General features: G+C 32.8%; 60 protein-coding genes, 11 tRNA genes and 1 rRNA gene (1 of these 72 running past the window's edge). 27 read left to right on the forward strand and 45 right to left on the reverse strand.

Annotated features, from left to right (window positions below):
• Window positions 1-84 (reverse strand): 16S ribosomal RNA (locus XJ44_RS03470); the annotation flags it as partial.
• Between the two features lie 356 nt (window positions 85-440).
• Between XJ44_RS03470 and XJ44_RS03475 the strand changes: the two genes are divergently transcribed.
• From XJ44_RS03475 to XJ44_RS03485, 3 genes are read left to right on the forward strand one after another with little or no spacing between them, the layout of a single operon-like run.
• On the forward strand, window positions 441-2,387 hold the full coding sequence (locus tag XJ44_RS03475) for an anaerobic ribonucleoside-triphosphate reductase (protein ID WP_077198071.1): 1,947 nt from the start codon (window positions 441-443) through the stop codon (window positions 2,385-2,387).
• Entirely contained in the window at window positions 2,353-2,931 is a 579-nt protein-coding gene (locus tag XJ44_RS03480) for a 4Fe-4S cluster-binding domain-containing protein (protein WP_233119506.1), read from the forward strand. Before XJ44_RS03475 ends, XJ44_RS03480 begins: the two co-directional genes overlap by 35 nt.
• Entirely contained in the window at window positions 2,913-5,402 is a 2,490-nt protein-coding gene (locus XJ44_RS03485; RefSeq protein WP_075665672.1) for an adenosylcobalamin-dependent ribonucleoside-diphosphate reductase, read from the forward strand. Before XJ44_RS03480 ends, XJ44_RS03485 begins: the two co-directional genes overlap by 19 nt.
• A gap of 107 nt (window positions 5,403-5,509) precedes the next feature.
• Here XJ44_RS03485 and XJ44_RS03490 read toward each other — a convergent pair whose 3' ends face one another.
• From XJ44_RS03490 to XJ44_RS03565, 16 genes are all read right to left on the reverse strand, one after another.
• A complete protein-coding gene (locus XJ44_RS03490) occupies window positions 5,510-7,378 on the reverse strand; it encodes an isoamylase early set domain-containing protein (RefSeq protein ID WP_077198072.1) in 1,869 nt (622 codons plus the stop codon).
• Window positions 7,379-7,391: 13 nt separating this feature from the next.
• Complete coding sequence (locus XJ44_RS03495; RefSeq protein ID WP_077198073.1) at window positions 7,392-8,567, reverse strand: hypothetical protein; 1,176 nt, start codon at window positions 8,565-8,567, stop codon at window positions 7,392-7,394.
• Window positions 8,568-8,576: 9 nt separating this feature from the next.
• The gene (locus XJ44_RS03500; protein ID WP_084758757.1) at window positions 8,577-9,260 is read right to left on the reverse strand and encodes a hypothetical protein; all 684 of its coding nucleotides are present in this window, start codon (window positions 9,258-9,260) and stop codon (window positions 8,577-8,579) included.
• 69 nt (window positions 9,261-9,329) lie between these two features.
• Window positions 9,330-9,764 (reverse strand): hypothetical protein, encoded by a 435-nt coding sequence (locus tag XJ44_RS03505; RefSeq protein ID WP_077198075.1) that lies wholly within the window; start codon window positions 9,762-9,764, stop codon window positions 9,330-9,332.
• Window positions 9,765-9,776: 12 nt separating this feature from the next.
• On the reverse strand, window positions 9,777-9,971 hold the full coding sequence (locus XJ44_RS03510; RefSeq protein WP_077198076.1) for a hypothetical protein: 195 nt from the start codon (window positions 9,969-9,971) through the stop codon (window positions 9,777-9,779).
• Window positions 9,972-10,226: 255 nt separating this feature from the next.
• Window positions 10,227-10,303 (reverse strand) — tRNA-Arg (locus XJ44_RS03515).
• Window positions 10,304-10,348: 45 nt separating this feature from the next.
• Window positions 10,349-10,438 (reverse strand) — tRNA-Ser (locus XJ44_RS03520).
• Window positions 10,439-10,494: 56 nt separating this feature from the next.
• Window positions 10,495-11,268 carry a thermonuclease family protein gene (locus XJ44_RS03525; RefSeq protein ID WP_075665677.1) on the reverse strand — a complete coding sequence of 258 codons (774 nt, stop codon included), beginning with the start codon at window positions 11,266-11,268 and terminating at the stop codon, window positions 10,495-10,497.
• 46 nt (window positions 11,269-11,314) lie between these two features.
• Complete coding sequence (locus tag XJ44_RS03530; RefSeq protein WP_077198077.1) at window positions 11,315-12,877, reverse strand: single stranded DNA-binding domain-containing protein; 1,563 nt, start codon at window positions 12,875-12,877, stop codon at window positions 11,315-11,317.
• Between the two features lie 61 nt (window positions 12,878-12,938).
• Window positions 12,939-13,364 (reverse strand): hypothetical protein, encoded by a 426-nt coding sequence (locus XJ44_RS03535; RefSeq protein WP_077198078.1) that lies wholly within the window; start codon window positions 13,362-13,364, stop codon window positions 12,939-12,941.
• A gap of 326 nt (window positions 13,365-13,690) precedes the next feature.
• Window positions 13,691-14,242: a glycerol-3-phosphate responsive antiterminator gene (locus tag XJ44_RS03540; protein ID WP_077198079.1), complete on the reverse strand. Its 552-nt coding sequence runs from the start codon at window positions 14,240-14,242 to the stop codon at window positions 13,691-13,693.
• Window positions 14,243-14,244: 2 nt separating this feature from the next.
• Entirely contained in the window at window positions 14,245-15,711 is a 1,467-nt protein-coding gene (glpK, locus tag XJ44_RS03545; RefSeq protein WP_233119507.1) for a glycerol kinase GlpK, read from the reverse strand.
• A 19-nt stretch (window positions 15,712-15,730) separates the two neighbouring features.
• Window positions 15,731-16,090 carry a DUF1667 domain-containing protein gene (locus tag XJ44_RS03550; RefSeq protein WP_075665682.1) on the reverse strand — a complete coding sequence of 120 codons (360 nt, stop codon included), beginning with the start codon at window positions 16,088-16,090 and terminating at the stop codon, window positions 15,731-15,733.
• Window positions 16,083-17,309 carry an NAD(P)/FAD-dependent oxidoreductase gene (locus XJ44_RS03555; RefSeq protein ID WP_075665683.1) on the reverse strand — a complete coding sequence of 409 codons (1,227 nt, stop codon included), beginning with the start codon at window positions 17,307-17,309 and terminating at the stop codon, window positions 16,083-16,085. The genes XJ44_RS03550 and XJ44_RS03555 overlap by 8 nt, the downstream gene beginning before the upstream one ends.
• Window positions 17,306-18,742, reverse strand: coding sequence for an NAD(P)/FAD-dependent oxidoreductase (locus XJ44_RS03560; protein WP_077198081.1), 1,437 nt, complete (start codon window positions 18,740-18,742; stop codon window positions 17,306-17,308). The genes XJ44_RS03555 and XJ44_RS03560 overlap by 4 nt, the downstream gene beginning before the upstream one ends.
• A gap of 101 nt (window positions 18,743-18,843) precedes the next feature.
• Window positions 18,844-20,262, reverse strand: a complete 1,419-nt coding sequence (locus XJ44_RS03565; protein WP_158071822.1) for a GGDEF domain-containing protein — start codon at window positions 20,260-20,262, stop codon at window positions 18,844-18,846.
• Window positions 20,263-20,404: 142 nt separating this feature from the next.
• Between XJ44_RS03565 and XJ44_RS03570 the strand changes: the two genes are divergently transcribed.
• Entirely contained in the window at window positions 20,405-21,199 is a 795-nt protein-coding gene (locus tag XJ44_RS03570; protein ID WP_077198082.1) for a flagellin, read from the forward strand.
• Window positions 21,200-21,246: 47 nt separating this feature from the next.
• On the opposite strand, the gene XJ44_RS03575 is transcribed toward XJ44_RS03570, so the two are convergent.
• Together XJ44_RS03575 and XJ44_RS09360 are read right to left on the reverse strand one after the other, a co-directional pair.
• A tRNA-Leu gene (locus XJ44_RS03575) sits at window positions 21,247-21,335 on the reverse strand.
• 25 nt (window positions 21,336-21,360) lie between these two features.
• The gene (locus XJ44_RS09360; RefSeq protein WP_233119508.1) at window positions 21,361-22,494 is read right to left on the reverse strand and encodes an HAD-IA family hydrolase; all 1,134 of its coding nucleotides are present in this window, start codon (window positions 22,492-22,494) and stop codon (window positions 21,361-21,363) included.
• A gap of 46 nt (window positions 22,495-22,540) precedes the next feature.
• Between XJ44_RS09360 and XJ44_RS03590 the strand changes: the two genes are divergently transcribed.
• The 3 genes from XJ44_RS03590 to tsaD all read left to right on the forward strand — a co-directional run bounded on the left by XJ44_RS03590 (window position 22,541) and on the right by tsaD (window position 25,197).
• Window positions 22,541-22,897 (forward strand): GIY-YIG nuclease family protein, encoded by a 357-nt coding sequence (locus tag XJ44_RS03590; RefSeq protein ID WP_077198083.1) that lies wholly within the window; start codon window positions 22,541-22,543, stop codon window positions 22,895-22,897.
• A 98-nt stretch (window positions 22,898-22,995) separates the two neighbouring features.
• Complete coding sequence (gene clpX, locus XJ44_RS03595; RefSeq protein ID WP_075665687.1) at window positions 22,996-24,219, forward strand: ATP-dependent Clp protease ATP-binding subunit ClpX; 1,224 nt, start codon at window positions 22,996-22,998, stop codon at window positions 24,217-24,219.
• Complete coding sequence (gene tsaD / locus XJ44_RS03600; protein ID WP_077198084.1) at window positions 24,220-25,197, forward strand: tRNA (adenosine(37)-N6)-threonylcarbamoyltransferase complex transferase subunit TsaD; 978 nt, start codon at window positions 24,220-24,222, stop codon at window positions 25,195-25,197.
• Here the strand turns inward: tsaD and XJ44_RS03605 are convergent.
• Genes XJ44_RS03605 through XJ44_RS03640 form a run of 8 tightly spaced genes read right to left on the reverse strand, consistent with a single transcriptional unit; the run spans window position 25,187 to window position 33,051 of the window.
• Window positions 25,187-26,110, reverse strand: a complete 924-nt coding sequence (locus XJ44_RS03605; protein ID WP_077198085.1) for a CBS domain-containing protein — start codon at window positions 26,108-26,110, stop codon at window positions 25,187-25,189. The genes tsaD and XJ44_RS03605 overlap by 11 nt on opposite strands.
• Before the next feature lie 43 nt (window positions 26,111-26,153).
• The gene (gene hflC, locus XJ44_RS03610; protein WP_075665690.1) at window positions 26,154-27,005 is read right to left on the reverse strand and encodes a protease modulator HflC; all 852 of its coding nucleotides are present in this window, start codon (window positions 27,003-27,005) and stop codon (window positions 26,154-26,156) included.
• On the reverse strand, window positions 27,002-27,931 hold the full coding sequence (hflK, locus tag XJ44_RS03615) for an FtsH protease activity modulator HflK (protein WP_077198086.1): 930 nt from the start codon (window positions 27,929-27,931) through the stop codon (window positions 27,002-27,004). The genes hflC and hflK overlap by 4 nt, the downstream gene beginning before the upstream one ends.
• Before the next feature lie 42 nt (window positions 27,932-27,973).
• Window positions 27,974-28,480 carry a rubrerythrin family protein gene (locus XJ44_RS03620; protein WP_075665692.1) on the reverse strand — a complete coding sequence of 169 codons (507 nt, stop codon included), beginning with the start codon at window positions 28,478-28,480 and terminating at the stop codon, window positions 27,974-27,976.
• A 26-nt stretch (window positions 28,481-28,506) separates the two neighbouring features.
• Window positions 28,507-30,492: a glycine--tRNA ligase subunit beta gene (gene glyS, locus XJ44_RS03625; RefSeq protein WP_077198087.1), complete on the reverse strand. Its 1,986-nt coding sequence runs from the start codon at window positions 30,490-30,492 to the stop codon at window positions 28,507-28,509.
• The gene (locus XJ44_RS03630) at window positions 30,492-31,343 is read right to left on the reverse strand and encodes a glycine--tRNA ligase subunit alpha (RefSeq protein ID WP_077198088.1); all 852 of its coding nucleotides are present in this window, start codon (window positions 31,341-31,343) and stop codon (window positions 30,492-30,494) included. Before XJ44_RS03630 ends, glyS begins: the two co-directional genes overlap by 1 nt.
• A gap of 14 nt (window positions 31,344-31,357) precedes the next feature.
• Window positions 31,358-31,987: a hypothetical protein gene (locus tag XJ44_RS03635; protein ID WP_077198089.1), complete on the reverse strand. Its 630-nt coding sequence runs from the start codon at window positions 31,985-31,987 to the stop codon at window positions 31,358-31,360.
• Entirely contained in the window at window positions 31,987-33,051 is a 1,065-nt protein-coding gene (locus XJ44_RS03640) for an FtsW/RodA/SpoVE family cell cycle protein (protein ID WP_077198090.1), read from the reverse strand. The genes XJ44_RS03635 and XJ44_RS03640 overlap by 1 nt, the downstream gene beginning before the upstream one ends.
• Before the next feature lie 98 nt (window positions 33,052-33,149).
• Here XJ44_RS03640 and XJ44_RS03645 point away from each other — a divergent pair.
• From XJ44_RS03645 to rplA, 13 genes are all read left to right on the forward strand, one after another.
• Window positions 33,150-33,226: transfer RNA gene (locus XJ44_RS03645), tRNA-Cys, on the forward strand.
• Window positions 33,227-33,235: 9 nt separating this feature from the next.
• Window positions 33,236-33,311 (forward strand) — tRNA-Met (locus XJ44_RS03650).
• Between the two features lie 89 nt (window positions 33,312-33,400).
• The gene (gene rpsF / locus XJ44_RS03655; RefSeq protein WP_077198091.1) at window positions 33,401-33,760 is read left to right on the forward strand and encodes a 30S ribosomal protein S6; all 360 of its coding nucleotides are present in this window, start codon (window positions 33,401-33,403) and stop codon (window positions 33,758-33,760) included.
• The gene (locus XJ44_RS03660; RefSeq protein ID WP_075665698.1) at window positions 33,757-34,155 is read left to right on the forward strand and encodes a single-stranded DNA-binding protein; all 399 of its coding nucleotides are present in this window, start codon (window positions 33,757-33,759) and stop codon (window positions 34,153-34,155) included. The genes rpsF and XJ44_RS03660 overlap by 4 nt, the downstream gene beginning before the upstream one ends.
• 25 nt (window positions 34,156-34,180) lie before the next feature.
• Window positions 34,181-34,405 (forward strand): 30S ribosomal protein S18, encoded by a 225-nt coding sequence (gene rpsR, locus XJ44_RS03665; RefSeq protein ID WP_077198092.1) that lies wholly within the window; start codon window positions 34,181-34,183, stop codon window positions 34,403-34,405.
• 39 nt (window positions 34,406-34,444) lie between these two features.
• A tRNA-Thr gene (locus tag XJ44_RS03670) sits at window positions 34,445-34,520 on the forward strand.
• Window positions 34,521-34,529: 9 nt separating this feature from the next.
• A tRNA-Tyr gene (locus XJ44_RS03675) sits at window positions 34,530-34,616 on the forward strand.
• Window positions 34,617-34,644: 28 nt separating this feature from the next.
• On the forward strand, window positions 34,645-34,794 hold the full coding sequence (rpmG, locus tag XJ44_RS03680; protein ID WP_075665700.1) for a 50S ribosomal protein L33: 150 nt from the start codon (window positions 34,645-34,647) through the stop codon (window positions 34,792-34,794).
• Window positions 34,795-34,803: 9 nt separating this feature from the next.
• Window positions 34,804-34,879, forward strand: a tRNA-Trp gene (locus XJ44_RS03685).
• A 23-nt stretch (window positions 34,880-34,902) separates the two neighbouring features.
• Window positions 34,903-35,091: a preprotein translocase subunit SecE gene (gene secE, locus XJ44_RS03690; RefSeq protein ID WP_075665701.1), complete on the forward strand. Its 189-nt coding sequence runs from the start codon at window positions 34,903-34,905 to the stop codon at window positions 35,089-35,091.
• Window positions 35,092-35,108: 17 nt separating this feature from the next.
• A complete protein-coding gene (gene nusG, locus XJ44_RS03695; RefSeq protein WP_075665702.1) occupies window positions 35,109-36,179 on the forward strand; it encodes a transcription termination/antitermination protein NusG in 1,071 nt (356 codons plus the stop codon).
• Between the two features lie 46 nt (window positions 36,180-36,225).
• The gene (gene rplK, locus XJ44_RS03700) at window positions 36,226-36,651 is read left to right on the forward strand and encodes a 50S ribosomal protein L11 (protein WP_075665703.1); all 426 of its coding nucleotides are present in this window, start codon (window positions 36,226-36,228) and stop codon (window positions 36,649-36,651) included.
• A 26-nt stretch (window positions 36,652-36,677) separates the two neighbouring features.
• Entirely contained in the window at window positions 36,678-37,373 is a 696-nt protein-coding gene (gene rplA / locus XJ44_RS03705; protein WP_075665704.1) for a 50S ribosomal protein L1, read from the forward strand.
• Between the two features lie 166 nt (window positions 37,374-37,539).
• Here rplA and XJ44_RS03710 read toward each other — a convergent pair.
• The 5 genes from XJ44_RS03710 to XJ44_RS03730 form a co-directional block, all read right to left on the reverse strand.
• Window positions 37,540-37,614, reverse strand: a tRNA-Gly gene (locus tag XJ44_RS03710).
• Between the two features lie 10 nt (window positions 37,615-37,624).
• Window positions 37,625-37,710 (reverse strand) — tRNA-Leu (locus tag XJ44_RS03715).
• A 5-nt stretch (window positions 37,711-37,715) separates the two neighbouring features.
• A tRNA-Lys gene (locus XJ44_RS03720) sits at window positions 37,716-37,791 on the reverse strand.
• Between the two features lie 77 nt (window positions 37,792-37,868).
• Window positions 37,869-38,918, reverse strand: a complete 1,050-nt coding sequence (locus XJ44_RS03725; protein ID WP_077198093.1) for a sensor domain-containing diguanylate cyclase — start codon at window positions 38,916-38,918, stop codon at window positions 37,869-37,871.
• A gap of 11 nt (window positions 38,919-38,929) precedes the next feature.
• The gene (locus XJ44_RS03730; RefSeq protein WP_077198094.1) at window positions 38,930-39,394 is read right to left on the reverse strand and encodes a GNAT family N-acetyltransferase; all 465 of its coding nucleotides are present in this window, start codon (window positions 39,392-39,394) and stop codon (window positions 38,930-38,932) included.
• A gap of 58 nt (window positions 39,395-39,452) precedes the next feature.
• On the opposite strand from XJ44_RS03730, the gene XJ44_RS03735 reads away from it, so the two are divergent.
• On the forward strand, window positions 39,453-39,956 hold the full coding sequence (locus XJ44_RS03735; RefSeq protein WP_075665707.1) for a dihydrofolate reductase: 504 nt from the start codon (window positions 39,453-39,455) through the stop codon (window positions 39,954-39,956).
• Here the strand turns inward: XJ44_RS03735 and XJ44_RS03740 are convergent.
• The 9 genes from XJ44_RS03740 to XJ44_RS03780 all read right to left on the reverse strand — a co-directional run bounded on the left by XJ44_RS03740 (window position 39,933) and on the right by XJ44_RS03780 (window position 49,849).
• The gene (locus XJ44_RS03740; protein ID WP_075665708.1) at window positions 39,933-40,382 is read right to left on the reverse strand and encodes a hypothetical protein; all 450 of its coding nucleotides are present in this window, start codon (window positions 40,380-40,382) and stop codon (window positions 39,933-39,935) included. The two genes, XJ44_RS03735 and XJ44_RS03740, sit on opposite strands and share 24 nt — an antisense overlap.
• Window positions 40,383-40,395: 13 nt before the next feature.
• Window positions 40,396-41,493 carry an NADH:ubiquinone reductase (Na(+)-transporting) subunit F gene (locus XJ44_RS03745; protein ID WP_077198095.1) on the reverse strand — a complete coding sequence of 366 codons (1,098 nt, stop codon included), beginning with the start codon at window positions 41,491-41,493 and terminating at the stop codon, window positions 40,396-40,398.
• Between the two features lie 10 nt (window positions 41,494-41,503).
• Window positions 41,504-42,094, reverse strand: a complete 591-nt coding sequence (locus tag XJ44_RS03750; protein ID WP_198927374.1) for an Rnf-Nqr domain containing protein — start codon at window positions 42,092-42,094, stop codon at window positions 41,504-41,506.
• A complete protein-coding gene (gene nqrD, locus XJ44_RS03755) occupies window positions 42,087-42,683 on the reverse strand; it encodes an NADH:ubiquinone reductase (Na(+)-transporting) subunit D (protein WP_075665711.1) in 597 nt (198 codons plus the stop codon). Before nqrD ends, XJ44_RS03750 begins: the two co-directional genes overlap by 8 nt.
• Window positions 42,676-43,287, reverse strand: coding sequence for an FMN-binding protein (locus tag XJ44_RS03760; protein WP_077198097.1), 612 nt, complete (start codon window positions 43,285-43,287; stop codon window positions 42,676-42,678). The genes nqrD and XJ44_RS03760 overlap by 8 nt, the downstream gene beginning before the upstream one ends.
• The gene (locus tag XJ44_RS03765) at window positions 43,284-44,165 is read right to left on the reverse strand and encodes an RnfABCDGE type electron transport complex subunit D (RefSeq protein ID WP_075665713.1); all 882 of its coding nucleotides are present in this window, start codon (window positions 44,163-44,165) and stop codon (window positions 43,284-43,286) included. Before XJ44_RS03765 ends, XJ44_RS03760 begins: the two co-directional genes overlap by 4 nt.
• Window positions 44,166-44,229: 64 nt before the next feature.
• Complete coding sequence (locus XJ44_RS03770) at window positions 44,230-45,270, reverse strand: mannose-1-phosphate guanylyltransferase (protein ID WP_077198098.1); 1,041 nt, start codon at window positions 45,268-45,270, stop codon at window positions 44,230-44,232.
• A 90-nt stretch (window positions 45,271-45,360) separates the two neighbouring features.
• Window positions 45,361-47,373 (reverse strand): exopolysaccharide transport family protein, encoded by a 2,013-nt coding sequence (locus tag XJ44_RS03775; RefSeq protein ID WP_077198099.1) that lies wholly within the window; start codon window positions 47,371-47,373, stop codon window positions 45,361-45,363.
• 13 nt (window positions 47,374-47,386) lie between these two features.
• Complete coding sequence (locus XJ44_RS03780) at window positions 47,387-49,849, reverse strand: polysaccharide biosynthesis/export family protein (RefSeq protein ID WP_077198100.1); 2,463 nt, start codon at window positions 49,847-49,849, stop codon at window positions 47,387-47,389.
• A 74-nt stretch (window positions 49,850-49,923) separates the two neighbouring features.
• Between XJ44_RS03780 and XJ44_RS03785 the strand changes: the two genes are divergently transcribed.
• The 6 genes from XJ44_RS03785 to XJ44_RS03810 all read left to right on the forward strand — a co-directional run bounded on the left by XJ44_RS03785 (window position 49,924) and on the right by XJ44_RS03810 (window position 55,205).
• The gene (locus XJ44_RS03785; RefSeq protein ID WP_077198101.1) at window positions 49,924-50,796 is read left to right on the forward strand and encodes a DHH family phosphoesterase; all 873 of its coding nucleotides are present in this window, start codon (window positions 49,924-49,926) and stop codon (window positions 50,794-50,796) included.
• A gap of 3 nt (window positions 50,797-50,799) precedes the next feature.
• Window positions 50,800-51,603: a PHP domain-containing protein gene (locus XJ44_RS03790; protein ID WP_077198102.1), complete on the forward strand. Its 804-nt coding sequence runs from the start codon at window positions 50,800-50,802 to the stop codon at window positions 51,601-51,603.
• A 66-nt stretch (window positions 51,604-51,669) separates the two neighbouring features.
• Window positions 51,670-53,145, forward strand: coding sequence for a UDP-N-acetylmuramoyl-L-alanyl-D-glutamate--2,6-diaminopimelate ligase (locus XJ44_RS03795; RefSeq protein ID WP_077198103.1), 1,476 nt, complete (start codon window positions 51,670-51,672; stop codon window positions 53,143-53,145).
• A complete protein-coding gene (locus tag XJ44_RS03800; RefSeq protein WP_075665719.1) occupies window positions 53,142-53,489 on the forward strand; it encodes a hypothetical protein in 348 nt (115 codons plus the stop codon). The genes XJ44_RS03795 and XJ44_RS03800 overlap by 4 nt, the downstream gene beginning before the upstream one ends.
• A gap of 5 nt (window positions 53,490-53,494) precedes the next feature.
• On the forward strand, window positions 53,495-54,361 hold the full coding sequence (mraY, locus tag XJ44_RS03805) for a phospho-N-acetylmuramoyl-pentapeptide-transferase (protein WP_075666699.1): 867 nt from the start codon (window positions 53,495-53,497) through the stop codon (window positions 54,359-54,361).
• A gap of 4 nt (window positions 54,362-54,365) precedes the next feature.
• A complete protein-coding gene (locus tag XJ44_RS03810) occupies window positions 54,366-55,205 on the forward strand; it encodes a glycosyltransferase family 4 protein (protein WP_077198104.1) in 840 nt (279 codons plus the stop codon).
• 92 nt (window positions 55,206-55,297) lie between these two features.
• On the opposite strand, the gene XJ44_RS09195 is transcribed toward XJ44_RS03810, so the two are convergent.
• The 4 genes in view from XJ44_RS09195 to flgA are tightly spaced (at most 10 nt apart) and all read right to left on the reverse strand, a layout consistent with a single transcriptional unit that may run on beyond the window.
• On the reverse strand, window positions 55,298-55,564 hold the full coding sequence (locus tag XJ44_RS09195) for a rod-binding protein (RefSeq protein WP_077198105.1): 267 nt from the start codon (window positions 55,562-55,564) through the stop codon (window positions 55,298-55,300).
• Between the two features lie 9 nt (window positions 55,565-55,573).
• A complete protein-coding gene (locus tag XJ44_RS03820; protein ID WP_075665722.1) occupies window positions 55,574-56,563 on the reverse strand; it encodes a flagellar basal body P-ring protein FlgI in 990 nt (329 codons plus the stop codon).
• Between the two features lie 10 nt (window positions 56,564-56,573).
• Window positions 56,574-57,158 (reverse strand): flagellar basal body L-ring protein FlgH, encoded by a 585-nt coding sequence (locus XJ44_RS03825; protein WP_075665723.1) that lies wholly within the window; start codon window positions 57,156-57,158, stop codon window positions 56,574-56,576.
• Window positions 57,155-57,671 carry the 3' portion of a flagellar basal body P-ring formation chaperone FlgA gene (gene flgA, locus XJ44_RS03830; RefSeq protein ID WP_077198106.1) on the reverse strand. It continues 416 nt past the right edge of the window, so the window shows 517 of its 933 coding nt (coding positions 417-933); the start codon falls outside the window, past its right edge; its stop codon occupies window positions 57,155-57,157. Before flgA ends, XJ44_RS03825 begins: the two co-directional genes overlap by 4 nt.

Consider the following 57,671-nt stretch of genomic DNA (forward strand, 5'->3'; position numbering starts at 1 on the left):
CTCCAGTTAGCAGCTTCGCTCGACTTGCATGTGTAAGGCACGCCGCCAGCGTTCACCCTGAGCCAGGATCAAACCCTCCATCTCTATCTCGGGCTCGTCCTTATTATATTATCCGCAGAGCTGCTATCTATTTTTCAATGACCTCCTCAACCTCGCGTCTTCTAATTTACCATACTTATTCCAAACCGTCAATTTCATGTTTTTAACATTTTCTTTTATTCTTTGTAACATCTTTTACACTTATCCAGGTGTTTTAAGTTTCTTTTTTTATAAAAATTCCCCTATTTTGGAATACTTTTAAAGTTTTACTATCCGTTGTTTTAGAATCTTAATACACAATATATTGTGTATGTAAAGCAACTAATACACAATATATTGTGGTATAATATGATTTCAAATACCGATTATAAATACAATAAATACAAAACAGGGGGGATTTTATGTTCATTAATTTTGGTTTTTCAACAGATTTTGATAGAAAACTACGTGAACTTGAAAATAAATACGGGGAATATATCTTCGAACTTGAAGGTCTTGGCTCCCATCTTGATATTGACAAATTTAATAAAACATTTTTTCAATCTGAACTTGTAGGAGATATTTCTATTGATTCAAATGCAAATGTTAGATCAAAACACATTGGTACATATTTTACCGAAATATACAAACCGTTCACAAAGTTAAATTCTCTCTACGTCATTTGGAAAGAATTAAAAAAACATTTTGGAAGAGACTATGCTGACAAATTTCTAGAATATCAAATCAACGGTGCCATATACCTGCATGATGCGCACCACGCGGCATTTATGCCATATTGCTTTGCCTACACCCTAAAACCCATTGTGGAAAAAGGATTACCATTTATAGATACTATCCAATCCACTCCAGCAAAGCACCTTAGCACGTTTATTCAACATGTTATTCAATTTGTTATGTTTGCTTCAAATCAAAGCTCTGGCGCTGTTGGATTACCAGATTTCTTTGTGTGGATGTGGTATTACATAAAAAAAGACTTAAAAGACGGAGTTATACCAAAAGACAAAACAAAGTGGTATATAGAACAACATTTTCAAATTTTAACTTATTCATTTAATCAACCAATTAGAACAAATCAAAGTCCTTACACGAATTTTACATATCTTGATAGGAATTATATAAAAGCGATATTTGAAGGGGAAAAGTATCCAGATGGAACGTATATAACAGATTATGTAGAGGATATTATTAACCTTCAAAAACATTACTGGGAATGGGTAGCCAAAGAAAGGGAAAGACAAATGTTTACATTTCCCGTACTAACTGCCACACTTTTGTACAAAGACGGAAAATTTGTAGACGAAGATTCAGCAAGATTTATAAACAAAGTTAATATGAAATGGCAGGACACAAATTGGTACATCTCAGATTCAGTTGATGCTGTTGCTTCTTGCTGTCGCTTAACATCCTCTACCAAAGATTTAAAGTTATCTCTTTCTTTAGATGAAGATGAACCAAAACTAACAGGTATGGCAAATTCAATAGGTGGTTCTGATCTAAACATAGGGTCATTTAAAGTTATTACAATTAATTTACCGAGAATTGCGCTTGAAGCAAACGATAATAGAAAAAAATTCTTTGAAATTTTAAAGGAAAGGGTAGATATCGTTCAAAAAACCCTTTATGTTATTAGAAAAATACTAGAAGAAAGAATCGCTCAAGGGGTACTTCCGTTATACTCAATAGGACTTATGAAACTTGAAAGACAATACGGGACTATTGGAATTACAGGAGTATGGGAAGCAGCAGACTTTATGGAACTAACCGCGGTAACGCCCGAAGGACTTGAGTATACAAAAGAAGGAGAAAACTTTGTAGAAGAAATTCTTGACACTATAAGGAAAATGGCAGAAGATGGGTTTAAAAAATACAAATTCACATTTAACATTGAACAAGTCCCCGCTGAAAAGGCTGCTATTGTTTTAGCTGAAAAGGATAGTTATATTTATGGTAAAGACAAACAACCATATAAACTTTATTCAAATCAATGGATCCCACTTACAGCGGAAACCGATATGATGAACAGAGCTGGATATTCCGGTAAATTTGACAAAAAAGTATCAGGAGGAGCAATTCTACACATCAACCTTGGAACACCTTTAAAAAACGAAGAAGAATCCTGGAAATTAGTAAATGCCATTGCAAAAATGAATGTTATGTATTTTGCGTTTAACCAAAAGATAAGTACGTGTGAAAATGGTCATGCATTTATAGGAAATAAATGTCCAATATGTGGAAAAGAAAAAGTCGAAGAATACCTTAGAATAGTAGGATATCTAGTACCATATTCTTCGTTCAACAAAGTAAGGAGAAAATATGAATACAAAGAAAGAAAATTCTATAATGTATGAAGGTGAAAAAATGAAAGTGTATGTAAATAGAGTATTTTTTAACACAATTGATCACCCCAAATATTTCGCATTATCTATATATTTTCAAGGATGTGATAAACATCCAAAATGTCCTTTTTGTCATAACAAAGATACATGGGAACCTTTTAAAGGGTTTGAATATGATGTTGAGGCTCTAATAAGACGTCTAAAAGAGAAAATTAACGCTATCATTGATTCATATGACAAATTAGCAGTTGTGTATTTGGGTGGAGAACCACTTGCACCATACAATAGAAAAGCCGTCTTTGAAATATCAAAAGCCTTAAAAGAAGAATTCTCAGATAAAATAGTCAACACCATATATACATGGCGCACACTAGAAGATATTGAAGCCCAAAACCTACGCAATTACATCACATATATGGATGAAGGTATATTGGGGCCATATGAGCACGATAAAAGAAACATTGATGAAAACGGCAACTTACTATTTCCCGCATCTAAAAATCAAAAATATGTGAAATTTTCAAGGAGGAGAAAGACGTGTATGAAGACGTACTAAACAGATGGTTAGACATTAAACCATCAAAAAACGCCTACAAAATACTTTCAGAAAGGTACTTTTATAAAAATATGGAAGGGGAGTTTTTGGAAACAAAATGGGAAGAAGTTTGCAGAAGAGTTGCAAGGGTTGTAGCTACATCTGAAATTCTCTACAACAAAAATTTGGATAAAGTAAAAGAATATGAAGAAACATTCTACAAAATGCTCAAATCTAGAATCTTTATTCCAAACAGTCCAACACTTTTCAATGCGGGAATGGGAGTAAGACCAGAACTTTTGTGGAAACCTATTGAAAATATGACATTGGAAGATTACGAGGAAATTTACAATACAAGAAATCACCTTCACATGTTATCTGCTTGTTTTGTAGTTCCTGTTGAAGATAGTATCGAAGGTATATTTGAAGCCGTAAAAGAATATGCTTTAATTACAAAAGCTGGTGGTGGGATTGGTTCAAACTTTTCTAGTTTAAGACCCAAAGGAAGTTTTGTTGCAGGCACACATGGCCAAGCATCCGGTCCTATCTCTTTCATGCACGTTTTTAACTCTGCAATTGGAGTAGTAGAACAAGGATATAAAAGACGCGGCGCTTTGATGGGAATTTTAAACATTAATCACCCTGATATTGAAGAGTTTATAGCAGCAAAAGAAAATAATGACGGAGAAAAAGTGTTAAAGTATTTCAATATTTCAGTGGGAATTCCCTTTGAGAAGGAAGAATTTCTAAAATTGTACAATGATGATAAAGAAATAATTCTAACTCATCCAAAATTTAACAATAAAAAAAGCATAAAAGCAAGGTATATATTAGAAAAAATAGCTAAAAATGCATGGAAAACAGGTGACCCAGGACTTGCATTTTTACATGAAATGAACAAATACTATCCACTTTATCCAGAAAAAGAAATTATTTCTACCAACCCATGTGGTGAAATTGGACTTGCACCGTATGAGGCGTGTAATCTTGGATCAATAGATGTTGCAAAATTTGCAAATGAAAATGGTGAAATAGATTGGAAAGCGTTGGAAAAAACCGCAAGACTTGCCGTAAGATTTTTAGACGACGTAATTGACGTTAACGTATTTCCACTTGAAAAAATTACCAAAGCCGTCAGAGAAAGCAGAAGACTTGGACTAGGGATAATGGGGTTTGCAGATTTGCTATATAAATTAAATATCCCTTACAATTCAGAAGAAGGAAGAAAGATCGCTGTTGATTTAATGGGATTCATTGCACTCCATAGTCATGATGAATCAAATAAACTGGGAAGGGAAAAAGGAAACTTTCCATTATTTGAAAAAAGTAGATTTTACACCGAAGATGGATTTGTACCATTTGCAATGGGATTAAGCAAATACGATGATGAAATAAAAAACGTTATGAAAGAATCTAAACATGGAAAAAGAAACGTTGCAGTATTAACTATTGCTCCAACGGGATCTATCTCAAATATAGCAGATACAAGTAGCGGACTTGAACCAAATTTCTTACTTGCATACGTTAGGTATATGAATAAGCATGATGGCAATAAAGAAGCTTTATTTTACGTTAATAGGGTACTTGAAGAAAAGTTAGATTCATCAATACTTGAAAAGATAAGAGATAAATTAATTGAAAAAGGTTCTCTACAACAACTTGACGTTCCTGAAGAAATAAAAAGAGTTTTTGTGACAGCTATGGATATTTCCCCAATGGACCATCTTTTAATGCAAGATGCCTTTCAAAGATATACAGATAACAATATATCAAAGACTATTAATATGCCATCAACAGCAACTGAAGAAGATGTATTAAATATTTACCTTGAAGCGTTTAGATTAAACGTAAGAGGACTTACAATATACAGAGACGGATCACTCCAAACACAGGTATTAACATCTGCCAAACATGTAAAAACAAAAGATGCACCAAAAGTACAATTTTTCCTCTTAGATGAAAAACATAAACTTAGACCAAAACCACGTAAAAACACGCTACGTAGTGTAACGAGAAAATACAAATCACTGGAAAATACTACTTACATTACCGTTTCTTTTGATGACAGCGGCGAAGCTGTGGAAATATTCCTCTCAAATGGAACCGAGCTTGCAGAATCTATAGGAAGATTATCGTCTATTGCTTTAAGAGCAGGGGTGTCAATTGAAGAAATTCTTGAACAACTTCAAAAAGTTAATGGAAAATACACAAATGGCTTAGCAGAGGAAATCAAAAAAGCCATAGATGACTTTATAGAACTTTGGGGAAACACAGAAATCCAAGATGACGAAGTTTTTGTAATAGATGGAACGATAAAAACGGCAGAAGAGGTAGAAAAATTTGTAATGGCAAATGACCTAGAGTGGAGTGAAGGATATTATGTAGATGAAAATGGAAATGTATATTGCCCTTCATGTCTATCTAAAAATAGTATTATCAAACAAGAGGGTTGTATGAGCTGCAAAAAATGTGGCTGGAGTAAATGTAGTTAAATAAAAGCTCCCTTTTGGGAGCTTTTATATTTCTCTACGAAAAATCTACATATAAAAATTAATTGGCTATGTTTGCAACCGGAGGAATTTTATCCAATATTAGAACTTTAAAACACAACTTTTCCAAAAATATCAAAATAAATATTGGAATTTTCCAATCTAATTTTTAAACCAAGGTTATATTCATTATCATACAGCAACCCAAAATTGTATTTATCAGATAAATTTGTGTGACTGTATCCTCCAAAAATTTTGTAATTCTTCACAACTGGTATATACATTGAAATATTATAATTCAAATCTGTCATGGAAAAGTCTGTTACAAGATCCCAATTGAATAGACTTAAATCCATAGCAAATTTATTTTTGAAATATTGCAACGTTGTATTCCAATCATTTGATTTCGCCTCACAATAAAATCCCAATTCTCCTAAATTGAAAAAGTATCCACCGTACAATTCCACATCTGCATCAAAAATACTAAAGTTATATCCCAAAAGTATTCCATTCCTATCGTAGAAATCTCCGTATAAAAGTGAGAAATCGCTATATCTTGCTCCAATTATAAATGGAACAGCACCAGACTCTGCTCCTAAATCTACAAAAACACCGGCAAAAGAAAGATATACACCACTTTGGATACCGTTAAATGGTAAATCAACTGGCAAATTGTAATGTGCCATAATATTCCATTTGTCTACTTTAAAATTAATTACTCCGTATTCGATATTAGCTCCTGAATAACCTATTGAAAATTCAAGTTCATCTGAAGGTTTAAATATCAAAGATAATTTATTTGAAAATCCTATACCTTTTATTAAAGTCGTAGAATCGTATTTATAAGTAACAGTAAAGTTATAAATTCCACTCAAATTCACAGAACTTTTACTTGAATTTTCTGATTTTTTTATCACTAAATTCCCGCCTTCTAAAACAAGTTCAAACGCTCCATTTTTTCCTCCATATCCATCTGGTACATAACCAGGAGCATTTGGATCTTCCTGCCAAACTTGATTACCATTAATTAAGAATACATATTTATACTGATACTTACCTGGATTTAATTCCATCGAAACTTGCCAATATCCATCTACATTTTTCATCTCAATTGCCTGTGAATCCCAATTATTAAAACTTCCAGCCAAAAATGCTTTTGTTGCTTCTCTTTTTTCTACTTTAAAATATACCTTACCATCAACTACACTCACACCCAATGGTATCTCTTTTTTTCCTTCCACTACACTTTCCGGTGCTTTAACAATAAGACTTTCACCCCCTCTACAAACTTTTAAAACAGAATTTTTACCTCCAAAACCATCTGGAACGTATGCAAATGCATTTGGATCCTCTACCCATTCTTCACCATTAACAACAAACTTGTACTGATATTCTCCTGGTTCAAGTTCCAAGATTGCTTCCCACCATCCATCACCTAAACCGTACATTTCATCACTCTCTGCATCCCAATTGTTAAAGTCCCCTGCGATCATAACATAATCAGCATCTGGATTGTAATACCTAATAACTACATAACCTTCCTCATCGACAAATATAGTGTCTTTCCTTTCTTTGTTAATTTCATACTCTTCTGCACCATTTTCTTTTTCCATTAACTTCCCAATAGGTTCTATTACAAGAGAACCATCCTGTAAGACTAATTTAAATGCCCCGTTTTCTCCCCCATAACCATCATCAACATACGATGGAGCATTCGGATCCTCTACCCATTTTTCACCATTAACAACAAACTTGTATTGATACTCACCTGGTTCAAGTTTAAGTGCTACCACCCATACACCATCTTTAAATTCCATTTCTGTGGATGTTGTAGACCAATTATTAAAATTTCCAGCTAAGTACACTTGTTCTGCATCAACTTCGAACGTAAAATAAACCATTTCCTCTTTAACAAATACATTTGAAAAGATTGAAACAGATAGAATAATTAAAAATACAAATAAAGATTTTTTTCTCATCTTCACACCTCCATTACCACCAAGTATTAAATTCCAACGAAACAACTTTTTTGAAATTATTCACATTGTAAAAATCTCCATTTCCAATGGAAAGTTTTACCTCTCCGTTTGAAAATCCAGTAATTTTCATTTCTGCATATACCGTATTTTTTATTTCATACACACCTACTATTCTCTGTGCCTTTCCAAAAAATGAAATATTTCCAAAAGTTTTTGAAATTTCAATATAATACACTTCTCCCAAAGTTCCAATTGTGTTATGTGCAGGTTTCCCAAAAGAATAAGAGATCTTTCCGTTAAAATCAAATAACGAATAGTCATATTTCAAAGTAAAACTAAACTTTTCCCATAAATCAGGTGTTAAACCTATACTATCAAAACCTATTTTTGAAAGAGAAACTGAAAATTTAGAAACATTAAAATTTAGCCCAACCTCACTTAAACTTTCAAAATTTTTTCCATTTTCATCACTTTTAATATTTCCCCAAACCCCAAAATTATCAGCATTATACCACATAGTTATAAAATATCTATTTGATTTATCTATACTTGTAAAATCTGGTAGCATCACATTTTTACCCAAAAAAGTGGATTTTACCCCCCATCTTAAGTTCTTATCCACCAATCCAAATTGGTAAATTCCCTTTTCAAAATCAACACTTCCATCATACGTATAAACCGCTTCAAACTGAATATCAACAAAAGTAGGTAACATTATTTGAAATAAAAAATCTTTCAATTGATCTCTTATACCAATTAATATTAATCCATTATTTAACTTGTATTTTAGATAATTCAAAGAAAGACTATTATACAAAAACAAATAAAAGTTCGAATAATTCATCATTACCCCATCTGAGCCCGTACTAAAATTATACAAACCAAGAAAATCATCCAAGTTCCCAAAAATTCTATTTTTATACAAATAAAGTCCAAACGTTTTCTTTGAAAAATCCAATTCTGCAGATTCCAAATTCTCACCATTCAAAGAAAAATTCCCAGAAAAATCACTTCCCAAAACACTCATGTTGAATCTAAACTCTGTCGACATATTATAACTTGGAACAAATACTGGAAAACCATTTGAAAAATCTGCAAAGTATACAAATTTAAAAGAATAAGATGGAGAAATCATACCAAATGAAAACAGCGAAAAAATAATCAAAACAAAAAATATATATTTTTTCACATTACCACCTCACTTAACATAAACATTCAAAATGCTAAACTTTGGATCAAATTCTATGTAAAGAGAACTTCCAGATTTATCCGCAATAAATAAAGCATCTTGTCCATACCCGGCGTTATAATTTTTTCCATCAAACTGTTCTTCATAAGGTTTCCAATCGATTCCCCTGGCAATTTTATACTTAAAACTATCACCCTTATTAACATCTATATTCAGCTCATATACAAATTTTCCATCAATTTTTTCCATCTTTTCTAAAGACCAACCGTTGAAATCTCCCGCACAATACCAATCACCTATTTCTTTTTCAATATCCCCTGCACCCACAGCATATCCATCACGCATAATATTAGGTGAAGCAAATACAGTTATTGAAGTAGCATCAGCTAAATTTTCCTTCCAAACAGGAACACTTGATTGAACTTTTGTCACACCACCTACGTATATAACTTTATACCACCCAATATTTCCAAGACTTCCAGGGTAAAAAGTAATAGATGCTACAGGAATTTCAAATTCATAAATTCCATTATTTAAAACCATCCTATCGTTTTGCGTTGGGACCCAATTATTCCATTCACCTGCCACATATACACCCGATTCTAAAGATAAATTAAATAGTTTCATACAACCTGATAATAATAGTGCCAGGACAAAAAAAGAAAATATAAATATTTTTTTCAAATTAATCACCTCCAAAACTCATAATAACAAGGGGACCTCAAGGTCCCCCTTTCGTCATCAGGTAAATATAAAAACAATTTACATATTTTCCCAACTATGCACCTTTAGTATTACTATGGTTGCATCGTCGTTTAAAATTAAAGCTCTATTATCTTCATACCCGCCGGTCTCATTACCTTCTGGATATGCCCAGGCATTTGATTCATTTTTCAATCTTAGTTTAAACTCATAATAAGTGTTTGATTCCAATTGTTTTGTTATAGTCCATACATTACCTTCTTTCACCATATCTTCTCCATTCCAACCATTCATATCTCCAACTAGTTGTACTACCGAACCATCTGGAGTTGTATCAGGTACATAAGCAATAAATTTAACTGTTATTGTAGATGTAGCTGGATTTACAAGATCTTCGCCTTTCCAATTTAAAACTGCATCATTTACAATATTTCTTAAATTTTCATTTACGTACACAAAACGATTTTTTATATCACTTGAACCATCTTTTTTCATTTCGACATTATCCTAACTTTTACCAATCAAATATTTGTATCGAAATTCTACTCCACCAGTAATGGAAGCTTCTGGAAGATCATATTCTCCAATTGCATATTTCTTTCCATCAACATCAGTTACATTAAGCACCCACACATTATCCAATTTCCAATTATTCATCTCACCAACAACATATATCTGAGTAGCGGTAGTTGTATCTGGCAAGAGTACTCTAAAAGAAAGTCACGGTTTTTGCACTTCTTTACTCAACTCAGGATTTACACAACCAAAAAATACAAAAACAATTAATAAAAGACTAACCATAAGATACACACTTTTTCTCACAACAATCCCTCCTTTTAATAAGCTAAATTTTTGGAATCACTTCCACCAAGTTATTTTAACAAAAATAAAATAAAAAAAATTCAAAAACATGGAAAAATTCCAAAAAAAAATGCAAGGCAAAAAGCCTTGCATTTTTGGCGTGCCCGGGGAGATTCGAACTCCCAACCTTCAGATCCGCAGTCTGACGCTCTATCCAATTGAGCTACGGGCACAACTCCTTTTAATTTAAAAATGGGGGAATACATCCCCCAAAAACCTGGCGGAGAGGGAGGGATTCGAACCCTCGGTGGGAAAAATCCCACACTTGCTTAGCAGGCAAGCGCCTTCGACCACTCGGCCACCTCTCCATACTATCACGTATAGATTTTAACTTAATTTCATTTAGATGTCAAGTAAAAAAAATCTAAAGTACTACCATTTCATTTGGACTTCTCAATAGAATTATAGGCTTTTCACCATCATCCCAAAGTTCACCGTAAAATCTTACAATTTTATCTTTTAAATCATACAAGTTGTAATCTTTGAAAAAATAATCATATTCTTCTTCCCTTATTTTAATTGTAAACCAATCGCCATATATTTCCCACATTCCACCACTCTGGTGTACATTACTAACTTTTCCCTCAAGAAATACTATATTTCCAATATATGATTTATAATTACTTGAATTTTTCAAAATAGGTGCTGTACTCCATTTTGAAAAAATCCCTACTTTTTTTTCAAAAGCATAATTGTACGCACTAACAATTCTGGAAGTTAATTCTGGATCAACATTTTCAAAATATATTAATGGCCTTGCAAGACCTGCTTTTAAAATTTCTTCTTCGTAAAAATACGTTTTATCTTTTGATTTTCCAAATACATATGCTAAGACTCTACCGTATCTATCTTTTCCCTCTTCTTTCAAATAAATTTCATACTTTTTTACAAAATCTTCTAAAAACTGTTTTGCTTGTACTCCAAACTCACCTACAGGTTTACTACTTTTATGGACTTCCGGAGTATCAATACCAATAATCCTCACTTTATCCCTCACTGTATGAAATGTATCTCCGTCAACAACACTACTAACTAAAACTCCACTTCTTCCGTCTAGATTAATTATATCCAAATTAACACAAGAAGTTAAAATCAAAAAAACTAAAAAAGCATACAAAAACAGCCTTTTTACATCCATTAACCTTACCTCCTAAAATACGCCGCAAATGCGGCGCGTATTAAAACTACCTTATTTCAATATCTTCCTGCCATCTAGGTAAAATTTCATACTCGCCCTTGTAAACAGCTAAAATACCTTGGACTTTTACCTTTTGCCCAACATTTAAATTTGATATGTCTATATTTGTACCCTTTTTCAAATACACCTTTATAATAAAATCCCCTGTGTCAACTTTAAAGTTATACTTATTTTTTTCTTTTACTACTCCCTCGACATACACAAATGCAGAAATAAATGTCTTAGACAAACTTGTTAAAACATCTGGAATAACTTTTGCACTGCCAACTTTTTCAACATTATTTGCAACCAATTCAATCACACCATTCCACAATTTACTCTTCCCAGAAATCACCACAACATCTCCTACGTTTAAATCTCCTCCTAATACTGGAGAATAAATCATTAGTCCTGCAGTTTCATCTTGTATATAAAAGCTACCTTTTCCCAAAAGATCTTTTGGAGAAGTAACTATACCTTTAACTACAAAACTTTTTCCTTCTTCTCCAAGTATTACATCCATTATAGAATTAAATCCCTTCTTTTTTTCCTCAACTGGAGTAACAAGCTTAGAATTAAACGAGAATAATTTATTAAACTCAAGGCTGTAGAAATAATTAAGCTCTGCTATTATCTTTTGTTCTCCTGCTATGTTGCTTTCTAAATCTCCATTTCCCACTTTTAAAGTAAAATCTTTATATGCCAATTTCAAACCATACAACGGCAAATAATTTGGATCCGATGCCCAAACACTGTTATACCTTAAAAACACACCTAAAACATAATCGTTTAAAGCATAATCAACATCCAAATAATATGCCCATGCATTTGGCAAAAACGCAACATCATTTGGATCACCGGTTTGAAAATCTGCATCGTATCTATTAACACCTAAACTTAAAAATTGTGTGCTTAATGCTAAATTATTAAAGTTTACCTTTCCACCCACCAAATACGAAAAATTGGCAATATCAGATGATTTAGCCGACAAAGCTGTCCAAGCCAAAATTGAAAAATTACCTAAATCAAAGCTTCTATTTACATCCAATGAAATTTGATTATATTTTGTTTCATAATAGCCACCTAATTTAAAACCAAACAAATCAGCCTGGACATATCCTGCAACACTTCCTAGATCTAAATCATATGCTGCTCCAAGATTTATTTTTCCAATTTTAACATCCAAACCTGCACCATAGTAATCAAATTTCAATCCACCAACCCTCAAACCCTCTAGCTTTTCCGTTTGACTTTTTTTCAACCTTGTCTTTAGAACATCTAGTTTTACATCATAACCAAATAAATCAAATTTTCCCTCAAGATAATAATATCTTGGCTTGAAAATCGAATATGTTCCCAAATTCCAAGAATCATGGGAAAGTTCTAAATAATCAGTTACTTTAAATGCCAAAAAATCAAATGGTTGGTATGTAACATAAAGTATGGGAAAGTAATCAAATGCGCCATCATCTAAACCCATTGTAGTTAAATTTAAAATAGAAAGAGAAAAATTTCCCGAAAAAGAAAGAATAGAAAGAAACAAAACTAAAGAAATCAAAATCCTTTTCACAATTTCACCTCCGATAAAAATAGGGCCTTTACGGCCCTAAAATTCTATTAATTTAAAAGACTTAAAATTCTATATCTTCCGCTGTTCTTGGATAAATTTGCCATTCATATTTATATCCTGCAAGATATCCTGTTACCGTTGCAGGTGCATTTTCACATGTGCTTACAGCTGTATATGTATACACTGTAACTGTTGCAGTTCCAGAATCTACTGGATATTCAAATTCAAATTTTTTACCAGTGGTATCTAAAGAAGTTAATGTACCTTTTGCCGTTACAAACCTATAATTCCACAACGCAAGAGCAGTTGCATCTGCCGTATTGCCAGTAGCATCAAATAACCAAGTATTATCAAGTTTTACATTTAAAACACTTGGCTCACATTCACTAGCTGTTTCAGTTGAAACCACTGTAACATCCTTCATCCTTAAATTTCCATTATAAGTATCTTTATACAACGTTCCTGTAACTGTTACTTTATCACCCACATTTAATCCTGCAGAAGAAATATCTTTGATGTATATTCCAGAAGTTGAATCACTTAATATTCCATAATAATTATATTTATAAACAAGTATACCTGTTACAGTCGCAGAAGATGTATCATTTAAAAGATAATCTAGCTTAGCACCTGCAATACCTGTTAAAACAACTTCTTCTCAACCTTGTGGAAGATTTTGTTGTAAACATCCGCTAAATAAGATAAAAACTAATATAACACCCAAAATTACCCCTACATATTTCTTCATAAATCCCTCCTTTGTATAAAGTTTAGCAAAATTATTACATAACACTTTCTTAACTTTTCAAAATTCTAAAACATATCCCACAATTCTTCTTTACTGGTAGATACAGCTATTGCTCCTGCATCTAGTATTTTTTTAACCTGATTTTTTTTACTAACAAGTCCTCCTGAAATAATTGGTTGTTCTATATTTTCTTTTATGTACTTTATAAATTCTGGAATAAGTCCTGGTAAAACTTCAACAAAATTAACTTTGTGTTTTTTTATTTGTTGGATTCCCGTTTCTACCGCTTTAGAATCTATCAAAAATATCCTTTGAACAGTCATTAACCCTAATTTACTTGCGATAACAATAAGGTTTGACCTTGTAGTAATTATTCCATCTGCACCGACAAACTCCTTGACAAGTTTCACACTTGCCTCATCTCTTCCCAAACCACTTACAAGATCCAAATGTACAAAAACGATTTTACCGTTTTCTTTTAATATTCTAGTTGAATTCTTTATTTTAAAAATATCTCCCTCTAACAAAAAAACCGAAGAAACAGGTGTGGGAATAATTCTTTCAACAGCTCTTAAATCTCTTATTGCAGGGACTATTGGGTATACAAATGGATGCAATATTACTCACTCCATTTCATGGATCTTTTAACTGCTTCTTTCCATTTTTTATACATATTTTCTCTTTTTTCTTCTTCAATCAGTGGCAAAAATCTTTTGTCCAGATTCCACTTTATTTCTTCTTTACTTTTCCATACACCAGTTGCAAGTCCTGCAAGATATGCGGCACCTAATGCCGTTGTCTCGGTAATTTGCGGCCTTTCAACGGGAATACCAAGGATATCCGCCTGAAATTGCATTAAAAAGTTATTGTTAGATGCTCCTCCATCTACTCTCAAAGTCCCCATATTTATCCCAGATTCTTTTGCCATAACCTCAAGAACGTCTCTAGTTTGATACGCTATAGATTCAAGTACTGCTCTAACAATATGTGCTTTTGTTGTACCACGTGTTATTCCAATTAAAAGTCCCCTTGCATACATATCCCAATACGGTGCACCAAGTCCTACCATAGCAGGGACAAAATAAAGTTCTCCTGAATCAGGCACAGACATGGCAATTTCTTCAGTTTCGTATGCTGCATCAATGAGTTTTAAGTTATCCCTTAACCACTGTACAGCGGCCCCTGCTATAAAAATACTTCCTTCAAGTGCATATTCCACCTTTCCGTCAACACCCCAAGCAATTGTTGTAAGCAATCCAGAATTGGAATAATAAGGCTTTTCCCCAGTATTCATCAAGATAAAACAACCCGTACCATATGTGTTCTTTATCATCCCTTTATCAAAACACGTCTGACCAAAAAGCGATGCCTGTTGATCCCCTGCATCACCAGCAATTGGAATCTTCCCACCAAAAATATCCGTATATCCGTACACCATGCTAGATGGCACAGGTGTTGGTAAAATACTTTTTGGAATATCTAATATTTCCAAAATTTCTTCATCCCATTGTAACGTATTAATATTAAACAACATAGTTCTTGATGCATTAGAATAGTCGATAACGTGTACTCTTCCACCTGTTAAATTCCAAATAAGCCAAGAATCTACTGTTCCAAACAAAATATTACCTCTTTTTGCGTCTTCTTTTACTCCTTCAACGTTATCTAAAATCCACTTGATTTTTGTTCCAGAAAAATACGCATCAACTACTAATCCCGTTTTTTCTTTAATTAATTTTTCATATCCTTTTTCTTTTAAATCATCACAAATTTCAGCTGTTCTTCTACATTGCCAAACAATTGCGTTATACACAGGCTTCCCCGTTCTTTTATCCCAAAGGATTGTCGTTTCCCTTTGGTTGGTAATACCTATTGCCGCTATATTTTCTACACCTACTGTATCAACTGCTAACTTTGCCACTTCTATTTGTGAATTTAGAATATCAAATGGATCATGTTCTACCCATCCCGGCCTTGGATAAATTTGTCTATATTCTTTGTTTTTCACAAAAACATCTTTCCCACTTTCATCGAACAAAATAGCTCTGGAACTTGTAGTTCCTTGATCAAGCGCCAATATGAACACCATATCCCCCCTTGCTTTTTCAATCCTTTTTCAACACTGTTCGCGTAGCAACAAGATTTGCGCCCGTTGACAATATATCATTAACTATTATATCACCTCGTTTTACAGGAGCTTTTATTTTTAACCCTTTAATATATTCTATTATCTCATGCAACATTTTCTTTGGAACTGGTTTATCAGTTTTTGCCGAAACAAGTTCCATTACTCCATCTTCAACTTTCACACTAATAGTAAGTATTCTTTTTGGATTAGTAACCTCATTTTTTGCATATTCCAATCCCCTTGGACAACGATTACCCTCAACTTTTATTTCACCATTTACAAATACCGTCAACTCACAACCAATAGGACACGATATACATGTCATCTTTTTAATCAATTTCATTCACCTCCACGGTGACATTTGGACCAAAATTGTTAAAATCCTTTACAACTAAATCTATCATCTCACTTGGTCTAATCCGCCAATTAAATTTCCTTATTACTTTATCATCAAACTTTAAAATGGATTTCTTAAAGCTCTTTAGAGGCCTTAAATAAATTTTAAAAGATTTTTTTTGTGAAAATCTTTGCGGAAGTAATACTCCTACATTTTGTCCCCTTAGAAATCTTTTATCTGAATCTGGTAATTTTTCATTCTTTGAAATTAGCGCCGCATAATACCCTGCTATTTTTCCCTCTTCGTATACAAAGTCTACAAGATCATGGATAGCCACGTTATTTCCCGCTGCAAATATCCACTTAATACTAGTTCTCATAAATTCATCTATTATGGGGCCTTTATTTATGGGATCCATTTCAACAAAACCTTCTATTAACTCATTCTGTGGTATTAATCCCACCGAAGTAACTAACGTATCTACTTTGATTTTTCTTTCCGTACCTGGTATAGGTTTTTTATTTTTATCTACTTTTGCAATAGTTACCGCATTAAGTCTCTGATCCCCATGAATTTCAACTACTGTATGACTCAACCAAAGTGGTATTTCAAAATCCTCCAAACACTGTACAACGTTTCTAATAAGTCCACCTGGTTCTGGCATAATTTCCACTACACCTACAACATCCATTCCCTCTATTTTCAACCTTCTTGCCATAATAAGTCCTATATCACCCGATCCCACAATTAAAACTTTTCTACCTGGCAATCTGTTATAAATATTCACCATTTTCTGTGCCACACCTGCAGTGTATACACCAGCTACCCTTGAACCAGGTATTTGCAAGGAACTAAGAGGTCTTTCTCTTGCTCCAGTTGCCATAACAAGAGCCTTTACTTCAAAAATAACTAATCCCTCTTCAGATAAAGTTACAACTTCTCTTGTCTTTGGCTTTATCTCCAAAACCGTGTAATTAGGGCGTATAACATCTTCCTTTAATTCATCCCACATTCTTTCCATAAACTCTGGACCTGTTAGTTCTTCTTTGTAAACGTGTAATCCAAATCCATTGTGTATACATTGGTTTAAAACACCTCCAGTACTCCTATCACGTTCCAACAATACAGTTTTAACACCTTCTTTTGTAGCCGAAATTGCAGCAGCAAGGCCTGCTGCACCACCACCTACGATTAACACATCCACCTTTTCTCTTCTCATACTCTCACCTTGCCATCCATTATCCAGGATTTTTCATAATTTAATTTTATTTCTTCTATGGGGATATTTAACTCTCTAGAAATTATTTCCATAATCTTCAAACTACAAAAACCACCTTGGCATCTTCCAAAAGATGCCCTAGTTCTAAATTTAACACCGTCCAAAGTTCTTGCGCCCCTTCTAATCGCCTCTACTATCTCTCCTTCTGAAACATTATTACAAAAGCATACTGTTCTTCCAAATCTTGGATCTTTTTTCACCAATTTTTCCCACTCTTCTAATCCAACCTCTTTTATATTCGGTATCTTCTTTCTATAAGGATTAAAATGTTTTTTTCTTTGTAAATTAATCTTTAGGTCTTCTGGAAAAATCTTTTCCACTACATATTTAGCTATTGCAGGTGCAGCAGTAAGTCCTGGGGATCTTATACCCGCAACATTTACAAATCCCCAAACCTTTGTAGGCCCAATAATAAAGTCTTTCTCCTTTGTCTCGGGTCTTAAACCCGCAAATGTTTTTATTGTATATGAAATATCAATCTTTGGTACCAATTTTTTTGATTTCACATATACCTCATCTAACCCGTCCCTTGTCGTTGATAAATCGTACTTCTTCTCCTTTGGTAGATCAACTGCGTTAGGACCTAACAAGATTCCACCATCTACCGTTGGTACAACAAGTATTCCTTTTGATTTTTTAGTAGGTGTCGGAAAGACAACACTATTTACAAGTCCTTTTAATTTTTTGTCTAATAATATATATTCTCCTTTTCTGGGAAATATTTCAAAATTTGCGACTTTCACCATCTTTGCAATTTCATCTGCAAACAATCCCGCTGCATTTATTATCACATCAACTTTATACTCTGCCTTATCCGTAATAATTTTTGAAACTTTCCCATCCTTTACTACAATATCTTTTACACTTTCACCAAGGTGTAGCATAGCACCATTTTCAACTGCATTTTCAATTGCAGCCATCGCCACATCCCACGGCTCAGTTATACCTGCAGTGGGACACCACAAAGCGGCAATGACTTTATCACTTAAATTTGGCTCCTTCTTCTTTAATTCTGTTTTTTCCAAGATTTCCAAGTCTTCTACTTTGTTCTCTCTTCCTTGCTTTTTTAACTCTTTTAAATACTCCATATCTTCTTCTTTAAACGCCACAACCAATGATCCCACACGTTTAAAACTAAAATCCAACTCCTTTGATAATTCATCGTAAAGCTTGTTTCCATATGCTGCAAACATTGCCCGAACTGATCCCGGTGGATCATCGTATCCTCCATGTACTATCGCAGAATTTGCCTTTGTAACACCCCAACCAATATCAGGTGCTTTCTCGACAATATGTACTTCAATATCATACTTTGAAAGTTCTCTAGCTATAAGACTACCTGAAATGCCTGCACCTACAATAAAGACTTTCATAATAACACCTCCATAACAAAAAGAGCCATATACCACATATGTGGTATATGGCATCTCCTATTCTCCTGCCTAAAATCTATTAACTTTCTATTTAAATTATATCACATTTTATTTTTATATTTTAACGATTTTTGCCTTTTCATTTTGTATAATTTTTCGTCTGCTTTTTTATACGCCCTCTCAAATTGACTATACCGTGAAATACCGTAGGAAAAATCCAAATTTATTTTACGTTTCATCTGTAGTCTAATCTTTTCTACTAAACCTTTTGGATTCTCAAAATACGTTATTATGGCAAATTCATCCCCACCAAGTCTTATAAAATAATCCTTTTTTGGTAAATTTTCTACAACTATCTTGGAAAAATCTTTTAGTACCCTATCCCCATATTCGTGTCCATATCTGTCATTTAGCTCCTTAAAATCGTTCAAATCTATTAAAATAAAATACCCACCGGGTCTCAACTTATCAATTATCTTTCTATTGTATGCCCCGGTTAAAGGATCAGTTAACACTTCTTCTATTAAAAGACTATGTTCTAATATTACTCTTTTAAAATCTCTAGAAATCATAATGATAACGGAAATTGCAGATGCTGAAAATGCATATCCTGTAAGCAATTCCCTTACAGAAGGATAAAACAACAAAATAATTGTATGGATAACAGATATTGCGGAAAAAACAGAAGAAAAGTACAACCACTCAACTTTTAAATAAAACACTCTAATTGCAGCATATATTAAAAAGAAAATCATAATAATATTTGAAATTTGCGTTATTTTCACATAAAAAACAAAATCATACGACATAGAAACTAAAAATAAAATAGGCACAAATACGTAAACTATCCATTTTGAAACGAAAAAATTCCTTTTATACACTTCAACAGCGTATATGTAAAAAACTATAGAACTATACGTTGCAAGAGAGATTATCTTTAAAAACATAAGATAAAAATTTGGGTTAAACATAGTTTCACGTACACTGAAATGAGAAAGATGCAAAGCTGTAAAAAGCAAAAAAATTCCAAAACTTAAGTATGAAATTTTCAAATTTCTATCTTTAATAGAACTTCCAAAAATCCACGAAACAATAGCCGAAATCAAACTTATACCAATTGAAATATAAACAAATTTTTCTTTGAAAAACTCCTTGTATATAACATACCTTGTTGCTATTTTGTAATTTGTTAGAAATGGAATATTTGCCAAACCCACATCGTATATTCCGAAAATCTCAATAATTAGCTCATTTTCTTCTTTTAAATTTTTCAATTCTATCTTAAAAACTTTATTCCAAATATTAGCAGTTAAATCACCGAATTTATATACAAGCTCTCCATTTAAATATACTTTCAACATATTTCCCGAAATGCGATTAATCACCAAAGTATCATATCCCACATTCTTAAAGTGGGACTTTAGAGTAACACTCTTTGCTTTTCCAGTTGCATTATAAAAAGGAAGAGAAAGATCAAAGTTTAAATCCATTCTCTCTTTTGGTGGCGAAATATTTAACAAAAAAGAAATTAAAAAATACAAAGCTAATGCTAAAAATACGCTATAGATTACCTTTTTAATATTATCTCCCCCCAAGACATTATATCATAGAACAAAATAATATCAATTTTAGTCAAAATTATACGGAAAAGGGGGTGAAAAAATGAGAATAAACAACAACATCAATTTATGGATCACCCACCGGCTTTTATCGATTCAAAACCAAAACAGAACAAACCTAGCTGAAGTAAGTGATGCACAAAAGCTTCTTACATCGGATATTTCAGGGGCAACAATATATGAAAGGATGAAAAGCCAAATAGAAGGATATGGAAAAGTAATTGAAAATATCTACAGTGGTGTAGATATGTTAAATTCAGCAGATTCTGCTCTTTCGTCAATCCAAGAGAATCTACAAAGAATTAGGGAACTTGCAGTGCAGGCCTCAAATGGAACATTGACAGAAAACGAACGTTCCGCTCTAAACGAGGAATACAATCAGTTGTTAAATCAGATTAATGATACGATTAAAAATACCCAATTTAATAACAAACAGCTTTTAAATGGTGAAATTGAGAATCTAAAAATTACCATAAATCCAAATGGTGAATCGGAAAGTATAACAATTCCAGATGTAACCCCTACAACACTTGAAGATTCAAACTTACTAAGTGTGGAAAATGCGCAAAGCACATTAAAAAAAATAGATGATATTACTTCTAATATATCAAATATAAGGAGCAAAATAGGCGCACATATAAATTCTCTAAAACAACACGGCTCTGTTGCAGCAAGTGCCCTTGAAAATATTACATCAAATGCAAGTATAATACACGATACAGATATAGCAAAAACGTTGCTGGAAATAACTAAAAATAATATATTAACTCAAAACCTTCTCTCACTCTCCACCCAGTCAAACGTATCTGCTTGGTCTGTGTTAAGGCTTCTTGGATGACTCGGAAAAATAAAAAAAGAGCCGGATGCTTCCGGCTCTTTTGTTTTTGGTGCCGAGGGCGGGACTCGAACCCGCATGGGGCGTCAACCCCAGTTGATTTTGAGTCAACCGCGTCTCCCAATTCCGCCACCTCGGCATCGCATTAAATATTTTAACATATATTAAAGCAATGTCAATAAATCTTTTTTAGACAAAATTTTCCAATTTTTATCTTCATCGTATACAATTTCGACAACTTTTACATCTTCATCTGAAAAAATATCTGGTATTAAGTATTTATCTATATCTGTAAGGTTTGCATTTAAAATATCTTCCTTTTTGATCCAAAGTAGTTTTCCTTCATCACTCTCTTTTACATCATCTGAAAATACATCTCCTCTAAAAATAAATAAGATCCAATTGTAATTTTTAGGACCAATTTCGGTAGTCACCATTCTCAACCTCAAATTATGTAACTTCAACCCCGTTTCCTCAAAAAATTCCCTTACCATTGCTTTCTCAATTTCTTCCCCATTTTCAACCTTTCCACCAGGTGATACTAAAAAGTTTGCAAATGGCTCTTTGTTTCTAGTAATAAATAATACTTTGTCGTTGTATTCTGCATAACACATAACGGCCAATTTTTGCTCTTCATTCTTTCTTATTTTTCCTATAACTTTAGAATAATCAACATTCAAAAATGCCTTTTTTATCTTTTCTTTTTCATCAACATGGATAAATTTTATACCTACTTTTTCACACGCCTTGTCATTTTCAGAATCACCTATCATAACGCAATCTTTTGGGCTGATAGATAAAGTTTGTATTATCTCTTCAAAAAATCTAGGGTCTGGTTTTGCATAGTGCGCATTTTCCATAGAAGTTATATAGAAAAAATCACCTGGGTTTAAATCTACAAATTCAATTCTTTTTTCCACTGCAACTTTTGGAAAAAGTGGATTTGAAGCAAAAATAACCTTGTTATTTGTGTTCTTTATTAAGTCCACCAAAAATTGATTTTTTCTTATTATTTTTTTCAAATTCAAAAATTTTTCATCGTAAAACTCAAAAAATAAATCTTTCCAATATTTTCTTGAGCGATTACTCTTTTTAGAAATCTCATCTAAAAACCTTTCAAATAAATTCCTTGAAGTATCTAAATTAGACAAAATTTCATTTATACTTTCCATTACCAAAGCTATCAACTTTTTTGAATCAATCTTGGAAAAATCTGAGAGTAGATTAAAATATTCTTTCATAAACTCCCTTTCATCGTTTTTTATTAAAGTTCCATCGTAATCCACAAAAATGTACATGTTTTTCTCCCCCTTATTTATATTATAATTATTAGTGGTGATATTAATGAAAAAAGGGATATATTTACTCTTTATAACAGTAAAAAAAGACATTAAAGTAAAAGTTGGATCTCTTGGAGAAATTAAAATAAAAAAGGGACTATACGTTTATGTAGGTTCTGCTCAGAATAATCTAGAACAAAGGATAAAAAGACATACTTTAAAAGAGAAAAAACTCTTTTGGCATATAGATTATATCACTTCACACCCCTATGTAGAAATTATCGGTGCAATACTTATAAATGGTCCAAAATCACTTGAGCCTAATATTGCATGCAAACTTTCTCAAAAATTTCCACATATAAAGAAATTTGGTGCAACTGATGATAATGCGTGTAATTCACACCTCTTTAAAATTATATAGGGTGTTTATTATCTTGAAAAAAATAAGATACACCTTAGAAACACACTATCAATTTTTTATGATAGAATTATGATGAATTATTTTAAGGAGGAAAAAATATGGCACAAAAATTTTGTTCCTTTTGTGGGAGATCTGCAGACAAGGTAGAAAAGCTAATAGCCGGACCCGGAAATGTATACATATGTAACGATTGTGTGGAAATCTTCCACGACATACTTTATGAAGAAAAACAAGCAATCCCTCAAAAGCGGGAAAGAGAAGAACTTCCAAAACCATCACAAATAAAAGCAGAACTTGATAAATACGTCATTGGTCAAGAAAGGGTTAAAAAAATACTTTCTGTTGCCGTATACAACCATTATAAGAGAGTTTTTTCAAACTTAGATTTTGACGATGTAGAAATAGAAAAATCAAACGTAATATTGATAGGCCCCACGGGAAGTGGAAAAACCTTAATTGCAAGAACACTCGCAAAGATACTTGATGTGCCCTTTGCAATAGCAGATGCTACTCCACTTACTGAAGCAGGATACGTTGGTGAAGACGTGGAGAATGTTATCCTAAGGTTACTTGAAGTTACAAATTTTGATGTAGAACGCGCACAATACGGTATTATATACATAGACGAAATAGACAAAATTGCAAGGAAATCCCCAAATCCATCTATAACAAGAGATGTCTCAGGAGAAGGGGTACAGCAGGCACTATTAAAGATCGTGGAAGGTACTATAGCCAACGTCCCACCACAAGGTGGAAGGAAACATCCGTATCAAGAATTCCTAAAAGTAGACACATCAAATATACTATTCATAGTAGGTGGAGCATTTGATGGGATTGAAGAAATTATAAAAAGGAGAATACAAAGCAGCGCTCTAGGCTTTAACGCACCAATAAAAAGTAAAAAAGAAATGAAACTTGGTGAAATACTTTCACATATAACCCCTGAAGATTTAGTACAATATGGATTAATTCCAGAATTTGTTGGAAGATTCCCCGTTATTGGCACACTTGAAGACCTTTCAGAGAAGGAAATGGTAAAGATACTTACAGAACCTAAAAATGCCATTTTAAAACAATACAAAAAATTGTTCTTAATCGATAACGTTGAGCTTGAAGTTACCGAAGATGCGCTCTATGCTATTGCAAAAAGAGCAACAAATAGGGGAACAGGAGCACGTGCATTAAAGAGTGTATTTGAAGAGGTAATGATAGACGTAATGTTTGAATTACCTGATCTCAAAAACATAGAAAAGATTATAGTAAATGAAGCATGCGTTACAAAAAAGGAAAAACCAAAACTTATAGTCAAGGAGTCTGCATAAATGATTGTTTTGGGTATAGAAACTTCTTGCGATGAAACCTCAGTTGCTATATTAAAAGATGGAAAAATCCTAAGCAACATAGTATCCTCGCAAGTTGAAATACATAAAAAATTTGGTGGTGTTGTACCCGAAGTTGCGGCGCGACACCACCTTTCAAATTTACCGATCATCTTTAAAACGGCAATAAAAAAAGCAAATATTTCACTAAAAGATATAGACTTGATCGCAGTAACACAAGGTCCTGGACTAATTGGTGCATTACTCGTTGGGATATCTTTTGCAAAGGGTCTTGCTTTGAAATTAAACAAGCCTATATTCGGTGTTAACCATATTATTGGACACGTGTATGCAAATTACATTACATATCCAGAGCTCACCCCACCCTTTATAGTATTAATGGTATCGGGAGGTCATACTGAAATTTTGAAAGTAACAAAAGATAAAATAGAAGTTTTGGGGAAAACCTTGGATGACGCAGCAGGTGAGGCATTTGATAAAGTCGCAAGAATATTGGGATTAGGATATCCCGGCGGACCTGAAATCGAAAAGATAGCAAAATTTGGAAATGAAAACAAATTCAATTTCCCAAAACCTTTGTACAACTCCAAAGATTACAATTTCAGTTTTTCAGGACTTAAAACTTCCGTACTATACACTGTAAGAAAATTAGATAATATTCCAGTTGCCGATATTGCCGCCTCTTTTCAAAAGGTTGTAACGGAAATACTTTTGCACAAAACTTTCAAAGCCGCACAAGAAAAAGATATCCATACGGTAGTGCTTGCAGGTGGAGTTGCGGCAAACAAATACCTTAGAAAAAAAGCACAAGAAAAGGCACAAAAATTGGGGATAAACATACTTATACCACCACTTGACTTTTGTACGGATAATGCCGCAATGATAGCTATGGCGGGATATAAATTGTTTGATGGAAAATCAAATATTCACATAGATGCTATTCCAAATCTCAAGCTCTAAAAAAGATAATTTCAACAATTACACCTTTATCCTTTTCGGACAAAACTACCATTTTATCCGAATATCTTTTTATATTTGGAAGTCCCATACCAGCACCAAATCCAAGCTCTCTTACGTGATCAGGTGCCGTTGAAAATCCCTCTTTCATTGCAAGTTCTAAATTTTCTATACCTTTTCCCTTATCTTCTATCCTTACAACAATACTATCATCTTTAATAAAACAGTAAATTTCACCTGTACTTCCACTATGAATCACAACATTTGCCTCTGATTCATACACACTTATTGCAATACGTCTTACAAGTTTTTCTTCTATTCCTTTTGAAAGAAGAAATTTTTTCAATTGCGCTGCACCTATTCCAATAGAATTAATGTCGTAATAATCTATTTTAAAATAAAAATCACTGTCATTTTTATTTATATTAACTCCTGTAATTAGTGATTTTTCCACATCTTCATCGAGGGCTTTTTTTCTTCTTTCATCGTGTAAATACAAAATACCCAATTTTAATGCAACCGCCTTCAAAATATCATTTTTCGTCACAATTCCCACTAACTTTCCAATTTTGTCTACAACTGGAAATCTACCATATCCGTATTTTTCAAATAATTCTATAACATCTCTTAAAGTATCATCCAAATTAACAGTAACAACTCTTTTGGTCATTTGCTCTTCAACAAGACTTTCAAGCTGATTTTTTTCAATACTCCTTATTATATCCTCAATACTGATAATCCCTATAACCTCTTTCTGGCTGTTTACAACTGGTACCCCTGATATCCTTTTTAATCTCAATATTTCCTTAACCTGTGCAATTGTCCTATTGGGTAAAACATAAATAACATCGCTATTCATAAATTCAACGACTTTCATATGTGAAAATATCGACTGCACCTTTTCCAATATATCCATACTTTACACCTCTTTAAAAGAATAATAGGGGAAACCTCCCCTATTATTTTACACCAAAAATGTACTTAAATATCTCCAAATTCTTTCCGAATATTATCGTTCCATCTTTAAAAATTTCATCGTATGCACTTAAGCTTCTCCATAAATCAAAAAATTTCGGATTTTTCTTGAACGCCAACGCATATATTTTCGTTGCACTGGCTTCTCCTGTACCTTTAATAATTTCCGCTTGACTCTTTGCTTGGGCTAAAATAACGGTAACCTTTTTATCCGCTTCTGCACGTATCTTTTGTGCCTCTTTTTGCCCCTCTGCTCTGATTTGCGCAGCTATACTATACCTTTCTGCTTTCATTCTTTCATACACCGACCTAACATTCTCAGTCGGAAGATCCGCATGCTTCACCCTAACATCAACAACTTCTATTCCAAAATCCTTTAAATCTTCTCTTGAAAGCAACGTAACTTCTTTCAAAAAATTTGCCCTCTTATCGGAAATAATCTCATCAAAAGTGTGCTTTGCAAAGACATTTCTTATGTGAGAATATACTATATCATCTATCCTTGATTCTGCTAGAAAAATTGTTTTCATGGTTTCAATAAATTTTTTGGCATCATTTATTTTCCACAAGGCATACGTATCTACAATAAGCGTTTTTTTATCCAGCGTTATTATCTTTTCAGGCTCTATATCGTACAACAATATCCTCTTTTCAAACTTTACCACATTATCCACAAACGGCATTTTAAAATGAACACCAGGTGTTGGATAAACCTTTAGAATCTGTCCAAACCTTAACACTACTGCCTGTTGTGTTTGATCTACAACAAACATGGAGAGGGATAAAAAGATCAAAGCAATCACTAATATTGAAATAAACGTAATTGACTTTTTCATTTTGTACCACCACCAATCAACTCGTTGACATCTAACAACTTCAACGCTCCACTGTCATCTAACACAAATACATTCTTCGTATTTGAAAATACCTCTTCTAACTTTTCAATTAACAATCTTTTCATTGTAATATCTGGTGCTATTTCGTATTCTTTTAAAACGCTTAAAAACCTATTTGTTTCACCTTCTGCTTCTAATATTTTTTCCTTTGCATAGGCTTCGGCCTTTCTTAGTATCTGTTCTGCTTCACCTTCTGCTTTAGGTACTATATCATTTGCATATCTATTTGCTTCGTTTATAAACCTTTCTTTATCCTGTTTGGCGTTGTTAACATCGTCAAATGCCTCTACCACTTGATCAGGAGGAGCAACTTCTTGTAAATACACTTTGTTAATCAAAATTCCCGCTTCGTATTCATCTAGAATTTTTTGTACTTCTTCTGCAGTTTCTATGGCAATTTTATCCCTTTCAACGGTTAGAACATCGTCAATATTCCTTACCGCGACCCTTTCCCTTAAAACAGATTCAGTAGTAAACCGCACTATATTCTTTCCATTAATTATGTTAAATGCAAACTTTACCGGGTCCTTTATCTTATACTGCACCGCAACTTCTACACTAATAATATTTCCATCACCTGTCAACATCAAAGATTCTTCGGGAATTGTTCTATAACTTACACCACTGCGCGATTCAATAGTTCTAAACCCTATTTCTTCCTTTCTTATTGTCTCTACATCAACAATAACATGAGACTGTATTGGATAAGGTAAATGATAATGCATACCTGGTCCCGTTGAATGTGTATATTTACCAAATGTCTTTATCAAAGCAACTTCAGAAGGACCTACTTGATATACTCCTGTTCCCAAAAAGATTAAGATAATAACAATTAAAACTATCCATACGGTTATTTTCTTCCACATTTAACCACCTCCAAAATAATAAGGGGGATTCCCCCCTTATTCTTAAAATTCCACAAATTTATCTTTAGGAGCACCACATACAGGACACTTTTCAGGTGCTTCATCTTCTACTGTATATCCACAGATTGGACATATATAAATCTTTTCTGCAGGATAATCTTCTCCTTTTTCAACTAATTCTTTGGCTTTCTTGTACATCTCTGCGTGTATTTTTTCCGCTTCAAGTGCATAATTTGTGCTTCTTACCGCTTCCTTTTCCTCTTGAAATTCCGCTGCATTTTTGTATACGGGATACATCTCCTCGATTTCAAAAGTCTCTCCATCAATACAGCTTTGTACATTTTCTTTCATATCATCGGAGAGTTTTTTCAATACCTTAAAGTGATTTTTGGCATGAACATACTCAGCATATGCAATAGCTTTAAAAAGTTTCGAAAGCTTTATTAACCCCTTCTTTTCCGCCTCTTCTGAAAAAATCAAGTATTTCATATGTGCCATGGATTCACCCGCAAAAGCAGCTTCTAAAAATTGTTTTGTCATATCTCTCATTATTTCACCTCCCGCAATTCATTATATCATTTTTTCTCAATTAAATTCAAATCACCAAGTTTTAAGAACAGTTTATCAAGATTTTTTAAAAATGCTAATCTGTTCATACGTATATCATCCTGTTTAGTCATTACAAAGACGTTATCAAAATAATTGTCTATATATGTTCTAAATTCTATTAAATAAGAAAGCGCCGCTTTGAAATCTAATTTTTCCAATGATTCTAAAACTTTTGGCTTTACTTCGATATATTTGTTAAATAAATCTTTTTCCGCTTTATCGAGAAACTTTGTACTATCAAAATCGAATGAATTGTGTTTTTTGGATATATTGTGAACTCTCTCAAACCCCGTAAGAAGTGTTTTAAATTCTTCTTTATCCACAATGTTCATTAACGCATCAGCAATTAATCTTCCCCTAAGCGGTCTTTTCCAGAATTTTTTTACAGCTCTTGCAATATCATACCTTGCGGATGTGTTAAATAATTCGTATCTTGTTTCAAAAAATTCAAATAATTCTTTCGGGATTTCTTTTTCAAATAACGAAGAAGAAAATTTTATAAGTTCTTCTAAATCTATATCCCAAGAAAAATGTACAGCAATATCAAATATCGTATCCACCTTTTTTCTCAATCCAAAAGGATCCTTTGATCCAGAGGGAATATTACCCACTATGAAATTTCCCACAATTGTATCTAACCTATCCGCTATGGCAACTATTGCGCCTGAAACATTTTTTGGAACATCTTTGTAATGTTCTTCTATTCCCAATGCCACATTGTAATCTTCTCCATCTTTTAGCGCATATATTCTTCCCATTACACCTTGCAATTCAGGAAATTCATATACCACATTAGATGCAATATCTGCTTTACATAAATAAGCTGTTCTTAAAACCCTCTTTTTATCTGAAAAATCTATTTTTAAATCATCTGATAATTTCTCCGAAATTTTTTGAATTCTTTCAACTTTATCCATTAGAGTTCCAAGTGATTTTTGAAAAACTATATCTTTCAAACTCTCATTAAACTTCTCAAGGGGTATTTTTAAATCTTTTTGGTAATAATACCTTGCATCTTCTAATCTCGCATTGACAACCTTTTCATACCCTTTTCTTATTAACTCTATTTTACCATTTGGTGAATCAATAAAAGAAAGGAACTTATTTGTAATTTTGTCATTCTCATATACAGTAAACGATCTTTGATGATGCTTTATTGTAGTTGTGATTAGCTCTTCAGGAAGTGAAAGATATTTCTCCAAAAATCTTCCCTCAAGTAAAATGGGATATTCCGTTAAAGTTACTACTTCATTTATTAAATCATCATCTAGGCTTGACTTGTATTTTTTCAAACTCTCAAGAACTTTCTCCTTTCGTTCCGTATGCAATGCTATTACTTTTAATTCCCTTAACTTTTCAAGATAATCTTCCACTCCTTCTATTTCCACAATGTTATTTTCTACAAACCTATGTCCATACGTTCTATTGGATGCTTTTATTCCAAACAATTCAAATTCCAAAACATCTCCATTGTAAACGGATAAAACCCAATGCGGAACTCTAACAAAGGAAAATCTTCCGTCCCCCCATCTCATCGGCTTTTTAAAACTAAGGCTGTAAATAATTCCAGGGATTTTTTCCTTTAACAATTCTCTTGCGCTTTTTCCCTCAATTTTCTTTGATATAAATACGTAGTTATCTTTAATCTTTATATCCTCAATACTTGCATTATTTGATTTTAAAAAACCATTTAACGCCTTTGTAGGATTGTTGTTTTCGTCAAAAGCTATATTTTTTGAAGGTCCTCTTTTTTCAATTATCTTATCCTTTTGTTTTTCGTCCACTTTTAAGACAAAAAAACCAAACCTTCTTGGAGCATAAAAAACTGTTAAACCTTCGTAATTTAACCCTTCGCTTTCAAAAAAATCCTTGAGTTTTTGATAAAGTTGTATCAAAATGTTATTTACCTCTGTTGTTGGAAGTTCCTCGAGACCTATTTCAAATATATACATTACTCCTCACCTTCCTCGTACTCTATAAATCTTTTTGCACATAACGTCGCCATATTTCTAATATCCCTTATGTAATTTTGCCTCTGTGCAACACTAATTACATTTCTAGCATCAAGTAAATTAAAAGTATGCGAACACTTGATCAATTGTTCATAAGCAGGTAAGAAGAGATTATCTTCTATTAGAGCTTTGAATTCTTTTCTGTATATTTCATATAACTTGAACAATTTCTCTACATCTGCTTTTTCAAAATTGTACAAGGAAAATTGCCTTTCATTTTCCAAGAATAGTTCACCGTATTTTACATCTTTATTCCACATTACATCATAGACATTATTCACACTTTGTAGATACATGGCGATTCTTTCAACCCCATACGTTATCTCAAGTGGAATCTTTTTTAAAGAAATTCCACCCACTTGTTGAAAATAGGTAAATTGAGTAATTTCCATACCATCTAACCAAACTTCCCAACCTATTCCCCACGCTCCAAGTGTAGGAGATTCCCAATTGTCTTCTACAAATCTTATATCGTGGTCTTTGGGATTTATTCCAATACTTTCAAGAGATTTTAAATACATCTCCTGTGAATCTTCGGGATTTGGTTTTAATATAACTTGGTACTGCAAAAATCTTTGCATCCTGTTGGGATTTTCCCCATACCTTCCATCTGTAGGTCTTCTACTTGGCTGAACAAATGCCACCTTCCAGTCTCTTTTTCTCAAAACTCCAAAAAAAGTTGAAGGGTGAAACGTACCTGCACCCATTTCCATATCGTACGGAAGGTCTATAAAACAACCTTGATTAGCCCAAAATTCATCTAATCTCCTTATTATATCCTGCAAATACACCTTTTCATCCTCCCTTATCTACCTGGAACGTATAGATTATACGTCTTTTTTAAATTACTAACAGTCATATCGGTAATGTGCACCACTTTTGTAGGATGGTAAGAAGATCCTACTCCATAGAATAAAAGGTATACCTTTCCCGCTTTTCCCACAACTATATCCACATCGGGTGTTACTACAATATCGTAATCTGTCTTTATTCTAGGTTCTTTAAAATAATAAAATTTGTATTTTGAAAGACCTGGTAAAAGTTCTCTTGAAAAATACGTCTTTTTGCCTCTTTTAACGGTAACCCAACTAGATTCCTGACCAACCACAAAGACCATAAAGTAACCTGTTCCCGGTTCATCGTAAATATTGTTTAAAACTTGCTCTAGGTCTGCGCCAAAATTTCTTAAGTAATTAACCGAAAGAATGTATTTATCAACTATGGAATTGGGGCCTAATTTTGACTCCAAATCCTTTATCTTTACTTCATAACTTTCAAGTTTTTTGTTTACGTAATTTTTCAGCGCATTATAGTCATTTAATATTTTCCTGTATCTAAAAAAATTACCAAATGCAAAAAACACAGTTATTACAAAAATCAAAACAATAGATAGTACAATCAAAAAAGGCCAAATTGATTCTTTTTTTCTCCTCATCAAACCACCTTCCTGCTTTTATCTACAAGCGCCAGTGCCTTTAGCAAAAAACCCACCATTAATCCAAAAATAAACGTAGATGTCCCACCATAACTGATAAAAGGTAAAGGGATACCTGTAACTGGCATTATACCTATGTTCATACCGATATTTTCAAATACGTGAAAAACAAAAACAGCGAGAATCCCAACAGAAACTAATTTCCAATAATCATCTTTATAGTATTTCATTTTTGAAAAAACCCTTAAGACTATTAAAATATACACACTTAATAATATTATACTTCCCAAAAAACCAAACTGCTCTCCTATTGCGGAAAATATAAAATCCGTTTCCATTTTTGGCACATAATATCCTTTAACAGCTGGTGAAATTAGATATCCATTTCCAAATAATCCACCAGACCCTATCGCACTCCTTGACATTATAACGTTGTATGCCGCACCTTTTGCGTATTTTTCAGGATTTAAAAATGATAAAATCCTGTTTCTCTGATAATCTTTCAAGAAAAAAAAGTATACAATAGGTATCATAGTAAAACCCGTTCCTATAAGTGGTAATATTATCTTTAAAGATACTCCTGAAAAATACAACAATATAAACCAAATAAACACGTGCAAAATCGTCATTCCCAAATCAGGTTCCTTTAAGATAAGAAAAACGGGAATTAATGTAGCTACAATAGAAATAAATATACTTTTTACATCTCTTTTTAAAAAGATATAACTTAATAAAAGTATCAAAGTAAGTTTTGAAAGTTCAGATGGTTGAAAAGAAACTCCAAAAATTCTAAACCATCTAATTGAACCATATATTCTTGTTCCAAAAAATAACACAGCTAAAAGTAAAATAGTTGATAAAAAATAAAGCAAAAATATCATTTTACGTAAAAAATTCTCTTTTAAAAAATATACAGATATAGCGCCAAATGCAGCTAAAAAATCCCAAATAAGCTGTTTTAAAAAAAGTGTCTTTGAAACACTATACAGGTTTAAAAGACCAAAAATCATTAAAATTACCATGAAAAGAAACACTACCAAATCAAATTTTTTATTTTCTTTCACCACACATCACCCAAAAAATTATATCACAAAATTTAAACTAATTAGTTAAAAAAAGTTATTGACATCAAGAACATATTATGTTAAAATGTGACTTGCGAGGCGACGTGGCCAAGCGGTCTAAGGCGGGGGTCTGCAAAATCCCTATTCGTGGGTTCAAATCCCACCGTCGCCTCCAAAAGGAAGTGGGCTCGTAGCTCAGTTGGCAGAGCGTCCGGCTCATAACCGGATGGTCGGGGGTTCGATTCCTCCCGAGCCCACCAGAAAGGGAGCTTTAGCTCCCTTTATTTCTGAAGTCCCGTTCCGCAAGGAATTTGCGGGACCTTAATAGTCCGAGGGAGGAGGTGTAGGAATGAGGATTTACGAAACAATGTTTATTGTAAAACCAGATATTACCGAGGAAGAACGAGAAAATATTGCAAACGGTGTTGTAGAATTTTTAAAGGAAAAGCTTGGTGCACAAGTTGACAACGTAGACAGATGGGGTATAAAGAAAACGGCATATCCACTTAAAAAGTATAACGAAGCAGATTATACCGTGGTTTATTTCAGAGGAGAAGGATTGGAGCTTACAAGTCTTGAATCTTATTTCAAGGTAAGACCTGAATTTTTAAGATGGCAAACATTCAGAAGAATAGACCTTGAAAAAAAGGAAAAAAAGCAATCAGGGAAAGTAGAGGTGTCTGAGAATACCGAGAAGGTGGAAGAGTGAATTATAACAAGGTCGTCCTTGTTGGGCGGCTAACTAGGGATCCTGAAGCAAGACAAACGACAAATGGTACCTTGGTTGTCAATTTCACGCTTGCGGTAAATAGAGGAATAAGAAACGATGATGTAGACTTTATAAGAATCGTTACGTTTAATAAATTAGCAGAGTTTGTACAAAATTATTTAACAAAAGGAAGATTAGTACTTGTCGAAGGGAAATTAAGGATAAATAGATGGCAAACAAGTGATGGACAAAATAGAAGTACACCTGAAATTTGGGCTGATCAGGTTGTTTTTATGGAAAAGAAAAGTGACGTTATCAACGAAAGCACAGATGAAAGTGTAGTAGAATACGATGAATTATTCGATGAAAACGATAATGACGAACCACCGTTTTGATCTTTGAAAAAAGGAGGTAATACGTATGAAATATAGAAGGAAAAAGAGAGTAAAAGTATGTAAGCTTTGTCAGGCAAAAGTTGAATACGTTGATTACAAAGATACAAAACTTTTAAGGGAATTTCTAACTGAAAAGGAAAAGATAGTTCCAAGAAGACTTACTGGAAATTGTGCAAAGCACCAAAGAATGGTTAAAACGGCAATTAAAAGGGCAAGACATATGGCACTCCTACCATACGTAAAGTATTGACAAGTTCTTTGAAATAAGATATAATATTACTCGCGGCGAGCCAGCGTAGCTCAACCGGTAGAGCGATTGATTTGTAATCAATAGGTTGAGGGTTCAAGTCCCTCCGCTGGCTCCAAATATGGGTGGTGAGGTGCCCGAGTGGCCAAAGGGGGCGGACTGTAAATCCGCTGGCAGAATGCCTTCGAAGGTTCGAATCCTTCCCTCACCACCAGATTTTTTTAGTAGGAGGGAAAGGAAAAATGAGAATACAAGTTGCTTTGAAATGTAAAGAATGTGGAAATAAAAATTATTACACGACTCGCGAAAAAAACAGAAAAGAAAAACTCTCTCTTAGAAAATATTGCCCAAAATGTAACAAACACACCCAACATATCGAGACAAAAGCTTAATCCACACGCAGGGGCGTAGCTCAACTGGCAGAGCACCGGTCTCCAAAATCGGGTGTTGCGGGTTCAAGTCCTGCCGCCCCTGCCAATTTTTTTTATGGGGGAGATAGCATGGAAAAACTTAGAAAATTTTTTAGAGAAGTTAAAGCAGAAATAAAAAAGACACATTGGCCAAATAAAAAAGAGTTATGGGGAGCAACAGGCGTTGTTCTAATTATTCTTTTGGTAACCGGTGTCTATTTCTTTGCACTTGATTTGATATTCTCAGGTGCATTAAGCGCCCTCTTTAAGCTTTTCTAAATTTTGAGGTGGTATAAATGAAAAAAAGATGGTATATTTTACAAACCTTGGCAGGATACGAAACATCTGCCAAAGAAAATTTGGAAGCAAAGGTAAAGGCTCAAGGACTTGAGCACGTTGTTTCTTGTGTGCTTTTACCAGAAGAAGTAGTTATCGATGCCTCGGCTAAATCAGTCGAAAGGCATATTATATCTTTAAATGCGAAAATTTTTGTATCAAATGGTGATCTTGTAAAAAAAGGAGATGTACTTGCGGAAGAACCTTCTGTTAGAGCAAGAAGAGATGGAATTGTATCTGATGTAAGAAATGCAAAAAAGATAGTTATTGAAACTTTAGACAAAAAATTCACTAAAACATATGTCATTCCTCAAAAGAATAAACCTATTACTGGATTAAAAGTCGGTGGTATGGTAAGACAAGGAATGCCCCTTTCCTCTGATGGGGAAATAATATGTGAAATCGATGGAAAAATTATTCAAACCGAAAATATGAAAAGAATCGTTGTTAGAAATTCCGTAAGTGAAGTAGATATTTATGTTGTTCCCATAGACACTTTTAATTCCGATGTTGTAAAAAAAGGGGTTCATATAAAAGCAGGACAAATAATAGCAGAACCAAAAAAGATTATGGCAAAGAGCTCCGGAAGAATTGAGATAACAGATTATCCAACGAAAAAGGAAATTAGAGTTCAAAAAGTAAAGGTTAAAAAATTGTTTCCAGGTTATATCTTTGTAGAGATGATTATGAACGATGAATTTTGGGATTTTGTTAGAACGGTCCCTGGAATAATTGATTTTGTTTCTTCTGGTGGAAGACCTCTTCCTTTAAGTGATAAAGAAGCTCAAATATTACTAAGAATCGCCGGTATAGAAGAAACACCAAAAGAAGAAAAGGCAAAAGAAGTAAAAATCGAATTTGATTTTGAAATTGGTGATTCCGTTAAAATTATCTCAGGTCCATTTGAAGGTTTTGTAGGAACTGTAAAGGAAATTAACCCAGAACACAATGAATTAAAAGTTACAGTTACCATATTTGGAAGAGAGACCCCTGTAACTGTTCATACTAGCGAAGTAGAAAAAGTTGTTTAAGTCAGTGGGAGGGTTTACCCTATAACCACAAAAAGGAGGTTGTATTATGGCAAAAAAAGTAGTTGCGCAAGTCAGGTTGCAACTTGAAGCTGGAAAAGCTACTCCGGCACCCCCAGTAGGACCTGCACTTGGTCAGCGTGGTGTTAACTTGATGGAATTTTGTAAAAAGTTCAATGCAGCCACAGCTGACAAAGCAGGAATGATTATTCCGGTTATTATTACAGTATACGAAGACAGATCATTTACATTTATAACAAAAACACCACCAGCTTCTTTCTTACTTAAGAAAGCGGCAAAGTTAAATTCTGGATCCCAAGAACCAAAGAGAAAGATTGTCGGAAAGGTTACAAGGGATCAAATTAGAGAAATAGCCGAAATTAAGAAGGAAGATTTAAACGCAAATGACATTGAAGCGGCTATGAAAATAATTGAAGGAACAGCAAAAAGTATGGGAATTGAGGTAGTAGACTAATAAATATTTAGGAAGGAGGAGGCAAAATGCCGAAGCACTCCAAGAGGTATAATGAAATCAAAAAGTTAGTTGATAGGTCAAAAGAGTACGATTTAAATGAAGCAGTAGAGCTTGCTAAAAAGGTTGCTACAGCAAAATTCGATGAAACAGTAGAACTTCACATTAAAACAAACATAGACTATAGAAAGTCAGATCAACAAATTAGAAGCACCATTTCCCTACCACATGGTACAGGAAAAGAAGTAAAAGTACTTGTATTTGCTAAAGGTGACAAAGCAGAAGAAGCAAAAGAAGCCGGTGCAGACTATGTCGGTGCAGAAGATTTGGTAGAAAAGATCCAAAAGGAAGGATTTTTAGATTTCGATGTTGCAATAGCTACTCCAGATATGATGAGGGTAATAGGAAAATTGGGTAAAATCCTTGGTCCAAGAGGATTAATGCCAAATCCAAAAGCAGGGACTGTAACAAATGATGTAGCTTCCGCTGTAAAGGAGTTTAAAAAGGGTAGAATGGAAATTAGAACAGATAAAACTGGAAACCTACACATACCAGTAGGAAAAGCATCATTTGATAATGCAAAATTAACGGAAAACATAAAATCTGCATACGAACAAGTGTTAAACTTAAAGCCCGCTGCTGTAAAAGGTACCTTTATAAAAAAAGTAGTACTTTCAACAACGATGGGACCTGGTATAAAGGTAGATCCTACGACATTACAATAGAAAACTTTTACGTCAAACATAAAAAAACACCCCCGAATTGGCAAAATAAAACCAATAAAGGGGTGTTTTTCTTTTTATGCAAAAAAATAATAGATATTTAATTTTTTGATAAAAAACAAAAAAATAAAGCTCCAAACGGAGCCTCTTACCTTATCGTTTCATTCTTTGGAGCGGGCGACGGGATTTGAACCCGCGACCTCCTGCTTGGCAAGCAGGCGCTCTACCACTGAGCTACACCCGCACACTTTCTTTGGTGCGAGAGGTGGGACTTGAACCCACACGGGCCGAGCCCACTGGATTCTAAGTCCAGCGCGTCTGCCAATTCCGCCACTCTCGCCCCTCTGGTGACCCGGGCGGGATTCGAACCCGCGGCCCCCTGATTAAAAGTCAGGTGCTCTACCGGCTGAGCTACCAGGTCAATCGCTGCGAACCGATTAAAATAATATCATATCATTTTAGTTATGTCAAGTTTCTATGAGAATACAAAAGTAAAATCTAATTTAATTTTTTGTTTTTATCTTCATACATCTTCTCATCTGCAAGTTTTATTAATTCATCCAACGACTTTCCACTTACAACTTTTTGAATTCCTATTGACACACCTATACATATATCTTTATTTCCAATGTTTATCCTTTTTGAAATATGTTCTTTTAATCTTTTAACCAATACCTTTACACCTTCTTCAGAAGAATTAATAAGTAAAACAAACTCATCTCCTCCATATCTTATAAGCAAATCACCATTTTTTATTGTCCTTTTCATTCTTTCTGAAATTATCCTTAACACTTCATCCCCCATTAAATGACCATACGTATCGTTTATATTTTTGAATTTGTTTAAATCTATAAACAAAATATGCGTGTAGTTTTCAATTAAAACATCATCAAGTACTTTTCTACTATACAAGTTTGTTAAAATATCCCTATTTACATCGTTTACTTTTTCGTGTAATTTTAAATAATTGTACAAAATAAATGACAAATTTTCCGTAATCGATTTAAATATGATATCATCTGTACTTTTCTTTCTTCTTAACTTATACCAATCAATATTTAAGATACCGTAAACCTTTCCGTTATAGACTAAAGGTATTCCCACCCATGACTTTACGGAAATTTCTTTCACTTCCACCCAATAACTCTTCCCTATTACATCCTCAATATAAAAGTATTCTTTTGAAAGCATTATCTTTTTTAAGTTATTCGGTGATTGTTTTTGGAAATACTCTCCAAGTATTTCAAGAGGTTTTTCATCCAAAGTAGATGACCAAAGTAAGAACCTCCATTCCTTATTTTCCGGTGTAAAAAGAAAAGACCACGAATCTGCTCCAAGAAGTTTTTTTATATATTCAAACACATTGTACAAATTTTCTTTTTCATTTCTCAGGTTTTTTAGAAGTATTTCGTAAAGTACTGAAATAAATCTATTTTTTATCTGTAATTTTAAATTAAGGTTAAAACAAGATAGCTTAAAACATACATAAAAATAGTCTTTAAAAATCAAAAATACGAAAAATAAGGAAACAATAACAATATAAACCAATATATCTCTCCTCACATACCCAGTAAATCTTTATATATTCCCGGTGATGAACCTTCAATTTCAATTGCTCCAACAGTTTTTTTGTAATAATCCACTGGTCCTGCATCCCCAATTATTGCATACGCATACCCTACTCTATACATATCTTCCAAAGTTTTAAAAAGTAATATTTTGCCTATACCTTTTCCTCTGTACTCCTTCAAAACACCTATAGGTCCCAAAAAACCTCTACAAGTCGTGTCATAGCAAGAGAAACCTACAACCTTGTTAGTTTTATTTTCATAGGCAACAAACATTGAAATAGGGGTTTTTGAAAAGGATACATCTACTTCACTTGCCCATAATCTTCCAAAATTTTTCTCAATCCAATTAACCAGAAAAATCTTCTCAGGACCAATAGGTCTTTTTAGTAATATTCCATTTGGTGTTTGAATTTCAAAGTTTAAGTTGTATAATTTAACAAGTAAGTCTCCCATGATATTTCCCCCTTTTCATATTATACCATAATAATAATATAATACTGGAGGTGAAAACATGCATCTTTCAATGATAGTTGTAACAGACATTTTTGGTGGATTTTCCACAAAAGACTATGATCCAATAAATTGGGGTTCAAAAGAAGATAAAAAACATTTTCGAAAGATTACAACAGAAATTGGAACAGTTATAATGGGAAGAAAAACATTTGAAAGTATAGGACATCCTCTCAAAGATAGATTAAATATAATACTTACCACTCAGAAAAAAGAAAACAAAGAAAATATAATATTTACTAAAGGCTCACCAGAAAAAATTATAAAATTTTTGGAAAATCAAAAAATCCATTCTGCAGCGATTATAGGCGGAAAAAAGGTGTTTGAAGATTTTTTTCCGTTTGTAGATAAACTATATATAACAATCGAACCTATTGTACTTGAGAATGCACAAAAATTGAATTTTCCAAAAACATCATTTAAGTTAGTCGCTACCAACGTATTAAATTCAAAAGGTACAATAGTACTTGAATACAAAAAACTATCCCAAAAAGACTTTCTTTAGGATTTTCGGTTCCAAACGAAATTTTGAACCCTTTCCCTGTAAAAAGTGATGCTTTTTCAAAAGGTGAATGGATAATTCACTATACATTATCTTTTCACCATTTTTCAAATTTTTTACAGTAGCTACCTTCTTCCTAAAAATTCCATCCTCAAATGGACAAGGAATAAATCCTCTAGCTTCATATACAAATATCTCAAAATCCTTGTATTTGATAGGTTCACCCAATCCCTTTTCTCCAATATTTAAAAATTCACTCATCATATTCGAAATCTCGTCAAAATCCATTCCCAATTTTGCAAATTCCCTTTCATCTTCGGCTATAATATCCACTATATTTCTATCATCATTTCCTAAAAAACCATCAGCTGTAATTACGCCCGGTTTCATGTTCTCTTGGGCTTTAATCATCTCAGGTGACATTTTCATAACTTTCAACCCCTTATGCAAATTTATCGTAATATACCTCGTTAATCCCATGTTTTTTCAATAAAGTCTCACATGCATTTATCATACCGGGGCTTCCACATAAATACCCTTCTTTTTCCGTTTCCTTACCAACCATAGTTTCCAAATACTTTACCATAACATCTGTTATAAGACCAACTTCTCCATCCCAATCTTTTTGTGGCTCAGAAAGTGCAGGAATAAAATGAAATTTATCCCACACCTTTTCAAGTTTTCTAAACAACTCCACATAAAACAGATCTTTTTCTGTTCTTGCTCCAAAGAAATACCACACATTTCTGTCTAAAATATTTCTCTCATACATATCAAAAATAATAGACTTTATTGGAGCCATACCAGAACCACCTGCAACACATATCATATCCTTTTTTGTATCCCTCATGTAAAATTCCCCAAATGGACCTATTACCTCTAATACATCTCCTTCCTTTAAATAATTATGAACATACGTTGTTGCGATACCACCTGGTACTAATCTAATTAACAACTCTATCTCATCTTTTTTACTAGGAGTTGAAGCAATTGAATACGCCCTTTGTGTAGGTTGTTTTATTTTATCATACGGTGGAATTACCAATTGAACATATTGTCCTGCTTTAAAATTTATTTCTTCCGAAAGCTTTAACTTAACCTCCTTTATATCATGTGTTACATTTTCAAGTGAGATAACCGTCCCTTTAAATTTCTTCACATTAAATAATTCTTCTGGAAGTTCAATTTTTAAATTTTTCTTTACTTTTATCTGACAAGATAACCTTATATTTTGCGCAATTTCCTCTTTTGACATATACGGAAGTTCTGTGGGAAGATATTCTCCAACATCACTTAATACTTTAACCTTACAAGCTCCGCAACTTCCTCGTCCTCCACATGCTGAAGGAATAAATATATTTTCAGATGCAAGTGTAAATAAAAGAGGTCTTCCGCCTTGAACTTTTAATTTTTTCTTACCGCTGTTAATGTCAATCTCGACTTCTCCATAATTATTTACAATTGAATCCACTACAACTATCAAAGCAGAAAGTACAGCAGATATAAGGCCTACTATCAAAGGAGCAACTAATATATCCATACTATCACCTCTATTGAACATTTATCATACCGGCAAAACCTATAAAAGCCATTGCCATTATTCCAATAGTTATCAAAGTAATTCCAACACCTTTTAAGGGAGCAGGTACAGGCGATTTATCCACCTTTGCCCTAATCGCCGCGAGTAAAACAATGGCAAGCCACCACCCTATTCCAGAACCAAAACCAAAGAAAACAGATTGTATAAGAGAATAATTCCTAAGTTGCATAAACAGAGCAACACCCAAAATTGCGCAGTTTACCGTAATTAGTGGCAAAAATATACCTAAACTTATATACAAATTCGGTGAAACCCTATCTATTACCATTTCAAGTATTTGCACCACCGCTGCTATCACTATTATGTATATGATATACCTTAAATACTCTAGTTGAAATGGTACAATAATATATTTCTCAACACCCCAGTTCAAAACAGTTGTTACAGTCATAACCATTGTAACTGCCATACCAAGACCATTTGACGATTTTAAAGACTTTGAGATAGATATAAAAGAACACATACCAAGGAAATTTGAAAGAAGAATATTACTTGTAAAAATTGAAGCAAAAAATAATACAAGTGGGTTAATATCAGGCATTATTATTCCCCCTTCCCTTTACAATCCAAATAAAGAGTGCCAACATGAAAAACGCACTAGGTGGCATAACCATAATCGTCCAATTGACAAATCCTTCTGGCATTATCCTATATCCAAACACAGTACCAAAGCCAAAAAGTTCTCTAAAAAACGCTATAACCATTAAAACCACCATATATCCCAAGCCGCTTGTAACACCGTCCCAAAACGATAAAAGTGGAGAATTCGATTGTGCAAAAGCTTCTGCTCTCCCCATAATAATACAATTAGTGATAATCAATCCAACATATGGACCTAAGGCTTTACTCACATCTGGCAAATACGCCCTAAGAACAATATCCACTATTATAACGTAAAAAGAAATTATCAAAACTTGAGTTATCATTCTAACTTTTCCGGGAATAAAAGATTTTAGCAACGACACTGTTAAATTTGAAAAACCCGTAACAAGTAAAACACCAATCGTCATAATCAATGTATTTTTTAAATTATTAGTTACTGCAAGAGTAGAACATATCCCCAAAACAAGTACAAAAACAGGATTTTCATACCACACATTTTTAAAGAATATTTCTTTATACTTATTCATACGTATCACCTCTTAGCACTTTTCTCATTTCACTAATCGTGTTATTTATAATCTTTACGAAAAATTTCGAGGTTAGGGTTGCACCTGTAATTGCATCAACAGAGTAGTTTTCCTTATTACTATCTCCTAATTTCTCAGATTTTTTAATTCCTATCTCTTTATCTACTTTTTCTCCTCTAAATTGCTCTTTGAACCAATCCTCTTCTATTCTTCCACCAAGACCTGGTGTTTCATTTTGAGATATAATATCAACACCCACAATTCTATCTAAATTTTTGTTTAGTGCAACAACACCTGTAATTGTCCCCCATAATCCATTACCCGAAAAAACATAAGCATACACCTTTTCGCCTACATTTGAAACATAAAAATCTTTCCCTCCAATGTTTATTTTTTTTACATACTTTTTAAACTTTTCAATGGCATCCATTTTGTCACTAAAATCAATTCTCATGGCGTTTAGTATAGCTCTCACCTTAAAATATCCACGATTTTCCAAAACTTTATCATAAGTAAGGGAATTTATATAAGAAAGAATAACCACAAAAACGAAAGTTATAGTAAAAGTAAACAAGATAACGTAAAATTTATTTTCCGTTTTCATTTTTTCACCTTCTTTGTTAAAAAATCAAGAAGGGGTGCAAAGGTATTTCCCAGCAAAACGGCAAAACTTGTGCCTTCAGAAAACAACGAAAAAGACCTTATAACCACTATAGAAACACCAATTATAACTCCATATATTAACTGTGCCTTTTTATTCTTAGGAGCAGTAACTGGATCCGTTGCAATAAACACAGAAACAAATACTAAACTTCCAGACAATATAGCAGACCAAAAATCCATCTTTCCCAAAAACAAATCAAAGACAAGGATAAGTGCAGACGCGCTCAAAAATGTTGAAAGCATTATCCTAAAACTTGCAGTCTTTGTTACAACAAGATATATAGCTCCTAAGATAATAAGAAATATGGCTCCTTCACCAAATGAACCTGCCCTAAATCCAAAAAATAAATCTTTTAAATTAACTACACCACCTGATCTCAAAATCTCCAAAGGTGTTGCAGAAGTAACTACATCGCTACCAAAAAAACCAAATCTTGGTAACATCCATCCACTTGTCATATACGATGGAAATGTTATATATATAAACAACCTTCCCGTTATAGCTGGATTAAACACATTTCTTCCAAAGCCTCCATAGGCCTCTTTTGCAATGGCAATTCCAAAAACTATTCCAATAACTGCCATCCACCACGATATATTTGGAGGAAGGGATAATGTATACAACATACAACTTACAAGAACTGCTTCCGTAACCTTCTTACCTTTTCTTTTTTCAAAAAAATATTCGGTTAATACCCCAAAAATAAATACAAAAACACTTAAAAATATTAGACGAAAACCATAGAATAAAAAAGCATACACATATATGGGAATTAAAGCATAAAGCATCCTTCTCATCATAGGTTGTTTTTGAAACATTTTCTCCCCCCTTTTTTCACCTATTTTTTATTTTAACATAAACTTAATCTAAAAAAAAAGTTACCTACTTACATAGGTAACTTTTTATTTCTTTTAATTTTTGAACACTTTCTTTTTTTGAAACTATTATATACTCATCTGTTTCAATGACAACTAAATCTTCTACATCGTTTAATATGGTCTTCTTTTTACTCTTTACTATATTTCCCTTTGATCCAAAATAGTACATGTTTTCACCCACAACATTTCCACTTTCATCTTTTTTACTGTATCTTTCAACCGCAGTCCAACTTCCCACATCATCCCATCCAAATTCTGATGGAATTACGTAAATATTCTTTGCTTTTTCCATAATACCAAAATCAACGGAAATTTTATCCACTTTACCATAGAGTTTTCTTAGTTTATCTTTAAAATTCTCATCTTCAAAGACTTTACTTAATACATTATACGTATTCTGCAAAAATACCTTTGTATTTTTCAATATGGTATCTATTTTCCAAATAAAAATCCCTGCATTCCAAAGATAATTGCCCTCTTCTATATATTTTTTTGCCGTTTCTTTATCTGGTTTTTCAACAAACCTATCTACCTTTAAAATAGTTTCATTAATCTTTAATTCTTTTCCTATAAATTTTATGTAGCCATATCCCGTTTCCGGTCTATTTGGTTTTATCCCTAAAGTAACTATGGCATCTTCATTTGAATCTACAAATTCAAAGGCATGTGATAACGCTTTTTTAAAATCATCCACCCTTCTAACCAAATGATCAGCGGGAAAAACAGCAAGGTTGACATTCCCATAAATTTTTTTTATGTAAAAAGCAGACAACGCTATACAAGGCGCAGTATTTCTCCCTTCAGGTTCTATTATGATATTCCTTTCCGGTATATTTGGTAATTGTTCTCTTACAAGTTTCACATATCTTTCTCCAGTAACAATAAAAATTTGCTCATTTGGAATAAATCCTTCCAATCTTTCCACAGTCTGTTGGATCATAGTTTTTTTTCCAAAAAGGTTTATAAATTGTTTTGGTCTTTCATCTGTTGAATAAGGCCAAAATCTTTCTCCCTTTCCACCAGCCATTATAAGCGCACAATTCAAAATTTCACCCCCGAAAAATTTTTCAATCATTTATATTTTTCGCATTATTTATTTTATCACACAAAAAAAGCCCGAAAATCGGGCTTATTTTTATTCACTGAGTATTACATATTCCGTCTTTATTTCTTTTAACGCTTCCAAAAACCTTTCTTTCTCACTAACTTTTGATTTTAAAATAAGCAATGTTTCTTCACAAAGCTTCTTTAATAAAGGTATATTTGGAGAACTTGCTTCTGGAAGATTTATAACTATATAATCAAAGGTTTCTTTAAATTTCTCAATTAAACTTTCAAACTCTTTTGATAACAAAATATCATTTACATTTTCTTTTCCCTTTATAAGCAAATAAAGATTTTTTTCTACATTTTGAATATTCTCCGGAGCTTTCATGTATTCAACTAAACTCTTTCCACTATTTATATCAAACACTTTGAACATGGTATTTGAAAAATCCAAAATTAAAGTCTTTTTGGAATTTTTCGATAAAAATCCCGCAATATTTGCAACGAATATATCTTTTTCCTCAAAAGTTCCAGATGATGTAACCCCAAAAACTTTAGGATTACTCTCACTAATTAGTTTCATACCAATTTTTTCAATCACATTGGTGTACCTAGAACCAGGCGCTTTAAAGACTGAAAGTTTCACATCTGGTTTTTCTAAAAGAACGGGAGTTTTTCCTATTAATTTTTCTACATCAAACCAATCTCTTACCTTCTTATCAGAAGATTCTACGATAAAGACGAACAATATTCCTAGAAAAATTCCTAAAACTCCACCAATAGCTAAAGTTAACTTTTTATTTGGTTTTACAGGATTATCCGGTATAAATGGTTCATCTACCACCACAGGTGCACTAAAATTAAAACCCGCGGTTGACAGCTTCAACTCTTCTAATTTTGTCTTTAAGAGTACGTATGCATTCTGTTTTAATTGATAGTCCCTTTGAAGATTTATATACTCAACTTCTATATCCGGTAAACCCTTTAAACGATTCTCCAAATCCGCTCGCAATTTCTCAAGTGCTTTTAAACTTGCTTTTGAAACTTCTAGCATAGATTGCGTCTCGATTAATTGCGTATAAACAGTTGAAAGTACCGGATCATCTGCATTGAAACTACTTTTTACTATACTATAAATTTCTTCTCTTATCCTTTTTTCAACTTCCTTTATTCTTGCTTCTAATTCCTTAATTTCAACCGAATCTGGTGAGTATCTTTGGAGCATCCCTTGATACTCAACTTGATATTCAACAAGTTTTTCCCTCAAACTCGATATTACTGGACTATTTGGAATATAATCAAGTTTACTTATAAGTCCCTTAAAGTGAGAAATAGCCCCCTTTAAACTTTCCAGTTTTACACTCAAGGACTTGTACTCAAGTTGCATAGAGTAGTATTTACTTTCCAACTCTGAAAAACTCTCTATTAAAAGTTCTGCTTCTTTTGATGGTAATATGGACTTTTGTTTCTTAAATTCTTTTAATCTATTTTCTATTTCCTCTAGTTCTTTTTCCGTCTCTGGAAGTTGTTTTTCAATAAACTCTACCATATATTCATCCTGGTCTTTATTTAATTCTTTGGAAACTTCAGTATACGCATCAAGTATTGCCTTTGAAAGTTTGTATGCAAGCTCTTTATCATCAAGATTTACTTTAATTTCAATAAAAGATGTATCTTTTACCATTTCCACAGAAACAATGTCTTCTTGTAACTTGTGGATAACAGAATTTAAAGTTAACCTTTCTCTTTCATCTTCATCTTTAATCTTATTTTTAAAATAATCCATCAAATTTAACTCTTTAATAACCTTTTCAAGTGTTTTCCTACTCTTTATCAATTCCATTTCATCTGAAACCCCAGGTGCCGTTGTACCACCACCAAGTATCAAAGCCGCAGCACCACTAAGCGATGAAAAGGATGGAGCTGAACTTTTTGCAGGAATTTTTATCTTTACACTAACTTCATAAATTGGAGTTGCAAAAAATAAATAAACACCTGTTGCAATCACGGTTAAAATGAATATAGTCCAAAACCAAAATTGTCTTTTTTTAAATATATGCAAAATATCGGACAATGTAAGTTCTTCTACTTGATTTTCCATGCTCTATCCTCCCTTATTTTATCGTTTTAATGTTGTTGTATAGTCCTATAAGGTTATTTATAACAGGAACCCATTCAAGTGCTGTTTTAAACGGATCAGATGGTACATAAACCACATCTCCTGGTTCAACCTTTGGAACACTTCCATTTTTCTTTATTGCATCGTTTAAGTTTACCTTTATTGCCGTACCATTTACTCCTCCTTTGTACAAGAACACAGATGATGGTGCAGCATTATCAGTAAAGTATCCCGCACGTATAACGGCTTCTAAAACATCCATTCCATCATTTAAGGAAATTACCCCAGGATTTTTCACTTCTCCCAAAACGTATGCAATATTTTGTGGGGCATCAACTATCTTCACAACATCTCCTGGTTTTACAACGTATCCCAATGCCTTTTCCACATCGTTTACATCAATTGAAACATCTTTATTTAAAATCTTTATCAATCTAAAGTTTTTATTCACATTAAAGTTCGAAATTAATTCATACAAAGTAATAGGTTTTTCAGCATAAAACATGTTTGGTTTTCCATTCTCATCAATTACGTAAATATAATTTTCCGTGTCTTTTTCAAATAAAACCGTTGCACCACTTTTTAATTTCATATTTTCATCCCATTTCACAGTAGTTGCCTCATTATCAAATAAAATCGTAATTTTCTTGCTAATTCCCTCTTCTATTCCTCCTAATTTTGCCAACAAAGTTTTTAAATCAAATTCCTCACTACTATTGAATTTTACAATTCCATCTTTTTTACCATATCCAAACACATAAACATGTCCTATTTCTTTTTCGGTCACAAAGACAAAATCTCCGTTTTCTAACTCAATATTCTTTTTACCTTCATATACATCCCTTGCATCTACCTCTGCAAAAACTTTATTTTTTCTAACAACATAAACTTTATCAGAAATAAAGTATAAATTTGGTCCTAAATAAAGACCTCCTAATTTACCAAAAAGGGTATTTAAATCTGAAGATTCCGTGTAATCTATTTTAACTGTTCCATTATTTCTTATATACCCCATCGCTGTGACGTATATTGGTTTTTTCAAAATAACGTTTAATATTGCACCGCTCTCTATTACTTCATCTTTACTAGTATCCAAAATTTTTCCATTTAATTTTATTTTCTCAATTCTTTTTAAATCAGAAACACCTGCTTTTGCTAAAACCTTGTGGAGGGTAATCTTTTCAGAATACGGAAATACAACATATCTTGAAACATCTCCTACAAGATAAACGGCATTCTCCGCCAAAGATTTTATAACAACTGTATCGTTTCTCTCTAAAACCTTATCAATCTTATTTAAAATTAAATCCTCTATTTTGTATTCTTTATCTCCAACAACGTAAATGTCTAAAATACTTTCCATATTATCTATTCCCAATTTTTTTACCAAATAAGATAAAGTTCTTGGTTCTTTAGAAGTTAAAGTAATTACTCCTCCCTTATACCCCACAACGTTAACCGTAAAAGGGGCATATATTAAATCTACTACATCTCCGCAGCTTAAACTTATTTTATCTATATCATCACTTAACTTTACCTTAATTTTCCCGTTTATGATTGCAAAACCATCGTTTATCAATTCTTGTCTATCTATTCTAGTAGGCTTTTTTGCAAGTAACATCTTTAGTGTTTTTGGCTCGTCTGGTAAAAATTCAATCTTTTGTCCTTCTGAATAAACATAAAATTCTGAGTATGTCTTTATATTGACAACTGCACCCCTTTTAAGGGATAAATCTTTTTCTAATATATCTGGTGGATAAATTCTAGAAATTTCATCTTCAATAACCTCAACTTCTTTTATGTACTTCTTTTTTTCATCGATTACTCCACCCGCCTTTGCAATTAAAAGGGACAAAGTGATATCCTCTGTATCTGAAAAAGAAAATTCTCCAGGTTCTTTTACAGGCCCAACGATATAAGCCACTTTACTCTTTTGTTTCGGGATATATATGATATCCCCTTCTTTTAGTAATACATCTACATCAAAGTTTGCACCATTGTAATAAGATTCAAGATCCACATTAAAAATTTCTTTTCCCCTTTTTATCTTTACATTTGAGAAATCAACACTGGTATTTGTAGATAAATTCAAAAATGAAACAAGTTTTGAAATGGTCATTTCAGGATCAATCGAAATATCAAATGCAACGTTTAACGCACCTTGTACGTAAACATACATAGGTGCGTATTTTTCTATATATACCGATACTATTGGATTTTTTATAATTTTTTTTATGGAATCCTTTATAATCTCTGCTATTTCATTAGTGGTTTTTCCCACAACATTTACCTGTCCAACAAATGGATATGAAATAGTTCCATCAACAGAAACAGTAACCTGCATTGGAAATTCTGGATGTTCAAAAACAGCTATATTTAAAACATCTCCTGGTCTTACAGTATAGGCTAAAACAAAAATACTAGCTATAACTATAGCTAAAATTAATAATTTTTTCATATATTTCCCTCCCAGACATTTTTTCAAGTTATATTTTATCATAGATGATATAATTTTTTAAGGGGGTGAATACTTTGGATTTACTTTACTTTAAATCAAAAAAAATATTACACACTACACACAAAATGGCAGACTGTGATGGAATTGCATCTGTATACTGGGGGTTAAAAGTATTTGGCGGCACCTATTACATTCCACCATATGAATTACGCAGCGCATATGGACTGTTAAAATATCTAAACCTTTCTTTTACCCACCCAAATGATTTTGATTACATCTTTGTATACGACACAGATAAAAGAGAAGACTTAGATATAAATCTTTCAAAACCTTATGTTATATTTGATCACCACAACAAAAGAGACCGTAAATTTTTTCAAAACGCACTCTTTAGTTATTCGATTACCTCCAGTGCAAATGTTATAAATCTGTACAACCTTTCTATAGAACTTGGAATAGAACTAGATGAAACCACACTCTTTTCTTTTGCAATTGCACTCTATACGGACACCGCAATGTTCAGAACTGCAAGAAAAAACGAATTTTTGTACTTTTCAAAATTTTTGGGAAACAAAAAATTTGAAGATATATACAAAATAATATATCAAAAAGAAATTTCACAAGAAAATTTTATATCCTCCATTAAAAATGCAAAATTTTTAAACAAAAACAACTTAAAAATATGCATCACACAATTTAAAACACACGATGAATTTTACGCATTTATAGATGGACTTTTTAACGTTTTAAACCTTGATATATTACTAGCGCTCCTTCCAGAAGGATTAAGAATCCATCTAAAAAAGAAACACGTACAAAAGATATACCATGCCCTTTTCGTACCCATTCAAAAGGAGTATAATATAAGAAGATATCAAGGAATCTGGTTGAATTTTTACGATTACAACTTACTTTTAAACGCACTAGATAACTACAAGGGAGGGTAAATTTTGTTAGTAGATTTTCACATGCATACCACTGCATCTGATGGTACATTTTCTCCAGAATCTCTAGTCAAAATTGTAGAAGAAAGAGACATAGAATATTTTTCCATAACAGATCACGACACCATTGACGGTATTAAAAAAATCTCCAAAGAAAATTTTGTTCCAGGTTTGGAAATAAGTGTAGAATACCAATCCACCCTTCACATTTTAGGATATGGAATAGATTTGAATAACAAAAAATTAATCGATACCCTTGAAATGTTAAAAAAGTATCGATTAGAAAGGAATAAAATTATAATTGAAAAAATGCAAAAAATGGGTTTTAATATAACCTTTGAAGAAGCATTAAAAGAAGCAAAGGGAACTCTTATTGGAAGGCCACATTTTGCAAGCCTTATGGTAAAAAAAGGATATGTCAACAGTCTAAAAGAAGCTTTTGAAAAATATCTAAAAAAAGGTAAACCACTCTACGAAAATAAAAAACGCTTAAATATAGATGAGGCTATCAAAATAATAAAAGAAGCAAAGGGAATAGCAATACTTGCACATCCATATCAAACTACAACAGATAATGAGAAATTAGAATCTTTAATTAAAAAACTCGTTTCTTTAGGACTAGATGGATTAGAAGTATACTATTCAAAACACACAAACATCATGATCCAAACATACGAAAAACTCTCTCAAAAATATGGCCTTGTAAAAACTGCTGGATCAGATTTTCACGGAAAAAACACGCCGGATATTCACCCCGGTATAGATGTAAAATTAAAAGACATAGAAACATTTATCAGTCGTGTTTTTTAATATTGAAATTTTTAAAAATATGTTATATAATTTTTACAAGAACCCTTATCAAGGGAGTGATTTTTTTTGAAAATAAAAGAGATTTTAAAAGCCTTAAGTTCTGTCGTTTTAAAAGTTAATTGCGATGAAGAAATGGAATTTGATTATATTTCGTCAAATTCAAAAGATATTAAAGAAAACTCACTCTTTATTTGTAGAAAAGGATTTAACTTTGATTCTCACAAATTAGTAGATGACATCTCAGAAAAAGGGGCAAAGGTTTTCGTTGTTGAAGAAGAGATAAAAGACTATCCTTATATTTTAGTTGTTGATTCAAGAATAGCAGAATCGATAATCTCAGATATTTTTTTCAACAAGCCATATGAAAAATTAATAACTTTTGGAGTGACCGGCACTAATGGTAAAACAACAACTGTACATCTATTTCACCACATAATGCATGAACTTGGTATAAAAGGAAGTATAAGTGGTACCGTCATGAACGATATTATGGGAGACAAATTTTACCATCATAACACCACACCGGGGGCTATCGAAATAACGAAAAATATGTACAAAACCGTCCGTGAAAACGGAAAGTACTATGCAATGGAGGTTTCTTCTCATGCTCTTTCACAATACAGAGTGGAAAGTATAAAGTATGATATAGTGGGAATTACAAATATAACAAGGGATCATCTTGACTTTCACCAAACATTTGAAAATTACAAAAAGGCAAAACTACATATATTAAACCTTTTAAAACCTAATGGCATTGCAGTTATAAACCATAAATTATTAAAAGATATACCAAATAAAAACATTAAAATTATCACTTTTGGCATCGATAACGACTCAGATTATGTAATTCACGAAATAAATTCAAACTGGTCTGGGATTTACTTTAGATTAGAAACACCTTATGGAGAAAAAAAAGTAGCATCACAACTCTTAGGAGATTTTAATGCATTTAACATAACACTTGTGATTGCAGCTCTATCTGAAATAGGTTATGACATAGATGAAGTAATATCCTCCATTTCCACATTTAGAGGTGTAGACGGACGCCTTGAAGTAATCTCAGAAGCAAAAAAATTGGGAATAGAAATTATAATAGATTTTGCACATACCCCTGATGCCTTGGAAAAAGTCATATTATCACTTAGAAAAATTACCAAAGGAAGAATTATAACGGTATTTGGCGCAGGAGGACAATCCGATATTGGAAAAAGACCTATTATGGGAAAGATAGTCTCAAAATATTCAGATATTTCCATAATCACCACAGATGATCCACGTGGAGAAGATCCAGAAGAAATTATAAAAGACATTGAAATGGGAATTGTTCCTGGAAGTTTAAGCCTATCAATAATCGATAGAAAAGAAGCAATTGATACGGCAATCACACTCGCAAATAGGGGAGATGTAATTTTAATTGCAGGGCGTGGTCACGAACCATATCAAGTATTCAACGAAAATTATAAAGTACCGTTTAAAGACAGGGATGTTACAATAGATATTATCTATAAAAAGATCAACAAAGGGGAAAAGACATTCAAATGATTTGCTTAAAAAACGTAAATATATCACTTTTAAAAAACTTTTTAGGAATAGATGTAGAAATTGTAAAGAAAGACAATAAATCATTTATCAACATTCCCGTGGATTGTACTATAGAAAAAGACGGAAAGATTATAAAAATTAAACTAGATAAAGAATACAAGATATCCATCACAGATGGCGATTATTTTGTTATAGATTACAAATCTTCAAAAGATTTTCACAGATATTTGTTAAATCTAAATGGGGAAAAAGGCATCTTTATATTCAAAAAATGCCTTAATACAGAAGAGTTACTCCACTTTATGCTATCCATATTTTTTATAGAAAAACTCATAGAGGAGTGATTGTACTGCATATTTTATCTTTTTCTATATCTGCATTCTTGACTTATCTATACATCAAATTTATGAGAAAAGTAAAATTAGGACAGTATATAAGAGAAGAAGGCCCAGATCTTCACAATTACAAAACAGGTACCCCAACAGCTGGTGGAATAATTTTTGTAAGTATTGCTGTAATATTTGGAATTATATACAATATCCCCTTCTCGCTTATACTCTCTTTAATATTATTTGGATTTATTGGATTTCTAGATGATATATCTAGTATCTTAAAAAAACAGGCATTGGGGCTTAGAGCTTATCAAAAATTATTTTTACAAATAATATTCTCCATATTAATCATTTCATATTCAACAAATTCTACGATATTTGGCTTAAACGTTTCAAAAATAACGTATTACGCATTTTGGATATTTACAATCACCGGTGCTTCAAACGCCGTAAATTTAACCGATGGAATTGATGGACTTGCTGGATGGGTTTGGATTACTTCCATCATACCACTTTCAATATATGCAAAAGATTTTTCAACTGTTTTTTTGATTTCCACAGTATTAGCATTCTTGTTATTCAATACCAGACCAGCAAAAATTTTCATGGGTGATACAGGTTCTCTTTCACTTGGTGCATTTATTGCAACATTCGCCATGTTACACGGTTTGGAAAAAGAACTTATATTTTCATCAAGTATATTCATAATAGAAACTATAAGTGTTATCCTACAGGTAACATCTTTTAAAATTTTCAAAAAAAGAATTTTTAAGATGTCACCTATACACCACCATTTTGAATTGCTGGGATGGAAAGAAGAAAAGATAGTAGGGGTATTTTCCGCAATAAATCTAATAATAGCACTTACAGTATTAGGCTGGTGAAAAGTTGAATATAATCATATACTTTCTTGTAACAATACTTGTATTAATAATATCCAAAAAATTAAACCTTTTTATGGACTATCCAACTCAAAGAAAAAATCATACACTTCCCACTCCACAAATTGGCGGAATAATTTTGTTTATTCTACTTGCGATATATTCCAAAAATTCAATATTTATTCTTTTATTGCTTCTTCTTTTTGGAATATTAGACGATATGATAAAATTATCCTACAAACAAAAATTTGTATTTGAATTTTTAATAGCTGTGTACTTCGTATGGAAACATAAATTAACCTTATTTGGGTATCAAAATATATTCACTGACATATTTGCAATTGTCTGGATCGTTGCGTTTTTTAATGGAATTAACATGATAGACGGATTCAACGGACTTTCAACAGGAGTCTCCATTATATACTTTTCAACAATTGGAAAATTTGATATATCTTTAATGTATTTACCTATATTCATTTTCAACTTCTATGGAAAGCTCTTTATGGGAGAAAGCGGTGTACTAATTACGGGGTATTTACTTCTTTCTTCTATATTGAAAATGGAAAATGAAATGGTATTTTTGACTATATTCTTTGGATATCCCTTCTACGAAGTTGTCGCAAGTTTTACAAGGCGAATTTTATCTAAAGAAAACCCCTTTATTGCAGACAGAAAACACCTTCATCATATCCTACATGAAAAAATGGGTAGTGCCTTTTTAGGGATTTCTTATTTACTTGCCTACACACTTACGCTTTTTCCAAGAAATTATGTAAGTATTATTTATTATCTCTCTATATCTTTATTCATTTTCTTTATACATTTTAAATTAACAAAAGAAAAATAATCAACTCCACTGTTTTACCTATTAAAAAAACAATCCCCAAAGGGATTGTTTTTATCTTTACAAAAACTTTATATGTAATTTTGTCCATAAAATTACTTTTTTTGATACACTTTCCCACCAAGATATTTATACACACTTTCTGTTAAACCTTTTAAATCGGTCTTTGCGGCGTTTTTTGAGTACTCATAAAGTAGGTTTTCTCTAAACCACTTTTCCCCAAAACTTTCTGGAACCAAAGATGATTTTGGAATAGTATCATACATCTTCCTAAAAATTTGAAAGAAAAAATTTGCAACAAATTCTTCTGAAACCTTTTTCAATTTATCAACTTTTACTTGATTAACAGATTCAACTCTCACACTATCACCTCACATTACTTTAACTTCCGCAAATATCGCACCTGCTTTGTGTAACTCCTGAATTATCCCTATTATGTCTTGAGGTGTAGCTCCCAGTGCTTTGAGTGCAGATATCAAATTGGAAATAGTAGCTTCTTGTCCCTCTATTTCACCATTTTGAATATTCACCACAAAATTCCCATAACTTAATGTAAAATCTGAAATCCTAATATCTCCTCCAAAAATGACGGTTCCCGTTCGCTCGTTGATAATCACCTTTGCAGCTTGATCTGGAACTACTTCAAGTTCTTCAATTATAGACAAAAACGTTATCAAATCATCCAAGAAAGCATCCGGTATTTGCACCTTAATAGATGCGGGATCATTTGCCTTTGCAAGCTTTAAATCAAACTTCTGATTTATAGCGGCTGCAACCCTCGCAGATGTTGTAATATCTGGATTTTGTAAAAGAATAGTTATACTGTTCTCAGAAACAATATTTGAAGGGATTTCCTTTTCTATCAAAGCACCATTTGGTATATAACCTGTAACTTTAAATCTGCTTTGCAAATTAACAGATGATTTTACTTCCACACCACCTGTTGACACTGGACCTTGGGCAACTGCGTAAACATTACCATCCGCACCGTAAAGAGGTGTTTGTATTAAAACCCCATTTTCCAAGCTTTTTGCACTTCCAAGAGACGCTACAACTACATCTAATCTCATTCCTTCTTTGTAAAAAGGTGGAATATCAGCTACAACCATAACAAGTGCGGTATTATTAGATTTTATATCACTTTCTGAGATGGGAATTCCAAAATTTTTAAACATATTTGCAAGAAGTGGAGAATTTAAAGATCCCCCATCACCAGTACCGTTAAGACCTACGACAATACCTACTCCAAAAAGTTGGTTATCTCTGGCTCCCCTAAATTTTGCAATATCTTTTATCCTTACAACCGCCGAAAATGAAATTAAAGATACTATCAAAAACGTAAAAATTATCCTTTTTTTCATACCTTCCACCTCATCTAAATAAATCTGCAATTGATGAAAGAACCAAACCCAACCAACTTCCCTCATTTGGATCATCTTCAAAAATTATCTTTCCGTTTTCCCATATCTGTGCATCCATCAAATCGGTGGAATCAACTGTATTTTTAGGCGATATAACTTCAGGATTTACCCACCCTGTTATTATAATCTCTCTTAAATCATTCCCAACCTTTATATTTTTCCTACCTTCAACGTATAAATTCCCATACTCATCTACTTTTTTCACAATTGCCGTTATTTGGAGTATAACACTTGTTTGGCTCTTATTTGAACTCTTTACTTTATCAGAATCCTTAATTGGCAAAAATTTAGATAAATCCGTTCCTAAAATCTTTGCCCCACTATTTATTGCACCTAATATCGTATTTTTAAAAGAATCCACCTCTGAACTTGTAGAAAACCTCGGTGTCTCATATACCAGTATATTTACCACATCTCCCACTTTGGAAGCCCTCTTGCTGGCTATTATATTTCCAAATTTACTATTTGGGTTATATATGGAATTTGAAAAGACAAAAATTGAAATAATCAAAAATATTATTAAAATCTTTTTCATTTTGACACCTCCACAACCCTCAACATAGGGCCTTTAACAACCAATCCGTAAACTATTTTTCCAGTATCCACATTTCTTGCCTTAATTACGTCTCCCACATTTCCACTTTCCATAGCCCTAAGCAATGCATGCACCTTTACACCTGGAAGCTCTACGTATCCAAATATTAATTGTCCTACAACCACATCCGGAATTTCTTCTAAATACTCTTCGTAAATAGGTTCACCTATTTTAAAATACTTCTTAGAAATCATGGGAAGTTTAGATATATCAACCGGTGTACCATGTAATGATAAAATATTTATATCGCTGTATACAATATCTTCTTTCTTTATTTGCTCTCCATAATTAATATTTCTCGCAGCAACAGGTATTTTCCTAATATATTCGGCTATCAAATTAACGTTAAAATATCCCCTCGTTCTACCTTTTTCCTTTAAAGAAAAACGTACAAGAAAACTACCACCAATTGATTCAATAACATCGTAATCAAAGTTATCGTGTTGTACAATT

The organism is Thermosipho affectus, from assembly GCF_001990485.1.
In the GTDB taxonomy this organism is placed as follows: Bacteria; Thermotogota; Thermotogae; order Thermotogales; family Fervidobacteriaceae; genus Thermosipho; species Thermosipho affectus.

What these genes read in the sequence shown, in the direction of transcription:
- clpX (WP_075665687.1), top strand. Translation starts at nt 22,996, where the DNA reads ATGGCACAAAAATTTTGTTCCTTTTGTGGGAGATCTGCAGACAAGGTA.
- XJ44_RS03730 (WP_077198094.1), bottom strand. Translation starts at nt 39,394, where the DNA reads ATGGGAGACTTACTTGTTAAATTATACAACTTAAACTTTGAAATTCAA.
- XJ44_RS03825 (WP_075665723.1), bottom strand. Translation starts at nt 57,158, where the DNA reads ATGAAAAAGATTTTAATAATATTTTTGATTATTTCAATTTTTGTCTTT.
- nusG (WP_075665702.1), top strand. Translation starts at nt 35,109, where the DNA reads ATGAAAAAAAGATGGTATATTTTACAAACCTTGGCAGGATACGAAACA.
- tsaD (WP_077198084.1), top strand. Translation starts at nt 24,220, where the DNA reads ATGATTGTTTTGGGTATAGAAACTTCTTGCGATGAAACCTCAGTTGCT.
- rpsR (WP_077198092.1), top strand. Translation starts at nt 34,181, where the DNA reads ATGAAATATAGAAGGAAAAAGAGAGTAAAAGTATGTAAGCTTTGTCAG.
- XJ44_RS03570 (WP_077198082.1), top strand. Translation starts at nt 20,405, where the DNA reads ATGAGAATAAACAACAACATCAATTTATGGATCACCCACCGGCTTTTA.
- rplA (WP_075665704.1), top strand. Translation starts at nt 36,678, where the DNA reads ATGCCGAAGCACTCCAAGAGGTATAATGAAATCAAAAAGTTAGTTGAT.
- nqrD (WP_075665711.1), bottom strand. Translation starts at nt 42,683, where the DNA reads ATGAATAAGTATAAAGAAATATTCTTTAAAAATGTGTGGTATGAAAAT.
- XJ44_RS03505 (WP_077198075.1), bottom strand. Translation starts at nt 9,764, where the DNA reads ATGAAAAAAGATGGTTCAAGTGATATAAAAAATCGTTTTGTGTACGTA.
- XJ44_RS03590 (WP_077198083.1), top strand. Translation starts at nt 22,541, where the DNA reads ATGAAAAAAGGGATATATTTACTCTTTATAACAGTAAAAAAAGACATT.
- XJ44_RS03490 (WP_077198072.1), bottom strand. Translation starts at nt 7,378, where the DNA reads ATGAGAAAAAAATCTTTATTTGTATTTTTAATTATTCTATCTGTTTCA.
- hflK (WP_077198086.1), bottom strand. Translation starts at nt 27,931, where the DNA reads ATGTGGAAGAAAATAACCGTATGGATAGTTTTAATTGTTATTATCTTA.
- XJ44_RS09360 (WP_233119508.1), bottom strand. Translation starts at nt 22,494, where the DNA reads ATGTACATTTTTGTGGATTACGATGGAACTTTAATAAAAAACGATGAA.
- XJ44_RS03765 (WP_075665713.1), bottom strand. Translation starts at nt 44,165, where the DNA reads ATGTTTCAAAAACAACCTATGATGAGAAGGATGCTTTATGCTTTAATT.
- rpsF (WP_077198091.1), top strand. Translation starts at nt 33,401, where the DNA reads ATGAGGATTTACGAAACAATGTTTATTGTAAAACCAGATATTACCGAG.
- XJ44_RS03820 (WP_075665722.1), bottom strand. Translation starts at nt 56,563, where the DNA reads ATGAAAAAAAGGATAATTTTTACGTTTTTGATAGTATCTTTAATTTCA.
- XJ44_RS03760 (WP_077198097.1), bottom strand. Translation starts at nt 43,287, where the DNA reads ATGAAAACGGAAAATAAATTTTACGTTATCTTGTTTACTTTTACTATA.
- XJ44_RS03780 (WP_077198100.1), bottom strand. Translation starts at nt 49,849, where the DNA reads ATGAAAAAATTATTAATTTTAGCTATAGTTATAGCTAGTATTTTTGTT.
- XJ44_RS03475 (WP_077198071.1), top strand. Translation starts at nt 441, where the DNA reads ATGTTCATTAATTTTGGTTTTTCAACAGATTTTGATAGAAAACTACGT.
- XJ44_RS03745 (WP_077198095.1), bottom strand. Translation starts at nt 41,493, where the DNA reads ATGGATATATTAGTTGCTCCTTTGATAGTAGGCCTTATATCTGCTGTA.
- XJ44_RS03775 (WP_077198099.1), bottom strand. Translation starts at nt 47,373, where the DNA reads ATGGAAAATCAAGTAGAAGAACTTACATTGTCCGATATTTTGCATATA.
- XJ44_RS03800 (WP_075665719.1), top strand. Translation starts at nt 53,142, where the DNA reads ATGATTTGCTTAAAAAACGTAAATATATCACTTTTAAAAAACTTTTTA.
- XJ44_RS03620 (WP_075665692.1), bottom strand. Translation starts at nt 28,480, where the DNA reads ATGAGAGATATGACAAAACAATTTTTAGAAGCTGCTTTTGCGGGTGAA.
- rplK (WP_075665703.1), top strand. Translation starts at nt 36,226, where the DNA reads ATGGCAAAAAAAGTAGTTGCGCAAGTCAGGTTGCAACTTGAAGCTGGA.
- XJ44_RS03525 (WP_075665677.1), bottom strand. Translation starts at nt 11,268, where the DNA reads ATGGATGTAAAAAGGCTGTTTTTGTATGCTTTTTTAGTTTTTTTGATT.
- XJ44_RS03480 (WP_233119506.1), top strand. Translation starts at nt 2,353, where the DNA reads ATGAATACAAAGAAAGAAAATTCTATAATGTATGAAGGTGAAAAAATG.
- XJ44_RS03750 (WP_198927374.1), bottom strand. Translation starts at nt 42,094, where the DNA reads ATGCCTGATATTAACCCACTTGTATTATTTTTTGCTTCAATTTTTACA.
- XJ44_RS03740 (WP_075665708.1), bottom strand. Translation starts at nt 40,382, where the DNA reads ATGAAAATGTCACCTGAGATGATTAAAGCCCAAGAGAACATGAAACCG.
- secE (WP_075665701.1), top strand. Translation starts at nt 34,903, where the DNA reads ATGGAAAAACTTAGAAAATTTTTTAGAGAAGTTAAAGCAGAAATAAAA.
- hflC (WP_075665690.1), bottom strand. Translation starts at nt 27,005, where the DNA reads ATGAAAAAGTCAATTACGTTTATTTCAATATTAGTGATTGCTTTGATC.
- rpmG (WP_075665700.1), top strand. Translation starts at nt 34,645, where the DNA reads ATGAGAATACAAGTTGCTTTGAAATGTAAAGAATGTGGAAATAAAAAT.
- XJ44_RS03560 (WP_077198081.1), bottom strand. Translation starts at nt 18,742, where the DNA reads ATGAAAGTCTTTATTGTAGGTGCAGGCATTTCAGGTAGTCTTATAGCT.
- XJ44_RS03555 (WP_075665683.1), bottom strand. Translation starts at nt 17,309, where the DNA reads ATGAGAAGAGAAAAGGTGGATGTGTTAATCGTAGGTGGTGGTGCAGCA.
- XJ44_RS03635 (WP_077198089.1), bottom strand. Translation starts at nt 31,987, where the DNA reads ATGAGGAGAAAAAAAGAATCAATTTGGCCTTTTTTGATTGTACTATCT.
- XJ44_RS03735 (WP_075665707.1), top strand. Translation starts at nt 39,453, where the DNA reads ATGCATCTTTCAATGATAGTTGTAACAGACATTTTTGGTGGATTTTCC.
- glyS (WP_077198087.1), bottom strand. Translation starts at nt 30,492, where the DNA reads ATGTATATATTTGAAATAGGTCTCGAGGAACTTCCAACAACAGAGGTA.
- XJ44_RS03605 (WP_077198085.1), bottom strand. Translation starts at nt 26,110, where the DNA reads ATGGATATATTGGAAAAGGTGCAGTCGATATTTTCACATATGAAAGTC.